Below are 42,154 nucleotides of genomic sequence, written 5' to 3'. Positions count from 1 at the left end.
CCGCACCGCCGCCCGCCGCAGCCGCCACCCCCGCCCCGGTCCAGACCGCCGATCCCTTTGGCCTCGAGACCACGCTCGAGTCCAGGAAGGTCGTGATGGTCAAGGGCACTGCCAATTGGGAATCGGCCTTCGACACGCTGGTCGACGCCTTCAAGGCGCTGAACACGCTCCTGGACAAGCAGGGCATCAAGCACGCCGGCAATTCGATGATCGTCTATACCTCGACCGACGACACCGGCTTCACCTTCCTCGCCGAAATTCCGGTCGAGCAGGATCCCAAGAACCTGCCCAAGGACATGAGCGTCGGCAAATCGCCGGAGGGCAAGGCGCTGAAATTCGTCCATCGCGGCTCCTATGACAACATGGACAACACCTATGAGGCGATCACCAATCACCTCGACGACAAGAGACTGGAAGCCAAGGACACCTTTATCGAGGAGTACCTCACCGATCCCCTGAAGACGGCGGAGGACAAGCTCGTGATCAATGTTTTCGTGCCCCTGAAGTGAGATCGATGAAAAAGCCCGCCCTACTCGCCGCCGTTTTCGCTGCCACGCTGCTGGCAACGCCCGTGTTCGCCGACGATTTTCCCTCCGCGATTTCGGTGAGCGGCGAAGCCACCGTTTCCGTGGCGCCCGATCTTGCGCAGATCGACGCGGGTGTCGCCAATGATGCCAAGACGGCGAAGGAAGCCTCCGACGCCAACAACGCCGCGATGGGCAAGGTGCTGCTGGCACTGAAGGGCGCCGGGATCGCCGAGAAGGATTACCAGACCTCGCGGCTGTCGCTGCAGCCGCAATACGGCCAGAACAAATCCACCGGCGCCTCGCCCGTGGTCGGCTTCCGCGCCTCCAATCGCGTCACCGTCAAGATTCGCGACGTGACCAAGGTCGCCGGCATCATCGACACGCTGGTCGGCGCCGGCGCCAACGACATCGGCAACATCTCGTTCGAGGTGACGCAGGCGTCAAAACTGCTCGACGAGGCCCGCGAGCAGGCGGTGGCGGATGCCCGCCGCAAGGCCGAGATCTACGCCAAGGCTACCGGCGTCACGCTGGGCGCGCCGCTCAGCGTCTCCGAAGGCGGCGCGCCGGTGCCGTTGTTCAAGGCGCGAATGGCAACGGCTCCGATGGCCGCACCCGCCGCCGTCGCGCCCGGCGAGGAGACGCTGTCGGTGACGGTGAATGTGAGCTGGGCGATCAAGCAGGGGCAGTAAGAGGCACGCTATTCGCAACAACAACGGTGTCGTCCCGGCGAAGGCCGGGACCCATAACCACAGGGAGTGGTTTGGCGAAGACTCGCAGTTCGGTACTGCGACCGTCCACGCATGAAAAATCACGCGGTATGGGTCCCGGCCTTCGCCGGGACGACAGCTTGATGTTTGGCGAGACCTAAATCTCCACCACCTGCCCCGGCTTCATCGCGACGAACCGCTCCTGCGGGATCTTCGCAGTATCCAGCGCTTCGACCAGCGCCTTGGCCGGCGCGTCGATCGCTTCATCCGTGAGCTGGAACGTGCCGTGATGATGCCCGAGGGCGTCCTGCGCGCCGCAATCGAGCAGCGCCTTCACCGCGTCTTCCGGATTCATGTGCTGGTCGCGCATGAACCAGCGCGGCTCGTAGGCGCCGATCGGGAGGATCGCCAGGCGTAACGGCCCGTGCTTCTCGGCGACGCGGCGGAAATGCCGGCCATCGCCATAGCCGGAATCGCAGACGACGTAGATTTTCCCGGCCGGCGTCTCCAAGACGAAACTCGCCCACAGCGCCTTGTTGCGATCGAACACGCCGCGCGCCGTCCAGTGCCGGGTCGGAACCAGATGCACGGCGATGCCGCCGCCGAGCTCGACGCGGTCGTGCCAGTCGAACGCCTCGGCCTTGATCGACGAGTCGGTGCTGCGCATCGTCACGTCGTTGCCGAGCGGCGTGACCACCCGCGGAGCAAAATTCTTGGCGAGCCGCGACAGCGTCGCGATGTCCAAGTGATCGTAATGGCCGTGCGAGACCAGCACGACGTCGACCTTCGGCAGCTTCTCGAAGGCGATGCCGGGATCGTTGTGCCGCTTCGGCCCGGCCCAGGCGACCGGCGAGACCCGCGAGGACCAGACGGGATCGACCAGGATGTTGAGGCCGCCGGCCTGGATCAGCCAGCTGGCGTGCCCGACGAAGGAGAGCCGCACCTTGCCGCCGTCAACGCGCTCCGGCGGGGTGTCGGCATGGGGGCTCGGCACCCACTCCGGCCAGGTCGCCCGCTGCCGCTTGCCGCTGAACTGCCAGCGCAGCACCTCGCGAAGCGATTTCGGCGGCGCGCCGTCGGGATCGAAGAAGTGCAGGCCGTTGAAATGGTCGGAGGCGGGACCGTCATAGGTCTTCATGCGGGACATCCAGAGCGAGGGGACGCCGACCAGCGCACCGGCTCCGGCAAGCAGTCCGAAAATGCGGCGGCGGGTGACCGGCACGGGCGGGCTTCTAGGGATGGTGCGGACGGTGAGGCATCACCGCCTATATGGGCGGGAGGCAGAAGAAAAGGAACCCACCGCCGGAAAGGACGTGTTTTCAAAGCCTTGCCTTCCCAAACAGGCCCCGGCCCCCTAACTTTCCTTGACTTTTGGGCGGGAGCGGCGTTTAACCCCGCCACTTTCTCGGAAAGGCTTTCTTTTCGACCCGCCGACTGGCCCCGGAGGCCAGAGGTCAACGCCCGACAGCGCTATGCGCCCTCGGGCGCAAAGGTGTTTGGAAGATCGCATCCTGGCTTTGGCCAAGAACGAGAGGGTGGTCGTCCCCCGCGAAGGCGGGGGATCCAGTACTCCGAGGACGGCTCGGCTGGAACCGAGGAGCCGCGGCGTACTGGATGCCCCGCCTTCGCGGGGCATGACAGCGGTGAGTAACGGAGCGCTCTTCCCGTCGGGAAGACAGCAACAGGACAACGGCATTGTTCGACAATCTGTCGGAACGGCTTGGTGGCATTCTCGATCGTCTGACGGGGCGCGGTGCGCTGACCGAAAAGGACGTCGACGCCGCGATGCGCGAGGTGCGCCGCGCGCTGCTGGAGGCCGACGTCGCGCTAGAGGTGGTGCGCAGCTTCACCGAGCGCGTCCGCGAGCAGGCGATCGGCGCCACCGTCGTCAAGTCGGTCACGCCCGGCCAGATGGTGGTCAAGATCGTCCATGACGAACTGATCAACACGCTCGGCGCCGAAAGCCAGACCATCGACGTCAATTCCGTGCCGCCGGTGCCGATCATGATGGTCGGCCTGCAAGGCTCCGGTAAAACCACCACCACCGCGAAGCTCGCCCGCCGCCTGGTCCAGCGCGACAAGCGCAAGGTGCTGATGGCTTCGCTCGACGTCTATCGCCCGGCGGCGATGGAGCAGCTGGCCGTGCTCGGCCGCGACCTCGACATTCCGACCTTGCCGATCGTGGCGGGCCAGCAGCCGCCGCAGATTGCGAAGCGCGCACTCGAAGCCGGCAAGCTCGGCGGCTACGACATCGTACTGCTCGACACCGCCGGCCGTACCACGCTCGACGAAGAGATGATGGCGGAAGCGGCTGCGATCAAAGCCGCCGCCAATCCGCATGAAGTGCTGCTGGTCGCCGACAGCCTCACCGGCCAGGACGCGGTCAACCTTGCGCGCGCGTTCGATCAGCGCGTCGGCCTCACCGGCATCGTGCTGACCCGTGTGGACGGCGACGGCCGCGGCGGCGCGGCACTGTCGATGCGCGCCGTCACCGGCAAGCCGATCAAGCTGATCGGCACCGGCGAAAAGACCGACGCGCTGGAAGATTTCCATCCCGACCGTATCGCCGGCCGCATCCTCGGCATGGGCGACGTGGTGTCGCTGGTCGAACGTGCCGCCGCCAACATCGACGCCGAAAAGGCCGCGCGCACCGCCGAGCGCATGCGCAAGGGTCAGTTCGACCTCAACGACATGCGCGAGCAGCTGTTGCAGATGGCGAACATGGGCGGCATCAGCGGGCTGATGGGCATGATGCCCGGCATCGCCAAGATGAAGAACCAGATCGCGGCCGCCGGCATCGACGACAAGATCCTGAAGCGCCAGGTCGCGGTGATCGATTCCATGACGCGCGACGAGCGCCGTCATCCCGACCTGCTCAAGGCCAGCCGCAAGAAGCGCATCGCCGCGGGAAGCGGCCAGAGCGTCGAGCAGGTCAACAAGCTGCTCAAGATGCACCGGAACATGGCCGACGTGATGAAGGCCATGGGCTCGGGCAAGCGCGGCCCGCTCGCCGGCATCGCCCAGGCGATGGGCTTTGGCGGCGGCATGAAGATGCCCTCGCCCGAAGAGATGAAGGCAATGCAGGAGAAGATGCAGAGCGGCGGCGGGCAGGGCCTGCCCAGCCTGCCGAAGGATCTGCCGCCCGGTCTTCGCTCCGGCCTACCGAATTTGCCGGGGCTTACGGGCCTCAGCGGCAAGCCGACCCTGCCGGGGCTCGGCGGTTTTCCCGGCAAGAAGAAATGAGGAATTCGTCGCGGGGGACCGCACCGGTCCCGCGCAACGCGGAATACCAATCAACCGAACAAACTGTACTTTGAAGGAGAACTGAATGTCCGTCGTTATCCGCCTCGCCCGCGCAGGCACCAAGAAGCGTCCCGTCTATCACGTCGTCGTCGCCGACTCGCGCTTCCCGCGCGATGGCCGCTTCATCGAGCGTCTCGGCTATTTCAACCCGCTGCTGCCGAAGGACAACGAGGCGCGCCTCAAGCTCGACATGGAGAAGGTGAAGGCCTGGGTCGCCAAGGGCGCGCAGCCGTCGGACCGCGTGTCGCGTTTCCTCGACGCTGCCGGCGTCAAGAAGCGCGAAGCCCGCAACAACCCGCAGAAGGCCGTGCCGCGCAAGGAGCGCAAGGCGCAGGCCGAAGCCGCCGCGAAGGGTTAAGGCCAGACCATGTCGGCGCTGGTCTGCGTCGCGCGGATCGGCGCCGCGCATGGTGTGCGCGGTGCGGTCAAACTATGGACCTTCACCGAAGATCCTTTTGCGGTGAAGCGCTACGGCCCGCTGCTGTCCAAGGACGGCAAGCGCCAGTTCGAGGTAGCAACGGCGCGCGAGGCCAGGGATCATCTGGTCGCGACGTTCGAGGGCGTCACGACCCGCGATGAGGCCGAGCGCCTCAACGGCATCGAGCTCTATGTCGCGCGCGCAAAACTGCCCGCGACGGATGAGGACGAATATTACCACACCGATCTGATCGGGCTCGCCGCCGTCACCACGGACGGCGCTGCGCTCGGCCGCGTGCTCGCGATCCATAATTTCGGCGCCGGCGACATCATCGAGATCGCGCCGCCCAAAGGCACGTCGCTGCTGCTGCCGTTCTCCAATGCGGTGGTGCCGGAGGTCGACATCGCCGGCGGCCGCGTCGTGATCGCGCTGCCGGAGGAAATCGCGGGCGAGGAGAGCGAGGAGCGCTAACCGCGCTCAGCCGTCTGACGGCCCTGCTGCTCGAGCCAGTCGCAGAACACCGCGCGATGCGGATCGTCGTCGCGCCCTTCAGGAAAATAAGCAAAGTAGCTGCGGGCCGGCAGCCTGATGTTCGGGAACGGCGTTACCAGACGGCCCGCCGCGAGATCGTCGGCGATCAGTGCCGTCGGTCCCATGGCGACGCCGAGGCCGTCGAGCGCGGCCTGAAGCGTCAGATAGAAATGATCGAAGGTCAGCGACGCCGCGCCCTCCAGCGCGGACTCGCCTGCATCGGTCAGCCAGTCACGCCACAGCCGCGGCATCGAGGTGACGTGCAGCAGCGTATGCCGGCTGAGATCCGCAACCTCCGTCAGCGGCAGCTTCGTGCGCAGAGCGGGACTGCACACCGGCAGCCGCTGCTCGGACAACAGGAAGCGCGACGCAAAGCCGTGAAAGGTGTCGGGGCCGCCGCGGATCACCACGTCGAACAGCTCGGGCAAGGCATCCACCGCATCGTTCGACGTCGACAGTTGCACCTCGATATCGGGATGCTCGGCACGAAACCTGGTCATCCGCGGCAACAGCCAGCGCAGGCTGAACGTCGCGAGCGCGTTGACGCGCAGCACCGCGGCCGGCGCCTCGCCGCGGCGCTTGCGATGCTGCTGCACGGCGGCCGAGACGCGATCGAGCGCGGGCGCGAACTCCGCGAGCAGCGCAGCGCCAGCCGGCGTCAGCACCACCCGCCGCACCGATCGCCGGAACAGCGCCGGCGGCCCGAGCCAGGTCTCGAGCAGGCGGATCTGCTGGCTGACCGCGCCATGCGTCACGCCAAGCTCGACCGCGGCCTCCTTGAAGCTGCCAAGCCGGGCCGCCGCCTCGAAGGCACGGACAGCGTTCAGGGGCGGCAGGCTGCGGCGAGGAACGAACATGGGCCATACAATAGAATTTCTAGCGCATGATCCGATTATTACTGGTTTGTGACGGATTCTGGAAGGCCGCATAGTGAGGGCCAAGGCACTTACACAGCTTCGTCTTTCGACAGATTCGGATTTGAGGTCGTGGCAAATCTTTCTTCAGGTTTTCTATCGCAACCGCAAGCGGCCGCCCCTGACGAGGGAACGCTGAGCAAGCCGCGCCGCACGCTGGCGGCGACCGGCATCAATCACGCCCTCCACGATGGCTACACCGACCTGATCTATGTGCTGCTGCCGGTCTGGCAGGCCGAGTTCGCGCTCAGCTACGGCCTTTTGGCGGTGATGCGCGGGCTCTATTCCGGCGCCATGGCCGGGCTGCAAATCCCGGTCGGCCGCCTCGCCGAGCGGATCGACGGCAAGATCCTGCTCGCGCTCGGCACGCTGTTGGCCGCGCTCGGCTACGTCCTGGCCGGACTGTCCGGCGGCGTCGTGGGGCTGGGCCTTGCGCTCCTCGTTTCAGGCGCGGGTTCGAGCACGCAGCATCCGCTCGCCTCGGCCGCGGTGTCGCGCGCCTATGGCAAGGCCGCGCGCGGACCACTCGGCATCTATAATTTCAGCGGCGATCTCGGCAAGGCGGCGCTCCCGGCTCTCACGGCGATGCTGCTGGTGGTCATGTCGTGGCGGCATGCGCTGCTTCTGGTTGCACTCATGGGCCTGCTCGTTGCACTCTGCCTCGCGCTGCTGATGCCGGCCGTCGGCAAGGGCTTTGCGCAGAAATCAGCGGTCACGGCGCAAGGCACGCATGCCGGCCGCGGCGGCTTCTCCTGGCTGCTCGCGATCGGGATTCTCGACAGCGCAGTGCGGATGGGCTTCCTCACCTTCCTGCCGTTCCTGCTGCGCGACAAGGGCGCCTCGCTGCCGACGAGCGGCGTTGCGCTGGCGATGGTGTTCATCGGCGGCGCCGCCGGCAAATTCACCTGCGGCTGGCTCGGCGAACGGATCGGCACGATCCGCACCGTGCTTCTCACCGAGGGCGGCACCGCCGCGCTGATCCTCGCGGTGCTGGTATTGCCGCTGATCCCGGCGATCATCGTGCTGCCGCTGCTCGGCGTGATGCTCAACGGCACGTCCTCGGTGCTCTACGGCACGGTCCCCGAGCTCACATCGCCTCATCGCACCGAGCGCGCCTTCGCGCTGTTCTACACCGGCACGATCGGATCGGGCGCCATCGCGCCGGTGTTCTACGGCCTGCTCGGCGACGCCCTTGGTCCGACGCTGGCCACCGCGGCGACGGCGGTCACGGCACTCGCGATATGCCCGCTGGCGCTGCTGCTGGCATCGCATCTGTCGGATGGCCGGCGAGCCTGAGGAATCCAAAGATCTCGCGAATCCGGGGCCTCGACCTGTCGGCCGCAATGCCCTAACCAGCGGCGATGACGACTTCCTCACCCTGGCGCGCGACGGTGCTGACGCTGTTTCCGGAGATGTTTCCGGGACCGCTCGGCGTGAGCCTGGCCGGCCGGGCGCTGGCCTCCGGAGTTTGGGAGCTGGAGGCGCGGGACATCCGGGCGTCCGCCACCGACCGGCATCGCAGCGTCGACGACACCCCCGCCGGCGGCGGCCCGGGCATGGTGCTGCGGGCGGATGTTCTGGCGGCCGCCATCGACGCGGCGGAGATTGGCCAGGATTCTTCAAAAGAGCGGCCCCGCCTGCTGATGAGCCCGCGGGGTCGGCCATTGACCCAGGCCCGCGTCGTGGAACTCACCCAGGGCCCTGGCCCCTTGATCGTCTGTGGGCGGTTCGAGGGGATCGACCAGCGGGTGATCGACGGACGGGGCCTGGAGGAGGTCTCGATCGGCGATTACGTGCTGTCCGGGGGCGAAATCGCGGCCCTGGCGCTGATTGACGCCTGCGTCCGGCTGCTGCCGGGGGTGATGGGCAAGGAGGCCTCGGGAACCGAGGAAAGCTTCTCCGACGGCCTGCTCGAATACCCCCAATATACCCGTCCGCAGCTGTTCGAGGGGGTCCCGATCCCCGAGATCCTGACCTCCGGCGACCACGCCAAGGTCGCGGCCTGGCGGCGGGCCGAATCCGAGGCCCTGACGGCGGCCCGGCGGCCCGATTTGTCGGCCCAAATCCCGGTCAAGGCCCCGAATCGGGCCGGTCGCCAAAAAACGCCAAAAAACAAGACAGACGGGTGACAAACGCTCCGGCTTGCCTTATAGCAGCGGCCAAATCCGCAATGGCTGGATAGACGAATTTCGCGCAGCCCCCGTTTGAAAAGGCTGGGCGCGCCGATGGAGATTTACCCATGAACCTGATCAAGCAGCTCGAACAAGAGCAATTCGACAAGCTGTCCGCCGGCAAGGACATTCCGGAATTCGGCCCCGGCGACACCGTGATCGTCAACGTGAAGGTCGTCGAAGGCGACCGCACCCGCGTGCAGGCCTATGAAGGCGTCTGCATCGGCCGTTCCGGCGGTGGCCTCAACGAGAGCTTCACCGTGCGCAAGATTTCGTACGGCGAGGGCGTCGAGCGCGTGTTCCCGGTGATGTCGCCGATGATCGACTCGATCAAGGTGGTGCGCCGCGGCAAGGTGCGTCGCGCCAAGCTGTATTACCTCCGCAACCTTCGCGGCAAGTCGGCCCGCATCGTCGAGAAGCAGGACCGCGCGGCGGCCGTCGGCGAGTAAGCTTTCGCCCACCAGGCAAGTTCTAGAAAGCGCGGGGCTCGGCTCCGCGCTTTTTTGTTGCGTCAGCCGTGCGCGTCAAAGCCCTCGCGCTTCCAAATCTCCCTGCTATATATTCTTGGAATGTTTCCAGATCTGACCAGCCTCGCCCCCGTCAAGCGCATCGTCATCGACGATCGCTCGCGGCTGCCTGGCCGGTTCTTCGGACGCTTCGCGACCTCGGCAACGTCAGAGCTTACGCGCGCAGCCTAAAAGCTGCGCTGACGATTTTGTTGCCCGCGCGCCACCCGCGCTCTTCGCTGACACACATTCCCGGAGCTCAAGCTCATGTCCAAGCCGACCACATTGTACGACAAGATCTGGAACGACCATCTGGTGCACGAAGCCGACGACGGCACCTGCCTGCTCTATATCGACCGCCATCTGGTGCACGAGGTGACCTCGCCGCAGGCGTTCGAAGGCCTGCGCGCGACCGGGCGCAAGGTTCATGCGCCGGAAAAGACGCTCGCGGTCGTCGACCACAACGTGCCGACCACCGACCGCTCCAAGCCGAATCCCGATCCGGAGAGCATCGAGCAGATCAAGGCACTGGCCGACAACGCCAAGGAATTCGGCATCGAATATTACAACGAGTTCGACAAGCGCCAGGGCATCGTCCACGTCATCGGCCCCGAGCAGGGCTTTACCCTGCCCGGCACCACCATCGTCTGCGGTGACAGCCACACCTCGACGCATGGCGCGTTCGGCGCGCTCGCACACGGCATCGGCACCTCCGAGGTCGAGCATGTGCTGGCGACGCAGACGCTGATCCAGAAGAAGGCCAAGAACATGCGCGTCACCGTTGACGGCAAATTGCCTGACGGCGTGACCGGCAAGGACATCATCCTCGCCATCATCGGCGAGATCGGCACCGCGGGCGGCACCGGCTACGTGCTGGAATACGCCGGCGACGCGATCCGCGCGCTCAGCATGGAAGGCCGCATGACGGTCTGCAACATGTCGATCGAGGGCGGCGCCCGCGCCGGCCTCGTCGCGCCCGACCAGAAGGCCTACGACTTCCTGCGTGACCGCCCCAAGGCGCCGAAGGGCGCGGCCTGGGACGCGGCGATGCGCTACTGGGAGAAGCTGCGCTCCGACGAGGGCGCGCATTTCGACCACGAACTGCGCCTCGACGCTGCAAAGCTGCCGCCGATCGTGACCTGGGGCACGAGCCCCGAGGACGTCATCTCGGTGACCGGCATCGTGCCCGATCCCGACAAGATCGCGGACGAGGCCAAGCGTCTCTCCAAGCACCGCGCCTTGAAGTACATGGGCCTGACGGCGGGGACGAAGATCACCGACATCAAGCTCGATCGCGTCTTCATCGGCTCCTGCACCAACGGCCGCATCGAGGACCTGCGCGCCGCCGCCAAGATCGCGGAAGGCAAGCAGGTCTCCGCCAGCGTCAACGCCATGGTGGTGCCGGGCTCGGGCATCGTGAAGGAGCAAGCCGAGGCTGAGGGTCTGGACAAGATCTTCATCAAGGCCGGCTTCGAGTGGCGCGAGCCGGGTTGCTCGATGTGCCTTGCCATGAACCCGGACAAGCTCAAGCCGGAAGAGCGCTGCGCCTCGACCTCGAACCGCAATTTCGAGGGCCGCCAGGGCTTCAAGGGCCGCACGCATCTGGTGTCGCCGGCGATGGCGGCGGCAGCTGCGATCGCGGGTCACTTCGTCGACGTCAGGGAGTGGCGGTAAGTTGCTCCCCGCAATTTGAGCTAAAGCGGCAAGCGGCTGTTAAGCGGCAGCGCCGACATTGTGTCCTCGCGACGGCTTCGCGAGGACACGCCTCATGGCCAACAAGCCTGAATATGTCGATCTGATCAGCGAGGCGACGCGCCAGCACCGGCGGCGCACGACACCCTTGCGCATCGTCGCCAAGCCGGAGGTCGAGGAGACCTCAAAGCTCAGCCGCTGGCCGCCGGCGATGTTCCGGCAGTGGAAGATCGAGAATTTGATGCGGTGGAAGGCTTCGTCGTGGAAGCTGAAGGATTGGCTCTAGGCCATCCAATACCGACGTCATTCCGGGATGGCGCGTAAGCGCCAGACCCGGAATCTCGAGATTCCGGGTTCGATGCTTCGCATCGCCCCGGAATGACGGCGCTAACTCACATCACCAATAGCGGTACGGATAGTGCCAGCGGCAGATGCGGCGCGGGCCGTAATAGGTCCAGATGATCCGGCAGCGGCGCGGATAGTGGTAGTAGGGATAGTAGCCGCCGGAATAATAGCGCCGGTGGAAGTGGCGATAGCCATAATGCGGGCGATAGATTCCGTAGCGATGAAATCCGCCTCCGCCGTAGTGGCGAACTCCTCCGTAGCGAATGCCACCGCCGTGGAAGGCCGGCGCGGCGCGGAAGCCGCCACCATGGAAGCCGCCGAAATGTCCGCCGCCACCGCGGAAGCCACCGCCGCCGCCGCCGTGAAAATGTCCGCCACCGCCATGTCCCCCGCCGCCGTGGCGAACCTGCGTGACGAGGTCGTCGCTTGCGGCCTTCGCCGCCGGCAACGCCGTTGGATTGATTGGAGTCATCGCCTCGGCGCGGCGCGCAGTCCCGGCCGACAGCATCAGCGTGGCAACGGCCGCAAGCCCGAGCAAGCGTAGCGGGCTTGTCCCAACACCCAAAATCCTCAGCATGGAATTCTCCCTGAACCCGCACAGCCGCATTGCGGCGCAGCGTATCGCGCCACCGCTGTTCATTCGGCTGTTCACTTGCGGTCGCTCCCAAGATTAAATTAGGGACGGCGACGTGAACGCCTCATGAATGAGCGTCCCTCCGAGCGATGCGCTTCGTAGCCCGGATGGAGCGTTGCGTAATCCGGGAAACGTCTTGCGCTCCGCGCCAATCCCGGATTTCGCTGCGCTCCATCCAGGCTACAAGATTGCGATCCTTACGAAGGAATCTTTGCGATGACTGTCTACGCAATCGCGCAATTGAAGATGACGGACCGCGCGGCCTATGACCGCTACCAGGCGCGGTTCTTCGATGTGTTCAAGAAATTCAACGGACGACTGCTTGCGGCCGATGAACATCCGAGCGTGCTCGAAGGCGCGTGGCCGCATGACAAGCTTGTCATGATGTCGTTTCCCGACGAGGCCGCGTTTTTCGCCTTCTCCAACTCGCCCGACTATGTCGAGATCTCGCAAGACCGCAAGGCGGGCGCGCAGGCGACCGTGCTGCTGGTGAAGGGATTTGCGCCCGTCGGTTAGAGTAGCAACTCACCAGAACGGTCCATAGCCGAATACGAACGGCGCAGGCACGCCGTAAGGATAGGGACGGTAGTAGACGGGCCGCGCGTAGTAGCGCGGATCATGGGGCGCAGAGTGCCGCGCAATGTCGTGGTGTCGCGCGTGTCGTCGCGCATCAAAAACTGCGATCCCCGCCGAGGCATCCGGCTTCGTCGTTCTCTGCATCGCGGAAGCGCGAGGCAAACCGGCGACGAGCCCAACGAGAACGGCCAATGCAATCCATCGCGTCATGACGACCTCCGCGCCTTGAGCATGCGGGCTTCACCAGGCCCTCTGCAAGTTAAAACAGGCCCGGCGGTGATGACGATGCCCGCGCCAATGATGACGGCGCCAATGGTGTTACGACACAAGGATGAGGGCCGAGCTCTGGAGCCTTGAGACTGAATAGGCTATGGATGAACGCGCCCCGGACGCGAATGCAGAGGGCACGCGACAAGTTCCTGAGCCTGGGCGCAACATTTCGCGCGCCACCAAAACCGGCCGTCAGCGACGAACGTATCTTCTGGTCGAGCGAATGCAGGAGATGGTCATGCCGAATTCCAGCGGATTGCGGATATCTCGCCTCGCGATCGCAGCGAGCCTTGCGCTCGGCGCGAGCTCGGCGATTGCCGCGCAGGGACCGGGCGTCGAGGCCGGCGCGGCGAGCCCGCTGACTCAGCTCGTGATGACGATCCTGGTCTATGGCGCGTCCGCAGCTGTTGTCGGCGCCGGCCTGATCGGCGCGCTCCGCGGGAATTGAGGGGGCGTCAGCCCCGGCGCCAGTAGCAGCTCATATGCGGCACGATCACCGTGCCGCTAGGCCGGTATTCCTGCACATAAGTGGCGTTGCACTCGCGGACCGCATCGGGACCGGGATTGTAGCGCGGATAGACGCCGTCCGGGCTGTAATAGGGCGTAACGCGCAGGCGCGTCTGGGGCCGCCTGCGCGGCGGCGGGGAGTCGGGCGAGACGGCCTGGGCCAGCCGGATGTCGGGGCCGGCCGTCTGGGCCTGGGCCGGGGTTGGGGCAACGACAAAAAAAGTCGAAAACAACCCCATGCACAGTAGAACCGGTACTGCTGTTCCCGCCCGCATCACACCACCACTGACCTGAGCCATCCCCTTGATGCGTCGTACGCTCCCCGTTTTCACGCGCGACGTCAACGCTCGATCTTATAAAGCGGGATGCAACGCCGCGGAACCCACGCTAAGAGAAGTCCATGTGGACGGAATTGAAGGCCCCCTCGCTGGCCGAGATGGAAGCGGTGGCCCACGAATTGTTCGAGCGCCTGCCGGCGGAGTTTCGCGGGCTGTGCGAGGGCGTGATCATCCGCGTCGACGACTTCCCGACCGAGGAGGTCCTGGACGAGATGGACTGCGAGAGCGAGTTCGACCTGCTCGGCCTATTCCAGGGCGTCGGCCTGCCCCAGCAGAGCTTTGGCGACGTGGCGCGGCTGCCCAACATGGTCTGGCTCTACCGCCGGCCGATCCTGGATTACTGGGCCGAGCACGACGAGACCCTCGGCCATATCGTCCGCCACGTCCTGATCCACGAGATCGGCCACCATTTCGGCCTTTCGGACGACGATATGGCGGCGATTGAGGCCCAGGAGACGGGTCAAGCAGATTAGATCTGCCGAATTCGGCCTAGGATTCGGCCCCCGATCGCGATAAATACCTGTTCCCCCTAGACCACCCGGGAAAGCGCAACCATGGACAAGTTCACTACGCTGGAAGGCGTCGCGGCGCCGCTGAAGATCATCAATGTCGACACCGACATGATCATTCCGAAGCAGTACCTCAAGACCATCAAGCGCACCGGCCTTGGCAAGGGGCTCTTCTCCGAGCAGCGCTACAAGGACGACGGCAGCGAGAATCCGGATTTCGTCCTCAACCAGCCAGCCTATCGCAATTCGAAGGTGCTGGTCGCCGGCGACAATTTCGGCTGCGGTTCGAGCCGCGAGCACGCGCCCTGGGCGCTGCTCGATTTCGGCATCCGCTGCGTGATCTCGACCTCGTTCGGCGACATCTTCTACAACAACTGCTTCAAGAACGGCATTCTGCCGATCCGCGTTGCCCAAGAAGACCTCGACAAGCTGTTCGACGACGCCGAGCGCGGCGCCAACGCGACACTGACGATCGACCTGCCGAACCAGGAAATCCGCGGCCCCGACGGTGGCAAGGTCAAGTTCGAGATCGACCCGTTCCGCAAGCACTGCCTGATCAACGGCCTCGACGACATCGGCTTGACGATGGAGAAGAAGGCCTCGATCGACACCTATGAGGACAAGCTCAAGCGCGAACGCGCCTGGGCCTGATCTCAGATTTTCGTTCGAGCCCCGGTGCTGACAGCGCCGGGGCTTTTTCTTTGTCCTGATTATCACCTGTTGTTTGAGCATGATCTTTTCGGAAAACCGCTGCACACTTTTCCGGATCATGCTCTAAGCTTCCGGCCATGCTGCCCGACATCGTCACCTTCTGGCACGGCCCGATGGACGCCCTGCGCCAGACCTGCCTGCGCTCGCAGTTAGCTGCCGGCCACAAGGTCACGGTCTACAGCTTTGACACCATTCCCGGTCTGCCTGCGGGCGTCGGCAATGCGGATGCCGAAGCGATCCTGCCGCACGCGTTCTCCGAACGATTGCGGCCGCCGCAGCCCGACGGAAGCTGGCGCGACTGGACCACGCTTCAGTTCAGCGACTTCTTCCGCATGAAGCTGATGGCGAAGGGCCTCGGCCTCTGGCTCGATGCCGATGTGCTGCTCTTGAAGCCCGTCGAGATCGATCCGGCAAAGCCCTACTTCGCCTGGGAGCGGCCGCGCCAGCTTGGCAATTCCGTGATCTACCTGCCGCCCGGGCACGGCATCGTTGCCGCCTTCGAAGAGCTGATGGAGCAGGAGGAGCTGACGCCGAACTGGCTGTCAGTGCGCCATCGCATCACCTTCATGATGCGTCGCCTGCGCGGCGGCTCGAATCGCCTCTCGGACATCCGTGTCGCGATCTTCGGACCTGCGGCGCTGACTGCACTGGCGCGCCGCACCGGCGAGCTGGGCCGCGCACTGCCGAAGCAGTCGTTCTACGCCGTGCACGCCGAGCCGAAGCTGTTCTTCGATCCCTCGAGCTATCTCGGCCTCGTCACCGACCCCGAGATCATCGGCCTGCACATCTCGCCCAAGGGCCGCGGCGGCGAGAAGCCGATCCCGGGCAGCCTGTATGCGTGGGCGACGGAGCGGTTCGCGTAGCTCTCCTCTGCGCTTCGAGCAATCGCATATAAGCGTCGAAAGAGGTCGTCATGCCCGGGCTTGTCCCGGGCATCCACGTTCTTCGCGCTGCCCAGCAAGGCGTGGATGGCCGGGTCAAGCCCGGCCATGACGATGTGGAAGGATTTGCGCCCTACACGCGATCACGTTGCACCCGTCGCGGACACGCTGCAGCGCGTCCGGGACACAAGAGCAATTCCTTGATCCCTTCCCAATTTGATCCAGCGCAACGCGCTCCTGCACCATTGTGCCTAATCTCGCTCCAATTCCACGACCCAAACGGAGCATCGCATGAGCACCGCAACCAGGCCTTATCCCATCGTTCAGGATCTCATCGACGCCTTTGCCAGCTGGTTGAAGCATCGCCGCGAGATGAACGAGATGCGGCAGCTCGATCGCGCCGATTTCGACCGGATCGCCAGCGATCTCAGGATCGCGCCCGACGATCTCGAAGAGCTGGTCCGTCATGGCAAGCACGCCGCAGATGAACTGCCGAAGATGCTGGAGCAGCTCGGCATCAGCGCCGAAGGGCTCGGCCGCGCACAGCCGCTGCTGCTGCGCGACATGGAGCGGGTCTGCTCGCTCTGCGATCACAAGGGCGAATGCGACCGCGATCTCGCCGACGGCACCGCCGCGGAGAACTATCACGGCTACTGCGCCAATGCCGCGACGCTGGAATCGCTCGATCGCGCCGACCTCGCGCCGCGTTGACGCGGCGCGGATTGCGACGAAGACTATCCGTTCAGCATCGATAGAGCCGTGCGCGCGAGATCGGCTGGCCGCTCCACCAATTGATCCGCGCCGGCCGCCTCCAGCTCATCCCGGCTGCCATATCCCCAGAGCACGCCAAGCCCGCGCATCGTGACCGCATGAGCGCCGACGATGTCGTGGCGGCGATCGCCGATCATGAGGCTGTGCGAGGCGGCGATGCCGTATTCAGACAGGATATGGGCGAGTAACTCGGCCTTATGATCGAGCGTGCCGCCCGGCACCGAGCCGTGGATGCCGTCGAAATACACCGCCAAATTCAGGTTCTCCAGGATCCGTCGCGCGAAGACTTCGCGCTTCGATGTCGCGAGGTAGATCCTCAATCCGGCTTGCCGCAATTCCTGGAGTGTTCCGCCGATTCCAGGATAGGGCTCGCTTCCGAGCAAGCCGCTTTCACCGTAGTGCTGACGATAGGCGACGACGGCTTCATCGATCCGGTCGTCGCCATATGCCTGCAGCAGCGTCCGCAAGATGTCTTCGAGTGGCGGACCGATCGCTATGTCAGGTGCCTTGCCTCGATCGTGCCCGAGCACACGCAATGCGGCTGTGCAGCTTGCGACAATGCCCGGCCGCGAATCGATCAGCGTTCCGTCGAGATCCAGAAGGACGGATCGGGCCGGGGACACACCTCAGCCCTTGCTCATCGCGGCGATCGCGTCTGCGATCTCGATCGTGCGACGCGCCATGTCGGCGTGCAGGCGCTCCACCATCGCGCCATCCAGCCGGATCGCGCCGCGCGAGACGTTCTCCGGCAATTCGAACGCCGCGATGATCTTTCGCGCGCGCGCGACTTCCTCTTCCGGCGGCGTGAAGATCGCGTTGCAGGCTTCGATCTGCGAGGGATGGATCAGCGTCTTGCCGTCGAAGCCGAGGTCGCGGCCCTGCGCGCATTCGGTGGCAAAGCCGTCGGAATTGTTGATGTCGCTGTAGGGGCCGTCGAGGATTTCGAGGCCGTGGGCGCGCGTCGCCAGGATGCAGTGGGTGATCATCGGGATCATCGCGGCGCGGCCGGGCAACATCCGGATTCGCGTCTCGCGCGAGATGTCGTTCGGCCCGAACACGAAACCGGAGAGGCGCCTCGACGGATCGCGCCCGGCGGCGGCCAGCTCCTCGGCATGGAGCACGGCGCGCGCGGTCTCGATCATGGCCCAGACTCTTACGGTCGGCGCCGCGCCGAGCTCGGCAAGGCGACGGCCGATCGTGTCGAGATCTTCGACGCTTGAAACTTTTGGAACCAGAATGCCGTCAGGCGATGCCTTGGCCGCCATCGCGATGTCATCCGCCCACCAGGGCGTGTCGAGACCATTGGTCCGGATCAGGACCTCGCGCTTGCCGAACCCCTTGGCCGCGATCGCGGCGGCGATTCCGTCGCGCGCCACCGCCTTGGCGTCGGGGGCGACGGAATCCTCGAGATCGAGGATCAGTCCGTCGGCGGCCAGATTCCGCGCCTTTTCCAGCGCGCGGGGGTTGGAGCCGGGCATGAACAGATGGCTGCGGCGCGGGCGGGTCATGCGAATGGTCCTTCCGGTTTCCTCGTAGCTCTTCTGACCTGAGCCGATAGCACCTGGCATGCCTATTCGAAAGGCTTGTTCGCCCCTGCGGTCTATGATTAGGCATAGGCCATGATCACATTCCCAGAGCATTTGCTGGAAGGCTACAGGGCCTTCGCCACCCAGCGGCTGCCGACCGAGCAGACCCGCTATCGCGAGCTGTCGGTGAAGGGGCAGTCGCCGGAAGTGATGGTGATCGGCTGCTGCGACAGCCGCGTCTCGCCCGAGGTGATCTTCGACGTCGGCCCGGGCGAATTGTTCGTCGTCCGCAACATCGCAAATCTGGTGCCGGTGTATCAGCCCGACGGCAACGCGCATGGCGTCTCGGCGGCGCTGGAATATGCTGTGAAGGTGCTGAAGGTGAAGCACATCGTGGTGCTCGGGCACGCGCAATGCGGCGGCATCCGCGCCTTCGTCGACAAGATCGAGCCGCTCACCCCCGGTGACTTCATCGGCAAATGGATGCAGATGTTCATCAAGCCGGGCGAGGTGGTCGAGCAGCGCGACCGCGAGACCATGGCGCAGTTCGTCGAGCGCATCGAGAAGGCCGCGGTGTTCCGCAGCCTGGAAAACCTGATGACCTTCCCGTTCGTGCAGAAGGCGGTCGATGCCGGCCAGATGCAGACCCACGGCGCCTATTTCGGCGTCGCGGAGGGATCGCTGTTCGTGCTGGACAAGATCGCGAAGGAATTCAAGAACGCGCGAAGCGTGGCGTAGGTGTTGTAGGGTGGGTTAGCCGCAGGCGTAACCCACCACTTTTGGCACCGCGGAAAGTAAAGAGGTGGGTTACGCTTCGCTAACCCACCCTACAAAGCAACGCAGCTTCTTAAGCCGCTTTCTTCTTCGCGCTGATCAGCTTGCGGTTGATCAGCACTTCCGCGATCTGGATCGCGTTCAGCGCGGCGCCCTTGCGCAGATTGTCCGACACGCACCACAGCACGAGGCCGTTCTCCACCGTGGCATCCTCGCGGATTCGGCTGATATAGGTGGCGTCCTCGCCGGCCGCTTCATAGGGCGTGGCGTAGCCGCCGGGCTCATGCTTGTCGATGACGAGGCAGCCGGGCGCCGTGCGCAGGATGTTGCGCGCTTCATCGGCGCTGATCGGATTCTCGAACTCGATGTTGACGGCCTCGGAGTGGCCGACGAAGACAGGCACGCGCACGCAGGTCGCGGAGAGCTTGATCTTGGGATCAAGAATCTTCTTGGTCTCCATCATCATCTTCCACTCTTCCTTGGTGTAGCCGTCCTCCATGAAGACGTCGATCTGAGGGATGATGTTGAAGGCGATGCGCGCGGGAAACTTCTTATTAACGATCTCGCTGTTGGTGTAGACGGCCTTGGTCTGCGAGAACAATTCGTCCATCGCGTCCTTGCCGGCGCCCGACACCGATTGATAGGTCGAGACCACGACGCGCTTGATCGTCGCCTTGTCGTGCAGCGGCTTCAGCGCGACCACGAGCTGCGCCGTCGAGCAGTTCGGGTTGGCGATGATGTTCTTCGTCTTGAAGCCCGCGGTCGCATCCGCGTTCACCTCGGGCACGATCAGCGGCACGTCCGGGTCCATGCGCCAGGCCGAGGAGTTGTCGATCACGACCGTGCCGGCGGCGCCGATCTTCGGCGACCATTCCTTCGACACCGAGCCGCCCGCCGACATCAGGCAGATGTCGACGTCGGAGAAGTCGTAATGCTCGAGCGCTTTGACCTTCAGGGTGCGGTCGCCATAGGAGACCTCGACACCGACGCTGCGGCGTGACGCGAGGGCCACGACCTCGTCCGCGGGGAATTTGCGCTCATCGAGGATGTTGAGCATTTCCCGTCCGACATTGCCGGTCGCGCCGACGACTGCGACTTTGTAACCCATCGTTCACTCTCCGATGAAAAAGCCCGTTCCTGAAGCTGACGCTTAAGCAGGAAGAGCAGCGCTTCTATGCGAGAACCGGCCTCAAGACAACGTTGGACCATGCCCGAAGGCCATGGATGTACCCGCCTGAGGCCAGCACGGCCGCAACTCCCACCCAGATCCATCTGGCGCTCGCCAATTTCGCCGACGAGGTCGTCGGCACGCTGGCGCGCCTGTTCGCCTATGTGGGGACGCTGGTGCTGTTTGCCATCCTGGGCCTCGCGGCGCTCAACCAGCTTCCGAGCCTGCGCGACGACGAGCCCGCTGAGAAACCGGGCTGGAGCATCGCCGACCGCTCGCATCCGGCCTTCGCCCTCAGCCGACTCGATTCATCAGAGAAAACAGCCTCTTACACCGTCCTCCGGCATCCCGAAGGCGGCCGCAGGGACGTGATGCGCTGGACGGGCGAGGCGGACAAATCTGTGGCCCAGCTCGAGATTTACCGGGAGGGCGGCGAATTCGACGTGGCTCGCCCGGCGACCGCAGACCTCGCCGTTCAGATGGGCCTCGACGCGGTCGTCCCGCTCGAGCAGGCCGGCCTGATCGACACGAAATTCGGCCCGGTCGCTCTGTTCCGGCCGACCGGCACGGCACAGGCATGCCTTGGCTATCTCAAGCGCAGCGAGGAGCCGGCGCTCCAGATCTCCGGCTTCTCCTGCCAGGGCGATACGCTGCCCGCCCGGCGCGCGGCCGTCGCCTGCACGCTGAACCGGCTGACGCTGCTCACCTCGGGCAACGAGCCGAAGCTGGCGGAATTCTTCGCCCGTGCCGAGCTCAAGCGCAGGGGTTGCGACCCCCAGGGCGCGCCGGACTGGCTGCTGGGCGCCGCGAACGCGCAATTGCGCGGAGCGCTTTGACCGGCATCAAGCTCAAGTGGCTGGTATTCATGCAACTTTTGCCGGCGCGTACGATTATTCCGCTCTGGTGTGACCCAATAGACCTAGTTGCGGCCACCCCGACCGGGCTAGTATGGGTCGAAATCGACTGGCGGCTTGCCGCCTGAAGGGGACGTGATGAGCTCGAAATTTTCTGCCGCGAACAAATTGGCGACATTGCTTGCGGCGGGCGCCGCGATTGCCATGGTCTTCGCGGCGCCGGCCTCGGCCGACACCAAGATCAAGCGCTATGACGAGCGCGGCCGGCCGTATTACGGCCCGAGCGGCCCCAACACGGTCTATCAGCAGGGACGAACCCGCATCTATGTGAGCAAGCGCTCCTGGCTCGACGGCGGCACCGAGGTCAATCCGGGCGATCGCAAGTTCACCGACTACGCCTTCCCGCCGGCGGTGGGCTATCCGTCCTTCGCCCGCGAAAACCTCAACCGCCCGATCGATCGCCAGCCGCTGTCCCCGCCGGCCGACGTCGGCGGCTATCCGCAGAATTTCCCGCTGTACTGAGGCGGACGCAGGCACCGAATCAAAATGGCCGGGCTCACGCCCGGCCATTTTTGTTTTTGGGAGATGGATCCGCCTTACGCGTTGGCGGCCGGGTCGTAGCGCCTGCAAAATTCCTCGATCGCCTCGGAGCGGAAATCGGCGAGGCGCTCGAAGATCAACTCATCCGGCCAATCCCACCAGGCGATGCGGCGCAGGCTCTCCGCGACGGCATCGTCGAAGCGTTTGCGGATAGGGCGCGCGGGAACGCCGCCGACGATGGTGTAGGGCTCGACATCGCGGCTGACGACTGCGCCTGCCGCGATCACCGCGCCGTCGCCGACGCGCACGCCCGGCAGCAGGATCGCGGCATGGCCGATCCAGACGTCATTGCCGACGATGACCCGGTCGCCGCGGCGATCCGCGAAGAAGTCACGGTCGCGCGTCGCGCTCGCCTCGTAGTATTCCGGGCAATAGGTGAAGCGATGCTGGGACGGGCGGCCCATCGGATGGTTCGGCGCGCCGATCCGCACCGAATTGGCGATCGCCGTGAACTTGCCGATTGCGGCATCGGCGACGTCGCAATTCTCGCCGAGATAGGAGTAGTCGCCGAGCGAGGCATATTCGATGCGCGTGTTGGCGAGGATCTCGCAGCGCCGCCCGATCTGCGCCTCGCGCCGGCGCACCGTTTCATGGATGATGGTTTCCGCGATCTTGGGGCGGGGTGAGGCATCCATGAGGTGGCTCCGATAGCAGATGCCGTAGGGTGGGTTACGCCGAGCGATTGCGCTTCGCGCAATCGCAGGGCTAACCCACCCTACGATTCTGCGCTTGCCGTCAGGCGTGCAGCTTCTGCAATTCCTTCAGGATCGCTTCGCCCATCTGCGTGGTGGAGGCGGCGGTGGTGCCTTCCGACTTGATGTCGGCGGTGCGCAGGCCGCTCGCCAGCACGGCGGCGATCGCGGCATCGACCTTGTCGGCGAGCGCGCCCATGTCGAAGGAGTAGCGCAGCGCCATGCCGAAGGACGAGATCATCGCGATCGGATTGGCGAGGCCCTTGCCGGCGATGTCGGGCGCTGAGCCGTGCACCGGCTCGTACAGCGCCTTGCGCTTCTTGCTCTTGACGTCGACCTCGCCGAGCGAGGCCGAGGGCAGCATGCCGAGCGAGCCGGTCAGCATCGCCGCGATGTCGGACAGCATGTCGCCGAACAGATTGTCGGTGACGATGACGTCGAACTGCTTCGGCCACTTCACCAGCATCATGCCGCCGGAATCGGCGAGCTGATGCTCGAGCGTGACGTCGGGATATTCGCGCTTGTGGACTTGCGTGACGACCTCGTTCCAGAGCACGCCCGACTTCATGACGTTGCGCTTCTCCATCGACGTCACCTTGTTCTTGCGCTTCTTGGCAAGGTCGAAGGCGACGCGGGCGATGCGCTCGATCTCATAGGTGTCGTAGACCTGGGTATCGATGGCGCGCTTCTGGCCGTTGCCGAGATCGGTGATGGTCTTGGGCTCGCCGAAATAGACGCCGCCGGTGAGCTCGCGCACGATGACGATGTCGAGGCCCTCGATCGCCTCGCGCTTCAGGCTCGAGGCATCGGCCAGCGCCGGGTAGCACACGGCGGGGCGGAGGTTGGCGAACAGGCCGAGATCCTTGCGCAGGCGGAGCAGGCCGGCTTCGGGGCGCACCTCGTAGGGAACGGCGTCCCACTTGGGACCACCGACCGCGCCGAAAATGATGGCGTCGGCGGCCATCGCCTTGGCCATATCGCCCTCGGAGATCGACACCTTGTGCGCGTCATAGGCTGAGCCGCCGACGAGGCCGGTATCGGTCTCGAATTTGGCGATCCCGGCCGAATTGAGCCAGTCGATCAGCCGCTTCACCTCGCCCATCACCTCGGGGCCGATACCGTCGCCGGGAAGCAGCAGCAGTTTGTGGGTCGCCATGGTCAGATCCTTCTCAATCCTCTCTCGTCATTCCGGGGCGCGAGCAAAGCGAGCGAGCCCGGAATCCATCAGGCCACGCAACAAGTGGTGGAATGGATTCCGGGCTCGCGCCAAAAGGCGCGCCCCGGAATGACGGCCGGCCGGAGTGCTAGAGCGGCGTTGCGCGCTTGGCAAGACACCATTGCCGCGCCGCGGCTGTGCAAGACCGGCAGGGCCTGCCACAGTGCGGGTCGCCGGAGTACCCCTTTGCACGCCCCTGACCGCCCCCCGCCCGACGCGCACCCCGCGCGGCTGATCCTGACCCTGTCGCTGGCGGCGACGGTCGGGCTCGGCATCGGCCGCTTTGCCTATGCGCTGGTGCTGCCGGACATGCGGGAGGACCTCGGCTGGTCCTACTCGGCGGCCGGTTTCATGAACACCATCAACGCCGTCGGCTACCTCGTGGGCGCGCTGGTCGCGTCCCGGCTGATCCGGCGCGTCGGCTGGTCGGCCGCGATCCGCGTGGGAACCCTGGCCTGCGTCGCCGCGCTCGCCACCTGCGCGCTGACAGGCAATTTCGTGGCGCTGAGCCTGGCACGCCTGGTGCTGGGCCTGGGGGCAGCGGCCGGCTTCGTCGCCGGGGGCGCCCTGGCCGCGTCGATTGCGCAATCGCGCCCGGAGCGGGCGAATTTCCTGCTCAGCCTGTACTATGCCGGCCCCGGGATCGGCATTCTCGCCTCGGGGCTGATCGCCCCGTTCACGCTCCAGCATTTCGGACCGGGCTCGTGGTGGCTGGTGTGGTGGGCGCTGACGCTGCTCTCGGCCGCGATGACCGTGCCTCTGTTCCTGATCCGCATCGAGAGCCGGGCGCGTTTCACGGAAGGCGGCCATGCCTCCTTCGCCATTCTCCCCGTGCTGATCTATCTCGCCGGCTACTTCCTGTTCGGCGCCGGCTACATCGCCTACATGACCTTCATGATCGCCTATGTGCGCGACGGCGGCGGTGGTGCCGCAGCGCAGGCCGCGTTCTGGAGCCTGATCGGCCTCAGTGCCTTCGTCACGCCGTGGGTCTGGCGCGGCGTGCTCGCGCTGGATCGCGGCGGGCTTGCCACCGCCATCATCCTCGGCACCAACGCGGTCGGCGCGGGCCTGCCGATGCTGGGACATTCGACTGCGTGGCTTGCGACCTCGGCGGTCGTGTTCGGCGTCGCCTTCTTCGCCGTGGTCGGCTCGACCACGGCCTTCGTCCGCTTCAATTATCCGCCCGAGGTGTGGCCGACCGCGATCGCGGCGATGACGATCTCGTTCGGCGTCGGGCAGACGCTGGGACCGATCGTGGTCGGCGCGATCACGGATGCGCTGGGGAGCCTGAGTTATGCGCTGAACGTGTCGGCGGCGCTGCTGGCGCTTGGGGCCTTCGCGGCGCTGTGCCAGCGGAAGGTGGGGCCAGCCAAATAAACGGTGTCGTAGGGTGGGTTAGCCCGCGGCCGCGCGCAGCGCGGTCCGCTGGCGTAACCCACCACTTCTGTCACCGCGGAAACCAAAGAGGTGGGTTACGCCCAGCGGACTGCGCTTCGCGCAGCCGCAAGGCTAACCCACCCTACAGCAGCGCAGCTAGCTCCCGCTGAACGAATTATACCCCTGGTCTTCCCAATAGCCGCCCTTGTAGTCGTTGGTGACTTCCATCGAGACCACGTATTTCGGGTTCTTGAAGCCGAGCTTGGTCGGCACGCGGATCTTCATTGGGAAACCATAAGCGCGCGGCAGGATCTCGCCCGCGTATTTGAACGTCATCTGGGTCTGCGGATGCAGCGCACTGCGCATGTCCAGAGGCGAGTTGTAGCCGTCCTTGTCGGCGCATTGGAACCAGACGTATTTCGCACGCGTGTCGGCGCCGATCAGCTTGAGGAAATCGCGCAAGGGCGTGCCGGTCCAGCTGCCGATCGCGCTCCAGCCCTCGACGCAGATGTGACGCGTGATCTGCGTGACCTGCGGCAGCTTGTAGAGTTCGTCCAGCGTCCAGGACTTCTTGTTGTCGACGAGGCCGCGCACTTCGAGCTTCCAGTCCGCGGCCGAAACCTCCGGCGCATCGTCGAGGTCGTAATAGGCGTTGAACGGAAACGGCTTCGTGATGGCGCTCTCGGGGAAGGTCGGCGCCAGCGCGTCGGGATTGAAGATGAAATCCTGCACGGCGTCGTTGAACTTCGAGACACTCTTCAGCATCTCCTCGGCGGAGGACGAGTCGATCACGTCGCAGCCGGTGAGCAGCGTCAGCGCGCCGAGGCTGGCGCCGCCCGCGATGAAGCGGCGGCGGGTGACGTCAGGCATCGTCTTGATCGAGTCCTTGATCAGCAGCCGCTTGTCGACGCCGGGGATCAGGAATGAACGCTTGGCCATGGCTGCTCTCCCTCAGCGACCGATGATCATCGCGCGCAGGCTCTTCGGCACCAGCAGCGCGAGGGCGACGTGGATGACAAGGAAGGCGCAGATCGCGGCCATGCAGAAGAAATGGACGTAGCGCGCGGTCGGATAGTCGCCGAACAGCGTCACCAGCCAATGCAGTTGCACCGGCTTCCACATCCCCAGGCCGGACAGCACGATGAGCACGCCGACCACGATGATGCCGGCATAGAGCACGCGCTGCACGTAATTGTAGACGGTGAGATCGTCATGGCCGAGCTTGAAGGTCAGCGCGGCCCTGACGTCGTGGAGCACGCCGGACGGCGTGATCGGCAGCAGCTTTTTGCGGAAGCGGCCGGTGGCGAAGCCCGTGATGAGATAGGCGAGGCCGTTGATCATCAGGAGCCACATCGCCGCAAAATGCCAGAGCAGGCCGCCGCCGAGCCAGCCACCAAGCGTATACTCGCGCGGAAAACTGAAACCGAACAGCGGCGAGGCGTTGTAGATCTGCCAGCCCGACAGGATCATCAGGATCATGGCAAGAGCGTTGATCCAATGCATGACCCGAACCCAGGCCGGCTGGATCACTTTGGCCGGGCTGGACCGGACCTGCTCGTCGGTGACTGTGAGGCTTGCCATGATGGTTTCGTCCTTGGATCGTCCCTTGGATCGTCTGTCGGGAATTATACGCCGGGCATTCCGTTTTCGTTACGCCCCGCCGACGATCGAATCGATGCCGGCGGGCTATCGCGGTCACAATAAAGCGAGCCGGGTGCCCCCGGCTCGCCGTTTCGTCGCACCCTGCCGGGGATGAAACAGGATGCCGCGGTGTTACGTCGCCGGCATCAGCACGGTGTCGACCACATGGATCACGCCGTTCGACTGGTTGACGTTGGAAATCGTCACCATCGAGGTGCCGCCCTTGGCGTCGATGATCCAGACCTTGCCGTCCATCTTCTTCACCGTCAGCTCCTCGCCTTCCGCCGTCTTCAGCTTTTTGCCGTCGGTGAGGTCGGAGGCCTCGAGCTTGCCTGGCACGACATGGTAGGTGAGGATCTTGGTCAGGGTCGCCTTGTTCTCAGGCTTGACCAGGGTGTCGACGGTGCCGGCCGGCAGCTTGCCGAAGGCGGCGTTGGTCGGCGCGAACACCGTGAACGGGCCCTTGCTTTCCAGCGTCGGCACGAGACCGGCCGCCTTCACCGCCGCCACCAGCGTGGTGTGGTCCTTCGAATTGACGGCGTTCTGGACGATGTTCTTGGACGGGAACATCGCGGCGCCGCCAACCATGACGGTCTTCTCCTCGGCGCGAACGGGCGCGACGACGGTCGCGGTGATGGCGAGGGCGCTGAAGGCGGCGGCCGCGAGATAGGCAATACGCTTCGACATGGAAGGTCTCCCGATTGAATTGAGCCCGGCAACGGCCGGTGCTTGAGTTGGGGCAACAACGGCGGCTGCGGCAGTTTGACGTGAAGCAGCAGCGCCGTCGTTGGACCGAACTACGGGAGGGTTTGCGAAGCGGTTTCGGGGAAAAATTCTTTGTGATGCGTGAAACTATGCGCGGGGTGCTTCGTGTGGTGCGCGGGCGCGGTCCACACACTGCGCTGTCGTCCCGGACAAGCGCAGCTCCCGACAACGCGCAGCGTTGTCTGGAGCGGAGCGCAGAGCCGGGACCCATAACCCCAGGAAGATAACGTGGCACGAGCTGGCAACCACGAGTCTTCGCCAAACTCCTCCCTCTGGGTATGGGTCCCGGGCTCGCGACTTCGTCGCGCCCCGGGACGACGAGTGGAGATTGTGGCGCGCGCTATACCTCAATCCCTGCTCAACGGCGTCTGGACGAATCCGCGATTATGCGTCGGGCTGATCAGGAGCTCGTTGATGCAGACGCGCGCCGGCATCGACGCGATGAAGGCGATGGTGCGACCGAGATCTTCGGACTGCAGCATCCTGGCCTGCTCCTCCTCGCTCGGCACCACCGGGCGCAGCTTCAGGATCGGGGTCGCCACCTCGCCCGGCATCAGGCAGCAGGCGCGCAGGCCGTTGACGCATTCGTCCATGTTGAAGGAATGGGTCAGCGCCAGCACCGCGTGCTTGGTCGTGGTGTAGGCCGGGCCCGGCATCTTCGAGACGTGGCGGCCGGCCCAGGACGAGACGTTGATGATCGAGCCGTCCTTTTGCTTGCGCATCGTCGGCAGCACCGCGCGCATGCAATAGAGCACGCCGTTGAGGTTGACCTGGACCAGCTTGTCCCAGCCCTCCAGTTCCATGTCCTTCCAGCTCCGCTTGGGGACATTGATGCCGGCATTGTTGACCAGGAGGTCGATGCGGCCATGCTTCGCGACGATCTGGTCGGCCGCCTTCTGGGCCTCGTCCGCGTTGGACACGTCCAGCGCGACGGCCTCGGCCGCCCCGCCCGCCCCGGTGATCTTGGCAACCACGGTATCCAGGGCTGACTGGCGCCGGCCCGACACCACCACCGTCCAGCCGTCGGCCGCTAACGCCTCGGCGCCGGCCTCCCCGATCCCGCTGCCCCCGCCCGTGACCCAGGCCACGCGTTTCCCGTTTTTTGTCATGCCAACTGTCTCCGTTGCTTCATCGGGGCGGTTTTTGCTAATCCAGCCCTCGGTTTTGACCGACCTTGCGGTCCAGGAAATCTTGCATGAACCAAGCTGCCAACGCCAACCTGTTTTCCCGCCTGTTCGACGGCCTGGACGATCCCAAACGCCTCGCCATCGAGACGCATGACGGCGCCCGTATCAGCTATGGCGATCTGGTTGCGCGGGCCGGGCAGATGGCGAACGTGCTGGTCGCGCGCGGCGTGAAGCCCGGCGACCGCGTCGCGGTGCAGGTCGAGAAATCGGTCGCGAACATCGTGCTGTATCTCGCCACGGTGCGGGCCGGCGCGGTCTACCTGCCGCTCAACACCGCCTATACGCTGAACGAGCTCGATTACTTCATCGGCGATGCCGAGCCGTCGCTGGTGGTCTGCGATCCCTCCAAGGCGGAAGGCCTCACCCCGATCGCCGCCAAGGTTAAGGCTGGGGTCGAGACGCTCGGCCCCGACGGCAAGGGCTCGCTGACGGAGGCCGCCGACAAGGCGAGCAGCGAGTTCGCGACCGTTGCGCGGGCGAGCGACGATCTCGCCGCGATCCTCTACACGTCGGGCACCACCGGCCGCTCCAAGGGCGCGATGCTCACCCACGACAATCTCGCGTCGAACTCGCTGAGTCTCGTCGGCTACTGGCGCTTCACCGACAAGGACGTGCTGATCCACGCGCTGCCGATCTACCATACGCACGGCCTGTTCGTGGCGACCAACGTGACGCTGTTTTCGCGGGCGTCGATGATCTTCCTGCCGAAGCTCGACCCTGACCTGATCATCAAGCTGATGGCGCGCGCCACCGTGCTGATGGGCGTGCCGACCTTCTACACGCGCCTCCTGCAAAATGCCGCGCTGTCGCGCGAGACCACCAAGCATATGCGGCTGTTCATTTCGGGCTCGGCGCCGCTGCTCGCCGAAACCCACCGCGATTGGTCCGCGCGCACCGGGCACGCGGTGCTCGAGCGCTACGGCATGACCGAGACCAACATGAACACATCGAACCCCTATGACGGCGAGCGCGTGCCCGGCGCGGTCGGCTTTCCCCTGCCCGGCGTCTCCGTGCGCGTGACCGACCCCGAGACGGGCAAGGAGCTGCCGCGCGAGGAGATCGGCATGATCGAGGTCAAGGGCCCGAACGTGTTCAAGGGCTACTGGCGCATGCCGGAGAAGACCAAGGCCGAATTCCGGCCCGACGGCTTCTTCATCACCGGCGACCTCGGCAAGATCGACGGCAAGGGCTACGTCCACATCCTCGGTCGCGGCAAGGATCTCGTCATCTCCGGCGGCTTCAACGTCTATCCGAAAGAGATCGAGAGCGAGATCGACGCGATGCCCGGCGTGGTCGAATCCGCCGTGATCGGCGTGCCGCATGCCGATTTCGGCGAAGGCGTCACCGCGGTTCTCGTCTGCAACAAGGGCACGGACGTCAGCGAAGCTTCGGTGCTGAAGGCGCTCGACGGGCGTCTGGCCAAATTCAAGATGCCCAAGCGCGTCTTCGTCGTCGACGAGCTGCCGCGCAACACCATGGGCAAGGTGCAGAAGAACGTGCTGCGGGATACCTACAAGGATATTTACGCGAAGAAGTGAGGCGTGGACTCGTCGAGGAGCCACCATACGACGCGCTGTCATGCCCCGCGAAAGCGGGGCATCCAGTATTCCAGAGGCGGCTATGATAGAACCGAGAGGCTGCGGCGTACTGGATTCCCCGCCTTCGCGGGGAATGACACTGAGGGCGTAGGACGCGCGTGCCCCAAACCTGTCACTGCCCGCCCACGAGGGTCATCACGAACCTGCTTCCGACAATAAACAGATAGCACCCGAACGCGGCCTCCAGCGTCCGCTTCGACATCGCATGCGCGGCTCTCACGCCGAGCGGCGCAGTGACGAGACTCATCGGCATCACCAGCACGGCGCCGATCAGCGAGACATAGCCGAGCGCGAACGGGATTTGCAGAGCTGCGATGCCGGGATAGGTCGCCGCTGCAGGCCAGCCGGCATAAATGTAGCCGAACGCGCCGGGGATCGAGATCAGCACCGCCAGCGCGGACGACGTTGCAACCGCCTGATGGATCGGCCGGCCGTAGAAGGTCATCAGCAGGTTCGAGAACAGGCCGCCGCCGATGCCCATCAACGTCGACAGGATGCCGACGCAGAAGCCGTAGATCCGCATCAACGGGCCCTTTGGCAGATCTTCGCCGAGCTTCCAAGCCTCGCGCGCGAAGATCAGCCGCACGGCGGCCGACCAGGCGACGCAGACGAACACGATCTTGAACAGCCGCTCCGGCGCGTAGCGCGCGACCACGCTGCCGGCGGCGACGCCGATCACGATCGGCAGCCACCAGACGCGCAGGATCGCCATGTCGACGGCGCCGCGCTTGTAATGCGCCTGGAACGAACGGATCGAGGTCGGGATGATCACGGCGAGCGAGGTGCCGACGCAGAGCGGCATGCGCACTTCGAGCGGGACGCCGGCAATGCGAAAGCACTCGTAGAATACGGGCACAAGAATCGCGCCGCCGCCGATGCCGAACACACCGGCCAGGAATCCCGAGAGCGCGCCGGTTGCGATCAGCAGCAGCGCGAGTTCGACGATCTCCTTGATATCAAGTCCCGCCATCAGCACGCCCAAAGCCTGTTCTCGAGAACAGGATAGACCCTTTCGTATTGCGCTACTATCGGCGAAGTTAGGTAGACTATCTTGCTGAAAACGGAAGGATGGCCATGGACCAGCTCGCGGCAATGGCGACCTTTATCCGGGCTGTCGACACCGGCAGCCTGTCCGCGGCGGCGCGGTCATTGCCGAGCTCGCTGACGGTGGTGAGCCGGCAGATTTCGGCGCTTGAGCAGCACTTCGGCACGCGCCTGCTGGTGCGTACGACGCGGCAGCTGGCGCTCACGGACGAGGGCCGCATGCTCTACGAACGCGCCAAATCGATCCTCGGCGAAGTCAAGGAGATCGAGGAGGCGCTGGCCGGCAGCCGCGAGCCGTCGGGACGCCTGCGCGTGAGTGCGCCGACATTGATGGGGCGCCTGCTGATCGCACCGCTGCTGGGCGACTTCCTGCGCGCCTGCCCCTCGCTGTCGGTCGATCTGCTGCTGGTTGATCGCAACGTCAACTTGATCGAGGAAGACATTCATCTGGCGCTTCGCGTCGGGCGCATTCCCGATTCCCAACTCGTGACGCGGAAACTCGCGGAGGTGCAGATGATCCATTGCGCCTCGCCTGGCTACCTCGCACGCCGCGGCGAACCGCAGAGCCCGTCCGATCTGCCGCAGCATGATTGCCTGGTGTTCTCCGATGCGCCCGGCGCGGCGACCTGGCGATTCGGCCGCGACGCGAGGGGCGGATCGAGAATCCGGATAGCGGGACGGCTCTGGGTCAACAGTCTCGACGCGCTCGCCACCGCCGCAGAGAACGGCGCCGGCATCGCCCGCGTGCCGTCATGGCAGGTCGAAAGGCAACTTGCCGATGGGCGCTTGCGTCGTCTGTTGCGTGAGCATGAACCTGCTCCGGCCCCGCTCCATGCGCTCTATCAGCCGTCGCGCCTGGGGTCGGCGAAGATTCGCGCATTCATCGATTTCCTGGTCGAGCGATGGCGCGGGAGCGATCCCCTCGGCCGGTGATTCCTGCGGCGGGGGGATGCAGGCTGCGCATATCCACCCGTCATGCGAAAAATCGATGCGCGTGGCGGAAATTGGACGTGGCTCGCCGGCCATTCGTGCCGGCTCGGGGCGTCATGAACTGACTGGTTCGAACCGTGGCTGGGCCGCGGCGGCCTAGAGCCGTTCCAATAGTAATTTCAATGCGCCTCGGCCGTCGTCACAAAGGGTGAACTTAGATTCTATTCTTAGTCGGCACACCATCGCTCTGGTATACCAAGCCCCTGATTGGCCTTGTTTCATCAACGCTGTAGCGCTGAACCACGGTTCGATTTATGGCGATTTGGTGATTGCGCAGGCCAAATCGACTCCGTAAATAGAGCCGACCTTTCGCGATCCCCGCGCGCCCCCTGCTGGGCCGCTACACAACATCAAAGCCCATGACCGCACGGATCGAACGACCGCTTTCACCACACATGCAAGTCTACCGCTGGACGTTGACGATGGCGCTGTCCATCGTCCATCGCGCCACCGGTATCGCCCTTTACGTCGGAACCCTGATGCTGGCCTGGTGGCTGATCGCTGCGGCCTCCGGCCCGGCCGCCTATGCCCACGTCCAGGCCTTCACCGGCAGCATCATCGGCCGGCTGATCATGTTCGGCTACACTTGGGCGCTGATGCACCATATGCTGAGCGGCATCCGGCACTTCGTGTGGGACCTCGGCTACGGCTTCAAGGCCAATGAGCGCGAAGCGTTGACCTGGGGCGCACTGATCGGCGGCATCGCGCTGACGGTGCTGATCTGGATCATTGCCTACGCGATCGGAGGTGGACGATGAGCACGGCCGATACGCCGAAGCGCAGCATGCGCACCCCGCTCGGCCGCGTCCGCAACCTCGGCGCGGCGCATTCCGGCACGTCCGATTTCTGGCGCCAGCGCCTGACTGCGGTGGCGATGGTGCTGCTGATGATCCCCGTGGTCGTCGTCATCATGATGCTGCTCGGCCGCAACCAGGCCTATGCCAAGCAGATCCTCGGCTCGCTGCCGATCGCCATCATCATGGTGCTCTTCATCATCGCCAGCGCCTGGCACATGAAGATCGGCATGCAGGTCGTGATCGAGGACTACGTCCACAACGAGAAGCTGAAGCTCGCTTCGATCATGCTCAACAATTTCTTCTCGATCGCGGTTGCGCTCGCCTCGATCTACGCGATTCTCCAACTGTCAGCCGGAGTGTAACCCATGGCCAACGAGACGAATGGCAAGGGCAACGGCGCTCCCGCCACCAACGGAAAAGCCTATCCGATCGAAGACCACACCTATGACGTCGTCGTGGTCGGCGCCGGCGGCGCGGGACTGCGCGCCGTGGTCGGCTGCGGCGAGGCGGGCCTGCGCACGGCCTGCATCACCAAGGTGTTTCCGACCCGCTCGCACACGGTGGCGGCGCAAGGCGGCATTTCCGCCTCGCTCGGCAACATGCACAAGGACGACTGGCGCTGGCACATGTACGACACCGTGAAGGGGTCGGACTGGCTGGGCGACCAGGATGCGATCGAATACATGGTGCGCAACGCGCCCGACGCGGTCTACGAGCTCGAGCATTGGGGCGTGCCGTTCTCGCGCACCGAGGACGGCAAGATCTACCAGCGCCCGTTCGGCGGCATGACCACCGAGTTCGGCAAGAGCCAGGCGCAGCGCACCTGCGCCGCCGCCGACCGCACCGGCCACGCCATGCTGCACACGATGTACGGCCAGTCGCTGCGCCACGCGGCCGAGTTCTTCATCGAGTTCTTCGCCATCGACCTGATCATGGACGACCAGGGCACCTGCCGCGGCGTCATCGCACTCAAGCTCGACGACGGCACGCTGCATCGCTTCCGCGCCCAGACCGTGATTCTCGCGACCGGCGGCTACGGCCGCGCCTACGCCTCCTGCACCTCGGCGCACACCTGCACCGGCGACGGCGGCGGCATGGTGCTGCGCGCCGGCCTGCCGATGCAGGACATGGAGTTCGTGCAGTTCCACCCGACCGGCATCTACGGCTCGGGCTGTCTCGTCACCGAAGGCGCGCGCGGCGAAGGCGGCTATCTCGTCAATTCCGAGGGCGAGCGCTTCATGGAGCGCTACGCGCCGTCGGCCAAGGACCTCGCCTCGCGCGACGTCGTCTCGCGCGCGATGACCATCGAGATCCGCGAAGGGCGCGGCGTCGGCAAGAAGAAGGACCACATCTTCCTTCATCTCGACCATCTCGATCCCGCGGTGCTGGCCGAGCGGCTGCCGGGCATCTCCGAATCCGCGAAGATCTTCGCCAATGTCGACGTGACGCGCGAGCCGATCCCGATCGTGCCGACCGTGCACTACAACATGGGCGGCATCCCGACGAACTATCACGGCGAAGTGCTGACCAAGAAGGACGGCGACGACAACGCCGTCATCCCCGGCCTGATGGCGATCGGCGAAGCGGCCTGCGTCTCCGTGCACGGCGCCAACCGTCTCGGCTCCAACTCGCTGATCGACCTCGTCGTGTTCGGCCGCGCCGCCGCGCTGCGCCTTGCCGAGAAGCTCACGCCGAACGCCAAGCAGCCCGAGCTGCCGGCGAACTCCGCCGAGCTCGCGCTCGGCCGCCTCGACCATTACCGCTACGCCTCCGGCGGCACGCCGACCGCAAAGCTGCGCGAAGGCATGCAGCACGTGATGCAGAACAACTGCGCCGTGTTCCGCACCGGCGAAGTCCTGAGCGAAGGCCAGAACCTGATCGAGAAGGTCCACAGCGGCATCACCGACATCGCCGTGTCCGACCGCTCGCTGGTGTGGAATTCGGACCTCGTCGAGACGCTGGAGTTCGACAATCTGATCTCGCAGGCGGTGGTGACGATGAACTCGGCCGCCAACCGCACCGAGAGCCGCGGCGCGCACGCCCGCGAGGATTTTTCCGAGCGCGACGACAAGAACTGGATGAAGCACACGCTGGCCTGGCTGGACGATGCCGGCAAGGTCAAGATCGAGTACCGCCCGGTTCACGACTACACCATGACCAACGACGTGCAGTACATCCCGCCCAAGGCGCGCGTGTACTGATCATTGCTTGTCATTGCCGGGCTTGACCCGGCAATCCATCCCTCAAAGATGGATGCGCGGGTCAAGCCCACGCATGACGGAAGAAACCAGAGGCAGCACTTATGGTTGAATTCGCACTTCCGAAGAACTCCAAGATCACCGGCGGCAAGACCTGGCCGAAGCCCGCGGGCGCGACCGAGGTTCGCGAGTTCAAGGTCTATCGCTGGAATCCGGACGACGGCAAGAATCCGAGCGTCGACACCTATTACGTCGACACCCATGATTGCGGTCCGATGGTGCTGGACGGCCTGATCTGGATCAAGAACAACATCGACCCGTCGCTGACCTTCCGCCGCTCCTGCCGCGAAGGCGTCTGCGGCTCCTGCGCCATGAACATCGACGGCCAGAACACCCTCGCCTGCACCCGCTCGATGCACGACGTGAAGGACGGCGCGGTGAAGATCAATCCGCTGCCGCACCAGCCGGTCGTGAAGGACCTCGTTCCCGACCTCACCAATTTCTACGCGCAGTATGCCTCCGTCGAGCCGTGGCTGAAGACGACCTCGCCGACGCCGCAGAAGGAATGGCGCCAGAGCCACGAGGACCGCGAGAAGCTCGACGGCCTCTACGAGTGCATCCTCTGCGCCTGCTGCTCGACCTCGTGCCCGAGCTATTGGTGGAATAGCGACCGCTATCTCGGCCCCGCCGCGCTGCTCCAGGCCAACCGCTGGGTATCCGATTCGCGCGATGAAGCGACCGGCGAGCGGCTCGACAATCTCGAGGACCCGTTCCGGCTCTACCGCTGCCATACCATCATGAACTGCGCCAAGGCCTGCCCGAAGGGTCTCAACCCGGCGGAAGCCATCGCCGAGCTCAAGCTCAAGATGGTCGAGCGGCAGATCTAGACGCCATTCACGCCTCGTCCCCGGCCGAGATGGCCGGGGCCTTCCGCGGCCGGCGTCAATTTGAGTAGATTTTTTCATCACTCCGCGCCGCGGGCGATTCCCGGGGAATACAACCACCGGTTCCCATCATAAGCGGCTTCCTTCCCAGCGGGAAATTCAGTTAAGCTCAGGTCCGGGGACCGGAGCGACTGTGCAGGGTGCGCAACGCAATTCGTTGAAGCTGTTGCAGTGGATGATGGCGGCATCCCTGGCATTGCCGATTGCCCTGTTCGCGATCGCCGCCACGATCTCCTACACATCGACAAAAAATATCGCCGACCGGGAGATCGAGCGCACGCTCGACGTCGCGCATGAGCATGCTCTCAAGGTGTTCGAGACGATCGACCGGAGTCTCGCCGAACTCAACGAGGTCGTGCGCGGCCTTCCCGACGACCTTGTCCGGGCGCGCGAAGCGGCGCTGCACCGCCGCCTGAAGCGGCTGGCCGATTCGCTGCCGCAGCTCAAATCGGCCTGGATCTTCGATGCGGAGGGAAAGGCGCTGGTCAACAGCCTCGCCTCGCCACCGCCGGAGCTGAGCTTTGCGGACCGCGACTACTTCTACGCCCATGTCGACCAGACCATCGGCACGTTCATCGGCGTGCCCCTGACGCCGCGTCCGCCCTATCAGGGCGCCCGCTTCTTCGGCGTGAGCCGCCGCCGCGACTCCGACGACGGCAGCTTCATCGGGGTGATCCAGGCCTCCGTCCTGCCGGAATATTTCGAGAGTTTCTACGCCAGGATCGGCTCCGATCCCGGCAGCTTCTTCGCGATGGGTCGCACCGACGGCGTGGTGCTGACGCATTTTCCGCGGCTCGACCGCGACCTCCGGCTCGATCCGGGCGGGCCGGTCGGCCGCGAGATCGCCGCGCACCCCGCGCACGGGCTGATGACCATCGTCTGGCCGTCGGACGGGATCGAGCGCCGCATCGGCTACAGGCGCATCGCCGAATATCCGATCTATGTCAGCGCGGGGTTCGAGACCTCGGCGATCCGCGCGCGCTGGTTCGCCACCATGGGCCAGCATCTGGTGTTCGGCATTCCCGCGACCGCATTGCTGTTCCTGCTGCTCGCGTTCGCCTTCCGGCGCACCCAGCATCTCCAGGCGGAAGCTGCCAAGCGGCGCGAGGCCGAGGAGGCGCTCAAGCACAGCCAGCGCCTGGAGGCGCTGGGCCAGCTCACCGGCGGCGTCGCGCACGACTTCAACAATCTTCTGACCGTGATCCGCGCCTCCGTCGACCTCTTGAACCGGCCGCAACTGACCGACGAACGGCGGCAGCGCTACATGACCGCGATCGCGGATGCGGTCGCGCGCGCTGCCAGGCTGACGTCGCAGCTGCTCGCCTTCGCGCGGCGCCAGACCCTGAAACCGGAGGTGTTCGACGTCGGCGAGCGGATGCGGTCGCTGCACGACATGCTCGCCACGCTGCTCGGCCCCGCGATCGAGATCGCGACGCAGCTGCCGGCGGAGCCGTGCCTCGTCAATGCCGATGCCAGCCAGTTCGAGACGGCGCTGATCAACATGGCGACCAATGCGCGCGATGCCATGCAGGGCAAGGGCCGGATCAGCTTCAAGGTCGAGGCGGCGACGACCGTTCCGGATGCGCTGGCGCATCTTCCGGGCGGTCGTGGCTTCGTCAGCGTCGTCGTAAGCGATACCGGAATCGGCATTCCGGCCGCGCGACTCGGGCGCGTCTTCGAGCCGTTCTTCACCACCAAGCAGGTCGGCCACGGCACAGGTCTTGGCCTTTCCCAGGTGTTTGGCTTTGCCCGGCAATCCGGCGGCGAGGTGACGGTCACAAGCGAAGTCGGCCAGGGCAGCACCTTCTCGCTCTATCTGCCGCGCGTGCCGGCGGACCTGCTGCCGCAGCAGCAGGCGCCGAACACGGCACCGGCGGTGCCGGGCAGCGGCATGTCGGTGCTGGTGGTCGAGGACAATATCGAGCTCGCCAACTTCGCCGCCGATGGACTCACCGAGCTCGGCTACAGCATCACCCTGGTCGACAATGCCGCCGACGCGCTCGCCGAGCTGGTCGTGGATATGGATCGCTTCGACGTCGTGTTCTCCGACGTGGTCATGCCCGGCATGACCGGGCTCGAACTGGCGCGGGCGATCCGCGATCGCGGCATCGGCGTGCCGGTCGTGCTGACCACCGGCTACAGCGAGGCGCTGGCGCAGGAAGGCAACCACGGTTTCGATCTCGTGCAAAAGCCTTATTCGATCGAGGAGCTGTCGCAGATCCTCCACCGCGCCGCGCGGGTGCGCGATGGCGCGGCCGAATAGCCCAGTCCCGGAACCGCAGGGAACCGACTGATTTCCCTCGCGTTGTCCGGCCATGCAGAAACCGGCCGGGAAGCGCGAAAAGGGCAAGAAGCCGCCCATCGTCGAAATCGAGGGCGAGACCGGCGAGGAGGTGGCGCCGCCGCCGCCCGAGGTGGTCGAACCCGATCCCGAGCTGTCGCCTGAAGAGGTCGAGCAGGCCCGCAAGGATTATCTGCTGACCCGCTTCTGGATCAGCGCGCGTGGCTTCTGGGGCCGCAAGGGTGATCGCCTCGCCTGGCCGTTCTCGATCGGCCTCGGCATGCTGATCGTCCTCACCGTCGGCTTCCAGTACAGCATCAATGTCTGGAACCGCGCGATCTTCGACGCCATCGAGCAGCGCGATGCGACCAGCGTGTTTCACCTCACCGCGGTGTTCTTTCCGCTTGCGATCGGCAGCATCGCGCTCGGCGTGGCGCAGGTGTTCGCCCGCATGGGCATCCAGCGGCGCTGGCGGGCATGGCTCACGGCGAGCGTGCTGACGCGGTGGCTCGCCAACGGCCGCTACTACCAGCTCAACCTCGTCGGCGGCGACCACCAGAATCCCGAATACCGGATCGCGGAGGACCTGCGCGTCGCGACCGATGCGCCGGTCGATTTCCTCGCCGGCGTCGCCTCGGCACTGCTGTCGGCCGCGACCTTCATCGTCGTGCTCTGGACCATCGGCGGCGCGCTCACGATCGCGCCCGGTGGATCGACCATCACCATTCCCGGCTTCCTCGTGATCGCTGCGATGCTCTACGCCGCGATCGCATCGAGCTCGATCCTGGTGATCGGCCGGCGCTTCGTGCAGGTCTCCGAAGACAAGAACCAGGCCGAGGCCGACCTCCGCTACACCCTGACGCGCGTGCGCGAGAACGGCGAAAGCATCGCGCTGCTCGGCGGCGAGGAGGAGGAGCGCGGCGGCATCGACCGCAATTTCACCAACGTGCTGCGGCAATGGGCGCGGCTCGCCGGCCAGCACATGCGCACCACGCTGGTGTCACAGGGATCGAACCTCGTTGCACCGGTCGTGCCTCTGCTGCTCTGCGCGCCCAAATTCCTCGACGGCAGCATGACACTCGGACAGGTGATGCAGGCGGCGTCCGCCTTCACCATCGTGCAGAGCGCGTTCGGCTGGCTGGTCGACAATTATCCGCGGCTCGCCGACTGGAATGCCTGCGCACACCGCATCGCCTCGCTGATGATGTCGGTCGACGGCCTCGAACGCGCCGAGCAGGGCGATGGCTTCGGCCGCATCAAGCGCGGCGAGACCAGCAACGAGGCGATGCTGGAGCTGAACGACCTCTCGGTCACGCTCGACGACGGCACGGCCGTGGTCGGCGAGACCGAGGTGGTGATCGAGGCCGGCGAACGCCTGCTGGTCGCCGGCGAATCCGGCACCGGCAAGAGCACGCTGGTGCGCGCCATTGCTGGGCTGTGGCCGTGGGGCGGCGGCAGCGTCAATCTCCACCCCGACCGGCGGCTGTTCATGCTGCCGCAGCGGCCTTACGTGCCCTCGGGATCCCTGCGCCGCGCGGTCGCCTATCCCGGAGCCGAAGACGACTGGACCCTCGCAGAAATTGGCGAAGCCCTGCGCAAGGTCGGCCTCGACCATCTCAAGGAGAAGATCGAGGAAGAGGGACCGTGGGACCAGACACTGTCCGGCGGCGAGAAGCAGCGCCTCGCCTTCGCGCGGCTCTTGCTGCACAGCCCCGACATCGTCGTCCTTGACGAGGCGACCTCGGCGCTCGACGAGAAGAGCCAGGACAAGATGATGAAGATGGTCACCGACGCGCTGCCGAAGGCGACCATCGTCAGCGTCGCGCACCGCGTCGAGCTGGAGGCCTTCCACAGCCGCAAGATCGTGCTGGAGCGCCGCAAGGGCGGCGCGAAACTCGTCAGCGACATCGACCTGATTCCGCGCAAGGGCAGGCGCAGGCTGCTCGGCCGCTTCCTGCGCCAGCGCAACGCTCCGCCGGGAAAGGCGGCGTGAAGTCCGTAGCCCGGATGGAGCGCAGCGTAATCCGGGGTCTCTCGCAAGCTGACAGACTTTCCCGGATTGCGCTGCGCTCCATCCGGGCTACAGACCGCTCGTGAAGATTGGAGTCCCCGGCAAAACCGGCTATGCATGCGCCGCTTGCAACGAGGACCACCTGCTTGACGCCCGACAACGCCCCTTCGTCCGCGCCATTCGGCACATATGCGCCGAATGCGGCGCAGGCCGCGATCATTCGCCTCGCGACGCAATCGGGGCTGAAGCGCGGCGCGTTCCGGCCCTGGCTGTCGCGGCTGGTGAATTTGCTGCGCGGCGGTCCGGTCGATGTGCAGTATCAGGGCGCCTCGTTCCGCTTCTACCACCAGGGCAGCGCGACCGAGCGCGGCGCGCTGTTCAACCCCGACTACAATCTCGACGAGCTCGACTTCCTGCGCCAGCACACCCCGTTGGGCGGCGTGTTCGTGGACGTCGGCGCCAATGTCGGCACGTTTGCCCTGGTGATGGCGCGGCAGGTCGGGCCCGCGGGCAAGGTGATCGCGATCGAGCCGCATCCGCTGACCTTCGGACGTCTCTCCTTCAACCATGCCGCATCGAAGGCGACGCAGGTCCGCCTGGTGCAGGCCGCAGCAGGCGACAGCGACGGCGAGCTGATGATCGAGAGCGGCGGCGGCAATCTCGGTGCCACCCATGTCGTCACCGGCGCGGCCAGCGCCGATGCGATCAAGGTCCCGTCGCTGCGGCTGACACGCATCCTCGACGAGGCCGGCGTCACGCAGGTCGATGCGCTCAAGATCGACGTCGAAGGCTTCGAGGACCGCGTGCTGATCGGCTTCTTCCGCGACGCGCCGCAGTCGCTGTGGCCACGGGCGGTGGTGATCGAGCATCTGTCACAAAAGGAATGGCAGCAGGATTGTATTGCCGACATGGTCTCGCGCGGCTTTGCGATCGCACGCAAGACACGAAGCAATACGTTTCTGTCACGCTGATAGGGGTGAACAACGGAGGTTGCGATGATCGACCATTTGGGTTTCTCCGTCTCTGACTATGAGCGCGCGAAGGCGTTCTATGCGAAGGCGCTGGCGCCGCTCGGCTACAGCCTGATCATGGAGGTCACGGCGGGCGCCGACGGCAAGCCGGATTTCTGGATTGGCGGCGAAGGCGCCATGAACAAGCCGGTGCATGTCGCGATCGCGGCCAAGGACCGCGCCACGGTCGACGCCTTCTACAAGGCGGCGATCGCGGCCGGCGGACGCGACAACGGACCGCCCGGCATCCGCCCGCACTATCATTCGAACTATTACGGCGCCTTCGTGCTGGACCCCGACGGCCACAACATCGAGGCCGTCTGTCACGCGCCCGAATAGGCGCGCAGTCCGGGACGACGCGACAGGGAACATCGGCGCGGCATCATCGTTGTCCTTCTCTGGACAACCGAACTCGATGATGCCGATGCCGATCGAACCGCCCGAGATTCCACCGGCAACACCGGGGACTCCCACCGAGCCGCCGCCGGCAATTCCGCCGGGCAATCCGCAGCCTGAAATCACACCTCCAGTGCGCGAGCCCGGCGAATCACCGCGGCCCGACGAATTGCCGGGCCGCATGCCTGAAGAGATTCCATCGCGCGGACCGGACGGACCGCGCGCGCCCAATCCCGCGACGGATGCAATGCCGCCGCGAGACCATAGATGAGGCGAAGCATCACATGTGAGGCAATTGAAACCTGCGTCTGAATGCGCAATGAACGTTGCGATAGTGAAGTGATTTGCGTGCAGAAATAAATCGGGCCACGACCGCTTCGCCCGCCACATTCCGGCCTAACGCGTATCTGTTCATCCCAACACTTCGTCAAAGAACCTTCCGGGGAAGTTCACCGCCATGACCAATCTTCGTTTCGTGCTGCTTGCGACGACGGCTCTGACCGCGATGCAATTGGCAAACACCGCATCGCATGCGCAGAGCGCGCCGCTCATCGTCGCACAGGCCCAGACCCAAGAGACCGGTCCTGACGGAAAACCGAAGCAGCCGCCGAAGGGGCCGCCTGCGGCCGCGCCGCCTGCAGCGCCCGCACGCCCGGCCGCGCCGCCGCCCGCGGCTGCGCCGCCCCACCCGCCCGCTGCGCCTCCGCCGGCTGCCGCACCGCCGCGCCCTGCGGCGGTGCGGCAGCCGGCGGAGGCGCAGCGGGCGGGTGGGGC

General features: G+C 65.3%; 46 protein-coding genes and 1 pseudogene. 32 read left to right on the top strand and 15 right to left on the bottom strand.

What is annotated here, in order from left to right:
* The coding region (locus tag E4K65_RS43110; protein ID WP_235885993.1) for a GyrI-like domain-containing protein at positions 1–509 on the top strand (509 nt) is incomplete at its 5' end.
* Positions 510–514: 5 nt separating this feature from the next.
* Entirely contained in the window at positions 515–1,216 is a 702-nt protein-coding gene (locus E4K65_RS43105) for an SIMPL domain-containing protein (protein ID WP_167771615.1), read from the top strand.
* 175 nt (positions 1,217–1,391) lie between these two features.
* On the opposite strand, the gene E4K65_RS43100 is transcribed toward E4K65_RS43105, so the two are convergent.
* Positions 1,392–2,456 (bottom strand): MBL fold metallo-hydrolase, encoded by a 1,065-nt coding sequence (locus E4K65_RS43100; protein WP_167771614.1) that lies wholly within the window; start codon positions 2,454–2,456, stop codon positions 1,392–1,394.
* 473 nt (positions 2,457–2,929) lie between these two features.
* On the opposite strand from E4K65_RS43100, the gene ffh reads away from it, so the two are divergent.
* The 3 genes from ffh (at position 2,930) to rimM (ending at position 5,426) form a co-directional block, all read left to right on the top strand.
* A complete protein-coding gene (gene ffh / locus E4K65_RS43090; RefSeq protein ID WP_027543935.1) occupies positions 2,930–4,477 on the top strand; it encodes a signal recognition particle protein in 1,548 nt (515 codons plus the stop codon).
* 85 nt (positions 4,478–4,562) lie between these two features.
* Positions 4,563–4,895: a 30S ribosomal protein S16 gene (gene rpsP / locus E4K65_RS43085; protein WP_011083313.1), complete on the top strand. Its 333-nt coding sequence runs from the start codon at positions 4,563–4,565 to the stop codon at positions 4,893–4,895.
* 9 nt (positions 4,896–4,904) lie between these two features.
* On the top strand, positions 4,905–5,426 hold the full coding sequence (gene rimM, locus E4K65_RS43080; RefSeq protein ID WP_135179260.1) for a ribosome maturation factor RimM: 522 nt from the start codon (positions 4,905–4,907) through the stop codon (positions 5,424–5,426).
* Here rimM and E4K65_RS43075 read toward each other — a convergent pair.
* The gene (locus E4K65_RS43075) at positions 5,423–6,343 is read right to left on the bottom strand and encodes a LysR substrate-binding domain-containing protein (protein ID WP_135179259.1); all 921 of its coding nucleotides are present in this window, start codon (positions 6,341–6,343) and stop codon (positions 5,423–5,425) included. The two genes, rimM and E4K65_RS43075, sit on opposite strands and share 4 nt — an antisense overlap.
* 129 nt (positions 6,344–6,472) lie before the next feature.
* Here E4K65_RS43075 and E4K65_RS43070 point away from each other — a divergent pair, with 129 nt between their 5' ends.
* The 5 genes from E4K65_RS43070 (at position 6,473) to E4K65_RS43050 (ending at position 11,055) form a co-directional block, all read left to right on the top strand.
* Complete coding sequence (locus tag E4K65_RS43070; protein WP_135179258.1) at positions 6,473–7,696, top strand: MFS transporter; 1,224 nt, start codon at positions 6,473–6,475, stop codon at positions 7,694–7,696.
* A 65-nt stretch (positions 7,697–7,761) separates the two neighbouring features.
* Entirely contained in the window at positions 7,762–8,529 is a 768-nt protein-coding gene (gene trmD / locus E4K65_RS43065; protein ID WP_135179257.1) for a tRNA (guanosine(37)-N1)-methyltransferase TrmD, read from the top strand.
* Between the two features lie 110 nt (positions 8,530–8,639).
* Complete coding sequence (gene rplS / locus E4K65_RS43060) at positions 8,640–9,020, top strand: 50S ribosomal protein L19 (protein WP_027573014.1); 381 nt, start codon at positions 8,640–8,642, stop codon at positions 9,018–9,020.
* 324 nt (positions 9,021–9,344) lie between these two features.
* Entirely contained in the window at positions 9,345–10,751 is a 1,407-nt protein-coding gene (gene leuC / locus E4K65_RS43055) for a 3-isopropylmalate dehydratase large subunit (RefSeq protein ID WP_135179256.1), read from the top strand.
* A 94-nt stretch (positions 10,752–10,845) separates the two neighbouring features.
* The gene (locus E4K65_RS43050; RefSeq protein ID WP_135179255.1) at positions 10,846–11,055 is read left to right on the top strand and encodes a hypothetical protein; all 210 of its coding nucleotides are present in this window, start codon (positions 10,846–10,848) and stop codon (positions 11,053–11,055) included.
* Between the two features lie 111 nt (positions 11,056–11,166).
* Here the strand turns inward: E4K65_RS43050 and E4K65_RS43045 are convergent, their stop codons facing one another.
* Positions 11,167–11,691, bottom strand: a complete 525-nt coding sequence (locus E4K65_RS43045) for a hypothetical protein (RefSeq protein ID WP_135179254.1) — start codon at positions 11,689–11,691, stop codon at positions 11,167–11,169.
* A gap of 273 nt (positions 11,692–11,964) precedes the next feature.
* Between E4K65_RS43045 and E4K65_RS43040 the strand changes: the two genes are divergently transcribed.
* Positions 11,965–12,264, top strand: a complete 300-nt coding sequence (locus E4K65_RS43040; protein ID WP_135179253.1) for a DUF1330 domain-containing protein — start codon at positions 11,965–11,967, stop codon at positions 12,262–12,264.
* Between the two features lie 9 nt (positions 12,265–12,273).
* Here the strand turns inward: E4K65_RS43040 and E4K65_RS43035 are convergent, their stop codons facing one another.
* Positions 12,274–12,534, bottom strand: a complete 261-nt coding sequence (locus E4K65_RS43035; RefSeq protein WP_135179252.1) for a hypothetical protein — start codon at positions 12,532–12,534, stop codon at positions 12,274–12,276.
* Between the two features lie 298 nt (positions 12,535–12,832).
* Here E4K65_RS43035 and E4K65_RS47950 point away from each other — a divergent pair, with 298 nt between their 5' ends.
* Positions 12,833–13,042: a hypothetical protein gene (locus tag E4K65_RS47950; RefSeq protein WP_167771613.1), complete on the top strand. Its 210-nt coding sequence runs from the start codon at positions 12,833–12,835 to the stop codon at positions 13,040–13,042.
* A gap of 7 nt (positions 13,043–13,049) precedes the next feature.
* On the opposite strand, the gene E4K65_RS43025 is transcribed toward E4K65_RS47950, so the two are convergent.
* Positions 13,050–13,340 carry a hypothetical protein gene (locus tag E4K65_RS43025; RefSeq protein WP_167771612.1) on the bottom strand — a complete coding sequence of 97 codons (291 nt, stop codon included), beginning with the start codon at positions 13,338–13,340 and terminating at the stop codon, positions 13,050–13,052.
* 161 nt (positions 13,341–13,501) lie between these two features.
* Here E4K65_RS43025 and E4K65_RS43020 point away from each other — a divergent pair, with 161 nt between their 5' ends.
* The 4 genes from E4K65_RS43020 (at position 13,502) to E4K65_RS43005 (ending at position 16,251) form a co-directional block, all read left to right on the top strand.
* The gene (locus E4K65_RS43020; protein WP_135179250.1) at positions 13,502–13,912 is read left to right on the top strand and encodes a metallopeptidase family protein; all 411 of its coding nucleotides are present in this window, start codon (positions 13,502–13,504) and stop codon (positions 13,910–13,912) included.
* Positions 13,913–13,993: 81 nt separating this feature from the next.
* The gene (gene leuD / locus E4K65_RS43015) at positions 13,994–14,599 is read left to right on the top strand and encodes a 3-isopropylmalate dehydratase small subunit (protein WP_092189495.1); all 606 of its coding nucleotides are present in this window, start codon (positions 13,994–13,996) and stop codon (positions 14,597–14,599) included.
* A gap of 137 nt (positions 14,600–14,736) precedes the next feature.
* Positions 14,737–15,522: a glycosyltransferase family 32 protein gene (locus E4K65_RS43010; RefSeq protein ID WP_135179249.1), complete on the top strand. Its 786-nt coding sequence runs from the start codon at positions 14,737–14,739 to the stop codon at positions 15,520–15,522.
* A 309-nt stretch (positions 15,523–15,831) separates the two neighbouring features.
* Complete coding sequence (locus E4K65_RS43005) at positions 15,832–16,251, top strand: DUF6455 family protein (protein ID WP_135179248.1); 420 nt, start codon at positions 15,832–15,834, stop codon at positions 16,249–16,251.
* Positions 16,252–16,274: 23 nt separating this feature from the next.
* Here E4K65_RS43005 and E4K65_RS43000 read toward each other — a convergent pair whose 3' ends face one another.
* Together E4K65_RS43000 and E4K65_RS42995 are read right to left on the bottom strand one after the other, a co-directional pair.
* Positions 16,275–16,934 carry an HAD family hydrolase gene (locus tag E4K65_RS43000; RefSeq protein ID WP_135179247.1) on the bottom strand — a complete coding sequence of 220 codons (660 nt, stop codon included), beginning with the start codon at positions 16,932–16,934 and terminating at the stop codon, positions 16,275–16,277.
* 3 nt (positions 16,935–16,937) lie between these two features.
* Entirely contained in the window at positions 16,938–17,819 is an 882-nt protein-coding gene (locus tag E4K65_RS42995; protein WP_135179246.1) for an HpcH/HpaI aldolase/citrate lyase family protein, read from the bottom strand.
* A 111-nt stretch (positions 17,820–17,930) separates the two neighbouring features.
* Here E4K65_RS42995 and E4K65_RS42990 point away from each other — a divergent pair, with 111 nt between their 5' ends.
* Positions 17,931–18,575 (top strand): carbonic anhydrase, encoded by a 645-nt coding sequence (locus E4K65_RS42990; RefSeq protein WP_135179245.1) that lies wholly within the window; start codon positions 17,931–17,933, stop codon positions 18,573–18,575.
* A 109-nt stretch (positions 18,576–18,684) separates the two neighbouring features.
* On the opposite strand, the gene E4K65_RS42985 is transcribed toward E4K65_RS42990, so the two are convergent.
* Positions 18,685–19,719 carry an aspartate-semialdehyde dehydrogenase gene (locus tag E4K65_RS42985; RefSeq protein ID WP_027543916.1) on the bottom strand — a complete coding sequence of 345 codons (1,035 nt, stop codon included), beginning with the start codon at positions 19,717–19,719 and terminating at the stop codon, positions 18,685–18,687.
* Positions 19,720–19,835: 116 nt separating this feature from the next.
* Between E4K65_RS42985 and E4K65_RS42980 the strand changes: the two genes are divergently transcribed.
* A complete protein-coding gene (locus E4K65_RS42980; RefSeq protein WP_135179244.1) occupies positions 19,836–20,615 on the top strand; it encodes a hypothetical protein in 780 nt (259 codons plus the stop codon).
* 156 nt (positions 20,616–20,771) lie between these two features.
* Entirely contained in the window at positions 20,772–21,155 is a 384-nt protein-coding gene (locus E4K65_RS42975) for a hypothetical protein (protein ID WP_135179243.1), read from the top strand.
* Between the two features lie 74 nt (positions 21,156–21,229).
* Here E4K65_RS42975 and E4K65_RS42970 read toward each other — a convergent pair whose 3' ends face one another.
* Entirely contained in the window at positions 21,230–21,868 is a 639-nt protein-coding gene (locus tag E4K65_RS42970; protein WP_135179242.1) for a DapH/DapD/GlmU-related protein, read from the bottom strand.
* 100 nt (positions 21,869–21,968) lie between these two features.
* Positions 21,969–23,081, bottom strand: coding sequence for a 3-isopropylmalate dehydrogenase (gene leuB, locus E4K65_RS42965; protein ID WP_135179241.1), 1,113 nt, complete (start codon positions 23,079–23,081; stop codon positions 21,969–21,971).
* 246 nt (positions 23,082–23,327) lie between these two features.
* On the opposite strand from leuB, the gene E4K65_RS42960 reads away from it, so the two are divergent.
* Positions 23,328–24,518, top strand: a complete 1,191-nt coding sequence (locus tag E4K65_RS42960) for a YbfB/YjiJ family MFS transporter (protein ID WP_167771611.1) — start codon at positions 23,328–23,330, stop codon at positions 24,516–24,518.
* Positions 24,519–24,674: 156 nt separating this feature from the next.
* Here the strand turns inward: E4K65_RS42960 and E4K65_RS42955 are convergent, their stop codons facing one another.
* The 4 genes from E4K65_RS42955 to E4K65_RS42940 all read right to left on the bottom strand — a co-directional run bounded on the left by E4K65_RS42955 (position 24,675) and on the right by E4K65_RS42940 (position 28,033).
* Positions 24,675–25,457 carry a molybdopterin-binding protein gene (locus tag E4K65_RS42955; protein ID WP_027543910.1) on the bottom strand — a complete coding sequence of 261 codons (783 nt, stop codon included), beginning with the start codon at positions 25,455–25,457 and terminating at the stop codon, positions 24,675–24,677.
* Positions 25,458–25,469: 12 nt separating this feature from the next.
* Positions 25,470–26,099, bottom strand: coding sequence for a cytochrome b/b6 domain-containing protein (locus tag E4K65_RS42950; protein ID WP_135179239.1), 630 nt, complete (start codon positions 26,097–26,099; stop codon positions 25,470–25,472).
* Positions 26,100–26,291: 192 nt separating this feature from the next.
* On the bottom strand, positions 26,292–26,846 hold the full coding sequence (locus tag E4K65_RS42945; RefSeq protein WP_092189471.1) for a fasciclin domain-containing protein: 555 nt from the start codon (positions 26,844–26,846) through the stop codon (positions 26,292–26,294).
* A gap of 425 nt (positions 26,847–27,271) precedes the next feature.
* Entirely contained in the window at positions 27,272–28,033 is a 762-nt protein-coding gene (locus E4K65_RS42940) for an SDR family oxidoreductase (protein ID WP_135179238.1), read from the bottom strand.
* 86 nt (positions 28,034–28,119) lie between these two features.
* Here E4K65_RS42940 and E4K65_RS42935 point away from each other — a divergent pair, with 86 nt between their 5' ends.
* Positions 28,120–29,649, top strand: coding sequence for a malonate--CoA ligase (locus E4K65_RS42935; protein WP_135179237.1), 1,530 nt, complete (start codon positions 28,120–28,122; stop codon positions 29,647–29,649).
* A gap of 172 nt (positions 29,650–29,821) precedes the next feature.
* Here E4K65_RS42935 and E4K65_RS42930 read toward each other — a convergent pair whose 3' ends face one another.
* Positions 29,822–30,682, bottom strand: coding sequence for a sulfite exporter TauE/SafE family protein (locus tag E4K65_RS42930; protein WP_167771616.1), 861 nt, complete (start codon positions 30,680–30,682; stop codon positions 29,822–29,824).
* Between the two features lie 101 nt (positions 30,683–30,783).
* Here E4K65_RS42930 and E4K65_RS42925 point away from each other — a divergent pair, with 101 nt between their 5' ends.
* From E4K65_RS42925 to E4K65_RS42875, 11 genes and pseudogenes are all read left to right on the top strand, one after another.
* Positions 30,784–31,686, top strand: coding sequence for a LysR family transcriptional regulator (locus tag E4K65_RS42925; RefSeq protein ID WP_167771610.1), 903 nt, complete (start codon positions 30,784–30,786; stop codon positions 31,684–31,686).
* A 416-nt stretch (positions 31,687–32,102) separates the two neighbouring features.
* A complete protein-coding gene (sdhC, locus tag E4K65_RS42920) occupies positions 32,103–32,501 on the top strand; it encodes a succinate dehydrogenase, cytochrome b556 subunit (RefSeq protein ID WP_135179235.1) in 399 nt (132 codons plus the stop codon).
* The gene (gene sdhD / locus E4K65_RS42915) at positions 32,498–32,902 is read left to right on the top strand and encodes a succinate dehydrogenase, hydrophobic membrane anchor protein (protein WP_027543902.1); all 405 of its coding nucleotides are present in this window, start codon (positions 32,498–32,500) and stop codon (positions 32,900–32,902) included. Before sdhC ends, sdhD begins: the two co-directional genes overlap by 4 nt.
* Before the next feature lie 3 nt (positions 32,903–32,905).
* Complete coding sequence (gene sdhA / locus E4K65_RS42910) at positions 32,906–34,741, top strand: succinate dehydrogenase flavoprotein subunit (RefSeq protein WP_135179234.1); 1,836 nt, start codon at positions 32,906–32,908, stop codon at positions 34,739–34,741.
* A 101-nt stretch (positions 34,742–34,842) separates the two neighbouring features.
* Positions 34,843–35,625, top strand: a complete 783-nt coding sequence (locus tag E4K65_RS42905) for a succinate dehydrogenase iron-sulfur subunit (protein WP_027543900.1) — start codon at positions 34,843–34,845, stop codon at positions 35,623–35,625.
* A gap of 190 nt (positions 35,626–35,815) precedes the next feature.
* Complete coding sequence (locus E4K65_RS42900) at positions 35,816–37,945, top strand: ATP-binding protein (RefSeq protein WP_135179233.1); 2,130 nt, start codon at positions 35,816–35,818, stop codon at positions 37,943–37,945.
* 52 nt (positions 37,946–37,997) lie between these two features.
* A complete protein-coding gene (locus E4K65_RS42895; RefSeq protein WP_135179232.1) occupies positions 37,998–39,956 on the top strand; it encodes an ABC transporter ATP-binding protein/permease in 1,959 nt (652 codons plus the stop codon).
* A 164-nt stretch (positions 39,957–40,120) separates the two neighbouring features.
* Positions 40,121–40,945, top strand: coding sequence for an FkbM family methyltransferase (locus tag E4K65_RS42890; protein WP_167771609.1), 825 nt, complete (start codon positions 40,121–40,123; stop codon positions 40,943–40,945).
* A 24-nt stretch (positions 40,946–40,969) separates the two neighbouring features.
* The gene (locus E4K65_RS42885) at positions 40,970–41,323 is read left to right on the top strand and encodes a VOC family protein (protein ID WP_135179230.1); all 354 of its coding nucleotides are present in this window, start codon (positions 40,970–40,972) and stop codon (positions 41,321–41,323) included.
* Positions 41,324–41,408: 85 nt separating this feature from the next.
* A complete protein-coding gene (locus tag E4K65_RS49170; RefSeq protein WP_167771608.1) occupies positions 41,409–41,651 on the top strand; it encodes a hypothetical protein in 243 nt (80 codons plus the stop codon).
* Between the two features lie 186 nt (positions 41,652–41,837).
* A pseudogene (locus E4K65_RS42875) lies at positions 41,838–42,154 on the top strand (OmpA family protein); the annotation flags it as partial.

The sequence above is a fragment of the Bradyrhizobium niftali genome, assembly GCF_004571025.1.
In the GTDB taxonomy this organism is placed as follows: domain Bacteria; phylum Pseudomonadota; class Alphaproteobacteria; order Rhizobiales; family Xanthobacteraceae; genus Bradyrhizobium; species Bradyrhizobium niftali.
The sequence above is the reverse complement of the archived record's forward strand: the minus strand, read 5'-3'. Positions and strand labels throughout refer to the sequence as shown.

What these genes read in the sequence shown, in the direction of transcription:
- E4K65_RS43105 (WP_167771615.1), top strand. Translation starts at nt 515, where the DNA reads ATGAAAAAGCCCGCCCTACTCGCCGCCGTTTTCGCTGCCACGCTGCTG.
- rpsP (WP_011083313.1), top strand. Translation starts at nt 4,563, where the DNA reads ATGTCCGTCGTTATCCGCCTCGCCCGCGCAGGCACCAAGAAGCGTCCC.
- rimM (WP_135179260.1), top strand. Translation starts at nt 4,905, where the DNA reads ATGTCGGCGCTGGTCTGCGTCGCGCGGATCGGCGCCGCGCATGGTGTG.
- E4K65_RS43075 (WP_135179259.1), bottom strand. Translation starts at nt 6,343, where the DNA reads ATGTTCGTTCCTCGCCGCAGCCTGCCGCCCCTGAACGCTGTCCGTGCC.
- trmD (WP_135179257.1), top strand. Translation starts at nt 7,762, where the DNA reads ATGACGACTTCCTCACCCTGGCGCGCGACGGTGCTGACGCTGTTTCCG.
- rplS (WP_027573014.1), top strand. Translation starts at nt 8,640, where the DNA reads ATGAACCTGATCAAGCAGCTCGAACAAGAGCAATTCGACAAGCTGTCC.
- leuC (WP_135179256.1), top strand. Translation starts at nt 9,345, where the DNA reads ATGTCCAAGCCGACCACATTGTACGACAAGATCTGGAACGACCATCTG.
- E4K65_RS43050 (WP_135179255.1), top strand. Translation starts at nt 10,846, where the DNA reads ATGGCCAACAAGCCTGAATATGTCGATCTGATCAGCGAGGCGACGCGC.
- E4K65_RS43045 (WP_135179254.1), bottom strand. Translation starts at nt 11,691, where the DNA reads ATGCTGAGGATTTTGGGTGTTGGGACAAGCCCGCTACGCTTGCTCGGG.
- E4K65_RS43040 (WP_135179253.1), top strand. Translation starts at nt 11,965, where the DNA reads ATGACTGTCTACGCAATCGCGCAATTGAAGATGACGGACCGCGCGGCC.
- E4K65_RS43035 (WP_135179252.1), bottom strand. Translation starts at nt 12,534, where the DNA reads ATGACGCGATGGATTGCATTGGCCGTTCTCGTTGGGCTCGTCGCCGGT.
- E4K65_RS47950 (WP_167771613.1), top strand. Translation starts at nt 12,833, where the DNA reads ATGCCGAATTCCAGCGGATTGCGGATATCTCGCCTCGCGATCGCAGCG.
- E4K65_RS43025 (WP_167771612.1), bottom strand. Translation starts at nt 13,340, where the DNA reads ATGGGGTTGTTTTCGACTTTTTTTGTCGTTGCCCCAACCCCGGCCCAG.
- E4K65_RS43020 (WP_135179250.1), top strand. Translation starts at nt 13,502, where the DNA reads ATGTGGACGGAATTGAAGGCCCCCTCGCTGGCCGAGATGGAAGCGGTG.
- leuD (WP_092189495.1), top strand. Translation starts at nt 13,994, where the DNA reads ATGGACAAGTTCACTACGCTGGAAGGCGTCGCGGCGCCGCTGAAGATC.
- E4K65_RS43010 (WP_135179249.1), top strand. Translation starts at nt 14,737, where the DNA reads ATGCTGCCCGACATCGTCACCTTCTGGCACGGCCCGATGGACGCCCTG.
- E4K65_RS43005 (WP_135179248.1), top strand. Translation starts at nt 15,832, where the DNA reads ATGAGCACCGCAACCAGGCCTTATCCCATCGTTCAGGATCTCATCGAC.
- E4K65_RS42995 (WP_135179246.1), bottom strand. Translation starts at nt 17,819, where the DNA reads ATGACCCGCCCGCGCCGCAGCCATCTGTTCATGCCCGGCTCCAACCCC.
- E4K65_RS42990 (WP_135179245.1), top strand. Translation starts at nt 17,931, where the DNA reads ATGATCACATTCCCAGAGCATTTGCTGGAAGGCTACAGGGCCTTCGCC.
- E4K65_RS42985 (WP_027543916.1), bottom strand. Translation starts at nt 19,719, where the DNA reads ATGGGTTACAAAGTCGCAGTCGTCGGCGCGACCGGCAATGTCGGACGG.
- E4K65_RS42980 (WP_135179244.1), top strand. Translation starts at nt 19,836, where the DNA reads ATGTACCCGCCTGAGGCCAGCACGGCCGCAACTCCCACCCAGATCCAT.
- E4K65_RS42975 (WP_135179243.1), top strand. Translation starts at nt 20,772, where the DNA reads ATGAGCTCGAAATTTTCTGCCGCGAACAAATTGGCGACATTGCTTGCG.
- E4K65_RS42970 (WP_135179242.1), bottom strand. Translation starts at nt 21,868, where the DNA reads ATGGATGCCTCACCCCGCCCCAAGATCGCGGAAACCATCATCCATGAA.
- leuB (WP_135179241.1), bottom strand. Translation starts at nt 23,081, where the DNA reads ATGGCGACCCACAAACTGCTGCTGCTTCCCGGCGACGGTATCGGCCCC.
- E4K65_RS42955 (WP_027543910.1), bottom strand. Translation starts at nt 25,457, where the DNA reads ATGGCCAAGCGTTCATTCCTGATCCCCGGCGTCGACAAGCGGCTGCTG.
- E4K65_RS42950 (WP_135179239.1), bottom strand. Translation starts at nt 26,099, where the DNA reads ATGGCAAGCCTCACAGTCACCGACGAGCAGGTCCGGTCCAGCCCGGCC.
- E4K65_RS42945 (WP_092189471.1), bottom strand. Translation starts at nt 26,846, where the DNA reads ATGTCGAAGCGTATTGCCTATCTCGCGGCCGCCGCCTTCAGCGCCCTC.
- E4K65_RS42940 (WP_135179238.1), bottom strand. Translation starts at nt 28,033, where the DNA reads ATGACAAAAAACGGGAAACGCGTGGCCTGGGTCACGGGCGGGGGCAGC.
- E4K65_RS42935 (WP_135179237.1), top strand. Translation starts at nt 28,120, where the DNA reads ATGAACCAAGCTGCCAACGCCAACCTGTTTTCCCGCCTGTTCGACGGC.
- E4K65_RS42925 (WP_167771610.1), top strand. Translation starts at nt 30,784, where the DNA reads ATGGACCAGCTCGCGGCAATGGCGACCTTTATCCGGGCTGTCGACACC.
- sdhC (WP_135179235.1), top strand. Translation starts at nt 32,103, where the DNA reads ATGACCGCACGGATCGAACGACCGCTTTCACCACACATGCAAGTCTAC.
- sdhD (WP_027543902.1), top strand. Translation starts at nt 32,498, where the DNA reads ATGAGCACGGCCGATACGCCGAAGCGCAGCATGCGCACCCCGCTCGGC.
- sdhA (WP_135179234.1), top strand. Translation starts at nt 32,906, where the DNA reads ATGGCCAACGAGACGAATGGCAAGGGCAACGGCGCTCCCGCCACCAAC.
- E4K65_RS42905 (WP_027543900.1), top strand. Translation starts at nt 34,843, where the DNA reads ATGGTTGAATTCGCACTTCCGAAGAACTCCAAGATCACCGGCGGCAAG.
- E4K65_RS42895 (WP_135179232.1), top strand. Translation starts at nt 37,998, where the DNA reads ATGCAGAAACCGGCCGGGAAGCGCGAAAAGGGCAAGAAGCCGCCCATC.
- E4K65_RS42885 (WP_135179230.1), top strand. Translation starts at nt 40,970, where the DNA reads ATGATCGACCATTTGGGTTTCTCCGTCTCTGACTATGAGCGCGCGAAG.
- E4K65_RS49170 (WP_167771608.1), top strand. Translation starts at nt 41,409, where the DNA reads ATGCCGATCGAACCGCCCGAGATTCCACCGGCAACACCGGGGACTCCC.